Source organism: Buchnera aphidicola (Melaphis rhois) (assembly GCF_005080745.1).
Taxonomy (GTDB): Bacteria; Pseudomonadota; Gammaproteobacteria; order Enterobacterales; family Enterobacteriaceae; genus Buchnera_B; species Buchnera_B aphidicola_AT.
In genome coordinates this window covers 67,786-125,456 of sequence record NZ_CP033004.1, presented here as the reverse complement: position 1 = coordinate 125,456, position 57,671 = coordinate 67,786, and the positions used below count along the sequence as shown (strand labels likewise).

The following is a 57,671-nucleotide window of genomic DNA, read 5'->3' as shown; positions in this document are numbered from 1 at the left end:
TAACAAAATAATAATCATTGTTAAAACAGCACATGCTCTATTTCCCCATAATAATATTTGTAACTTTAAGAATATAGGCCATGTTGCTATAACTACCATACTAGCCCAAGCAAATCCTAAAAAAAATGGACGCATGATCCATAAACTAGAAAATATCATAATAATAATAAATATTAGCGAAAAAATTGCTTGTGGCAAATCCATACCTTCTCGTTTATCTTGCATATAAATATTATACCTTTATATTTCCTTAATTATTGCAAATCAATTGAACAATACGATTGACTAAGTAAAAATTTGACAACAATATAATTCTAAAATTTAGAAAAACTTTTACAATAAGATATAATTTATATTACATATCTTATATAACACATTCACATATATACTACAATATTGAGAAACTCGTTGAGTTTTATCTAAAAATAAAATATAATATATTACAAGTTATTAAAATTTGTAATTGTTAAAGTTTTACCATTTATTAACACATAAAACATATTATTTTTCCAATCTAAACATATACATTTTAAAAATATGCAACTAATACAACAATGTTATCATATTTTTTTAAAAAATTTTTTTACAAAATTAAAATATAAAGTTTATTTGATATATTAATATGAGAAGAAAAAATGAACAAAAATACTGAATTAACACTATTTTTAAAAGCAACACATAATAAAAATATAAAAGGAATAAAAATCAGTCATCAAGCAGAACGACAAATGTATAAATTGATAAAAAAAGAAAATAAAATAGGGATCAGATTAGGAATCAAAAAAATAGGATGTGCTGGAATGAAACATTATATGGAACTTATAGAAACCATATGTCATACTGATATCAGTTTTAACTCCAAAAAAATACTAATTTTAGTAGATTCAAAATATATATCCATATTAGATGGAATAGAAATAGACTTTATAAAAACAGGAATAAATTACGTTTTTAAATTTAATAATAAAAAAATTAAAAACTTATGCGGTTGCGGAGAAAGTTTTAACATATAAATATAACTATTTATTCAAAATATTTAATTTATAGTAAAAAAATTTTTTCAAAAATTAATTATATCCAGTGTATTAGACAAAAAGTTTTTTTCCCTCGAGATAATAGTGTATATTTATTAAAAATAACATCATTATTCGAAAGAACATACATTTCGTTATTTTGTTTTATACTATTAATGGTGACAGAATTCGATTCTATCATATGTCTAGCTTGAGTACGAGATGATGCTAAATGAGAATCAACTAATAACTGCTTCAAACTCAGAAAACCTGATATTTTTATTGAAGGTATACCATCTTGCTCTAATTGAAAAAAATCAGATTCCTTCATACTAAATACATCACCATAAAATAAACATGATGAAATACGTTTAGCTGCTTTTAATGCGTTTTCTCCATGTACCATCTTAGTAAGATACTCTGCTAAAAAAAGTTTCGATTTATTAAGTTCTAAACTTGAGTTAACAGATGCTATCGCATTTATTTCTAATATACTCAAAACAGTAAAAAACTTTAAAAATCTACACACGTCAAAATCAGATATATTAACCCAATACTGATAAAATTTGTAAGAACTAGTTTTATTTTTATCCAACCATATCGTATTTTTTTCCGTTTTTCCAAATTTAACGCCATTTTTCTGAGTTAATAATGGCAACGTTAAACCAAATGTTTCATCTGAATAAAATCTGCGAATTAAATTAATTCCCGATGTAATATTTCCCCATTGGTCTGACCCTCCAATTTGCAAAATAACTTTATATTTTTTGTATAGAACATAAAAATCATATGCTTGTAATAAATTATAAGAAAATTCTGTAAACGAAATTCCAGTGTCCGTTCGAATAATTCGTTTTTTAACAGCATCTCTATTAATCATCTTGTTAACAGAAAAATGTTTTCCTATAGTACATAAAAATTGTAATAAAGATAAATTTTCAAACCACTCATAATTGTTAACAATCATTGCACTATTAAAATTTAAATTAAAATCTAAAAAGAGAGAAATTTGATTAGAAATAGATTCTTTCCAAGCGTCAATTAATTCTATAGAGTTCAATTGTCTCTCAGAAATTTTAAAACTCGGATCACCAATTAAACTAGTAGCTCCACCTATTAATACAATCGGCTTATGACCAGCATCCTGAAATCTTTTTAAACATAATAATGGCAAAATATGCCCTATATGTAAACTGTCTGCAGTGACATCAAAACCACAGTATAAAGAAACATTACCGTTATTAATTTTATATATTAATTTCTCTTCGTTAGTAACTTGTGCTATTAAATCTCTAGTTTTAAATTCATTAATTAAATCAAATTTATGCATGAAAATATCCTTGTATTAAATATATAATACTAACTTATTTTAACCTTATCATATGTAATATTTTAAAGAACCGATAGTCTTAAATATCAATTTAAATACATCAATACAATCAGTTAAAAATACAAAAAAGTCTCTGACTACATTCGTTTATGTTTAAATTTACATAAATGAGAAATCAAACATATAGAACACTTTGGTAATTTAGAACTGCAAACGTAACGGCCATGTAAAACAAACCAATTATGAAAATATAACTTAAAACTTTCTGGAACTATCTTAAGTAATCTCATTTCTGCATCAAATACTGTCTTTTCTTGTATAATTCCTATTCTATTACATACTCTAAATACATGAGTATCAACTGCAATCACATTTTTATTAAAAATACAATTTAAAATTACATTAGCAGTTTTTCTTCCTACTCCAGGTAGAGACTGTAAATCAGTCATGTTATTAGGTACTCGTCCTTGATACTTATTTATCAAAATAATACAAGTATTGATAATATTAACAGATTTTTTATTAAATAAACCTAATTGTTTTATTTTTTCCCTTAAACTATGTAATCCCATAGATAAAATAGATACAGGCGTATTAGCAATACCATATAAACTTTTAGTGACTTTATTTACCATACGATCAGTAGACTGTGCTGATAATATTACTGAAATTAATAATTCAAAATCCGATGAAAATTTTAACTCCATTTTCGGTTTAGGATTAACTTTAGAAAAAAGCAATAAAATTTTATTAAGTTTATCATTACTCAATGTCTTTATTTTTTCCTTGACGTAATAACGAACTAGTTAAACATGCATCACAATCATTTAAACTATTTTTTGTATCTATAAAATTTTTTCCAGCAAGAATAAATCCTAAAATCATAAATGCTCCGGCAGGATATAAAAAAAATAACATTGCATAGTTTATATTAATTATTTTAATATAAAGCACATGAGACCAGGGCCCTAATAAATTTTCAATGCCGAAGAACAAGGTTCCACTTCCTATAATTTCTCTAATTGATCCGACTAAAAATATAACTAAATCAGATCCCAATCCTATAAAAAGTGCGTCTAAAAATGCAATCCATACAGAATTATTTATAGCAATAAAATCAGCTCTTCCACATATAACACAATTAGTAATAATTAAAGGAATAAAAACACCTAAAGATCGATATAAATTTAGCGAATACGCATTTATTAACATATCAAAGCAGCTAACGATAGCACTAATAATCATCATATAAATTGGAATTCTAATGTTTTTAGGTATAAAAAATCTAAAAATTGATATTATTACGTTAGTAAAAACTAATACTAGTGTTGTGACTACACCTAAACCTAACGCGTTAGTAACATTTGTAGTTACTGCTAAGATAGGACACAATCCTAGTAATTGTACTAATGATGAATTTTTTGTCCATATTCCATAATTTAAAATTTTAAAAAATTTACTCATGATATAAACCACAATGTTTAAAACGCAAGTGTTTAGATACTAACATCTGTTGTAAACTAACAGTTCTCTTAATTGCGTTAATTACTGCTAATGGAGTAATAGTTGCTCCTGTAAATTGATCAATATCACCTCCATATTTTTTTAATGAAAAATGAGTGTCGTTTAATCCTGAAACTGTTATACCTGAAAATTTAGTAATCCAATTAGAAATATGAATATCAATTTTATCACCTAATCCAGGAGTCTCATGATGATTCAAAATACGTATGCCTAAAATTGTACTATGTAAATTTAAAGATATAATCATTTTTATATTGCCAGAATATCCATCTGGAGCAATTGTTTCAAAGATTAAAGCTTGTAACTTATTATCTTTTTTTACTGTCCAAAATCGATGATTTTTATCGTCTCCTAATAATTTATTATTTATAACAAAACAAGAGGTTTTTACTTTTTCAAATATTCTTTTAGGAAAAATAATATCTAACATTTTTTGTTGATAATTTTCTTGTTGCAAATTGATCCTAGTTTTAGTTGATAAATAAACTAAAATTACGCTGCTTGCTGTAATAATAGAGACAAAAAATAACGTAAAAATGATTGAATTATTTTGTTTTAACATAACTATTTCGTCGATTTACCATAAATACGAGGTTGAGTATAATAATCTATTAATGGAACAAAAGAATTAGCAAGTAATACAGAAAACGAAATAGCATCAGGATATCCACCAAACATTCGAATTATCCAAATGAATATTCCAATAAAACTTCCGAATATTATGCGTCCCATTTTAGTAATTGAAGTAGTAACAGGATCCGTAGCAATAAAAAATGCTGTAATCATAGTACTGCCTAAAAATAATTGAGTTAATGGAAAAACATCTGCATATTGAAAATAGAAAAAATCTAGTAAACAACAAAATAATATAGAAAATAATATACTAAACGAAATTCTCCAACAAATAATTTTATTGATTAATAAAAAAACACCTCCTAAAAAAAAAGTAAAGTTAATCCATATCCAATGTCGATAAAAAGAAATATTTTCCATAAGAAATGTACAAGGCAAAACATTTGTAATTATACATTTATTTTGCATTCTTATCTGCTCTAAAGGCGTAGCTTGAGTAATAAAATGAGAAATTTCATACAACTGTGAAATCACTTTATAATAGTCGTTTAAATTAGTAAAAAAAATAATTGATATGATATCTTTAATACTTAATTTACTAACAAATTCTAAGTTGTTTTGAAAAGACCAATTAGTCATTAAAATAGGAAATGATACCAATAATATTGCATATCCTGACATAGATGGGTTAAATATATTATTTCCTAATCCTCCATATAACTGTTTGGCTACTATGATAGAAAAAAATGAACCTATAATAGATAACCACCACGGTGAAAAAGCTGGCAAACTTAGTCCTAACAAAATGCCGGTTAATACTGGAGAAACATCAAACAAACTTGCATATAAATTTTTTTTTCTCAATTTTAAAACAATGATCTCGAATATAACAGATGCAGTAATAGACAAAAATATTTGTATTAATACTGCTATTGTAAAATAATAACATTCCATTATTATACTAGGAATAATAGCTATTATTACTAATATCATTATATCATTAGTACTTCTACAAAAATATATATTGCTAATTTTTGTATATCGATAATCCATAATTTTGTCTTCAATAAATTAATTCATATAAGATATATAATAACACTACTTTAATTAAAATAATTATTTCATATCTTTTTTAAGTTTAGCTCTACTTATTGCAGCTTTCAATTCTATTTTTCTAAAATAATTAGACTTTTGTATGGTAATACGTTCAATATTGTTATTAATAATAATACTATTGTTACATTGTTCATCTAAAGGACTGTTAGAATTCACAATATTTTTATGAATCAAATCTGAATGGTATAATCTAGATTGACGAGATAAAAATAACTTTTTAAATCTTTTAGACATATTTTCTTTAAATTTTATCTTATTCAATTTTGATTGTTCTTTTTTAAAATACGTTATAAGTGGAATATTACTAGGACATACTTGCTCACAAATTCCACATTCAATACACTCATTAATATGGTACTCTTGAGATTTTTTGTGGTCAGAAACTTTGCTATAAAAATACAATTGCTCTGGTAATAAACGAATAGGACATAATCTAGAACATTCTGTACAACGAATACATGGACCTTCTAATTTATTACTCATAAAATTTAATTTTGTACATAAAATACTACTATTAGTTTTTAAAATCGAAAAACTTAAATCATTAACTATTCTTCCAGTTATTGGACCTCCTATAATAACAGTACTATTGTGGATATTAATATTACATTCAGACAATACATGACTAATAGGTGTACCTATCCGTATTAGGACATTTTTTTGATATAATAACTCACTATCAGAAATAGTTACTATTCTTTCAATAAGAGGTTCGCCATTTATAACAGCCCGTTTAATCGAAAATACAGTAGAAACATTAAATATAACAATTCCTAAATCAATTGAATGTTTTCCATATGGAATTTCTTTATTAAATAATATCTGTATTAATTGTTTACTACTACCAGAAGGATATTTTTTTTTAATTTGACGTATTGAAAAATTAGAAAATAATTTTAGTTCTTTTTTTAGCTTAATATATGCTTTGTGTTTACCATCTTCTAAAACAATCAAAACACATTTAATTTTTAAAATCCATGTAATAATTTTACATCCTTCAATAATCTCTTTAGCAAAATGTTGAACTAAACAATCATCGGATGTTATATATGGCTCACTTTCAACAGCGTTTATGACTAAAGTATGCGCTTTTTTTATAGCAAGTTTTAATTTTTTAGAAGATAAAAATCCTGCTCCTCCTAATCCAATAATACCAGAATTATAAATTAATTGAATAATTTTACTTGTACTAAAACATTTATAATTATTAAATGAATGAAAATTTATACAATTATCTTTTCCATCAGTTTTTATATTAATTATACTAAAATATTTTTTTGAAAAAAAACTAAATTTTTTTTTAACAATTGCAATAATTAATCCTGAAGTAGGAGAATGTACAGGAGCTATATTATTATCCCCCAATGCTAAAATCTGACCACGTAATACTAACTGTCCTACGTTAACTACAATTTTATTTTTTAAGGTAATAACATCATCTATCAAAATAAAAAAATTTTTTGGAAGAACTATATTATGAAACTTAGAAGAAGAACGATTTATTTTCATAGAAACGAAGTCAATTCCTCCATAAAATCTATGTTTTTCTCTATAAAAAATTTTTCTATTCACAAAACATGAACACATTTTAATAAAATTTGTAAAAATATTGCTACACTGGTATAAAAACTTATTTAAAAAGTTAATTAATACAATCATAAAACACTTTTTTTTCTTTTATGCAATTAGTAGGACATAATGATACACATAAATTGCAACCAGTACACATGTCTGAAAGAACTGTATGCATAAAATTATATGATCCAACTATAGCATCTACAGGACAAATTAACCTACATTTTGAACAACCAACACAATTTTTCTCGTCAATAAAAACTATTTTATAAAAACTATCTTCCGAAGAACCTAGATTATTATATTTTAATTCATCATTGTTTAATACATTTGCCATTCGTAACACTACTTCATTACCACCAGGAATACACTTATCTATCCTTTCATTATTATTTACAATCGCATTAGCATATGCACGACATCCAGGGTAATTGCACTGAGCACATTGTGTTTGAGGTAATAATTCATCAATTTTATCTACTATTGGATCATAATCTATATGACATTTACATATAACATAATTCATCAAGTATCCTAAAGAAATACTTAAAAAACTAAAAAAAAATATAGCATTACATACAAAAAAAATCATACTCTCACTAATCCATTAAAACCCATAAAAGCAACAGACATGAAACTAGCAGTAATTAATGCAATTGGATTTCCTTTAAAAGGAAAAGGTATGTCAGATAATAGCAAACGTTCTCGTATACTAGAAAAAACAACTAAAACTAAAAAAAAACCAATAGAAGAACTAAAACCATATACAACAGATTCTAAAAAATTAAAATTTAAATTTAAACATAATAGAGGAATTGCTAATACTGAACAGTTACTAGTAATTAATGGTAAATATATGCCTAATAATCTATATAATATAGGGCTAAATGTTCTTATGACTATTTCAATTATTTGAACACTGACTGAAATAATTAACATATAAGTCATAATTCTAAGACATATTAAATTTAATGGAATTAAAATGTAATAATTTACTAACCACGATAAGATAGAAATGATTGTTATTACAAAAACAGTAGCACTGCCTAAACCTATAGCAGTACTAAATTTTTTAGAAGTCCCCATAAAAGGACATAATCCTAAAAAATTTATCAACACTAAATTATTGACTAATATATTACTTAAGAATAATGAAAAATAGTTCATACAAATCAATACCTACATTTAAATACTATTCATTAGTTCAAATGTTTAAAACTATTTAAATAAAATACAATACATTTTAATATATGTTCTAGATCACATAAATGTCGAATGTATATTTTATGAACATTTGAATGTTATTTAATTTATTTTATGATGTAAATATACAAATTAGGAATAAATATAAATTTTAAAATAAATTTAAAAACGTAATCTAAATTAAATATTTTTCTGAAAACATTAACTATACATAATAATTACTTAACCTTATGTATTAACTTGATATTGCTAAATATTATAAAATTAATAAAATATAAAAATATTTACCTAAAGTACATTATTACAAAAATTTTAGATAACAACCAACATAAAACAATATTTTGAAAATTAAGTAACATAATTAAAAGTATACTATAATATTAATTATATCTGCTTAATTTATGCAGATATTAATTGTTTAGTTAAGTAAATTTAATGTTTAATATTCGATAATTCTATATAATGTTACGAATAAATATTAATTCTATAGTTATATTATATTTTAAAATGCTATTAAAAAACATACTAAAAAAAATAAACACATTAGTATTATATATGTTAATGTAACCTTGTTTATTTAACTTTCGATATCACTTGCTCTACGCTATCTACAGTAAGTTTAGTAAAATAATCTATTTCTATGTTTACTATATCTCCAATACTTTTACTACCAATAGTAGTATTTAATATTGTTGTAGGAATCAAAAATACACAAAACAAATTTTTTTTAATATTTCCAATTGTTAAGCTAATACCATCAATACATATAAAACCTTTATAAAATATGTATTTCATAAAAGAAATATCATTTAATTTCATCCACAACTGTCGAATTGGATCATCACATATGATAACTTCACATATTTTTGCAGTTGTCATAATATGACCAGACACTAAATGTCCACCAATTTCTTCTCCAAATTTGACAGATCTTTCTATATTAATATATTGCGATTCATGAAAATTCTTTAAACTAGTTAACTTTAAAGTTTCTTGTATAATATCTACATTAACGTGATCATTATAAATACTCTTCACCGTCAAACAACATCCATTGCACGATATAGATGATCCTAACAACAATGTGTTTATATCAATATTATATAACTGTATAGTCCATTGAGAAAAGTTTTTGCATTTCTTTATACATACTATTTTTGCAACGTCTTGAATAATTCCAGTAAACATAAAATACCTAATAATTCTTATTAATTAATAATAAAATTATATTAACTTTGATTTAAATGAAATTAAAAATAAATGATAAAACTTACACAAAATGAAACACTATTTTTGGAAGCAAAAAACATAAAATAATATAATATCTATTTATTAATATTTCATTTTTTTACTAAGATAAAATCTTATACTATAAAGGTTAGAAATGAAAAAATATTTAAAAGAAATAAAAATATTGTTAAAAATTACTATTCCTATTATGTTTGCTCAAATATCGCAAATGAGTATAGGATTAATTAATAGTATCATGATTGGATCCTTAAATAGTACTGATATAGCTGCTATATCAATTGGAATATCCATCTGGTATCCAATTATTTTGTTCGGACATGGGCTGCTGCTATCATTAGTACCGATTATATCATATATGAACGGATCAGGAAAAATTAAAAATATTAAATGTCAAGTTATCAATGCATATTGGTTAGCTACATGTATTGCAATTATAATCATGATTATTTTATGGAATTCTCATTTTATTATAAATATAATGAATAACATTAATCCTATTATAGAAAAAAAAAGCATCGATTATATTAGAATTTTGTTGTGGAGCACTCCTGGATATCTATATTTTCAAGTAATACAAAATCAATGCGAAGGATTTTTAAAACCTAAACCCGCCATGACAGTAGGATTAATTGGATTAATTTTAAATATAATAATAAATTATTTCCTAATATACAGAAAATTATTATCATTTAATTCCAAAAATATAGGATGTGCTTTTTCAATAATTATAGTATATTGGTTCATGTTTTTTGCCATGCAAATAATCACTAAAGATGATACGTTAATTCACAATCCAACTCTTCTAAAAAAATCCGAATATTTTCCAAATTTTAAAATTATTTTAAACTTGATAAAAATAGGACTGCCTATTGCATTATCACTATTCTTTGAAGTTATGTTATTTACTTTAATAACATTACTAATAGCTTCTTTAAATATCGATCAAATTGTTGCGCATCAAATTATTTTAAGTATTAGTTCATTCATTTTTATTCTTCCAATGTCAATAGGAACTGCAACTAGTATTCGAATTGGATTCTATTTAGGAAAAAAGAACTTAAAAAAGATTTCTAATATTATCGTATCAGCACAAACTACAGGACTAATTTTATCTCTTACAATATCAATGCTAATAATCATTCTACACAATAACATAATACATTTATACACTTCAGATAATAATGTCATACAGTATGCGCAAAAAATAATACTTATTGCTGCAGGTTACCAAGTATTTGATTTTTTACAAATTATAGGAAATGGAATTTTAAGAAGTTACAAAGATACTAATATGATTTTTATCATTACATGTGTATCTTATTGGATACTTGGATTTCCTATTGGCTATCTATTAGCACTAACCGATATAATAACTCCGAGAATGGGAGCAACAGGATTTTGGATAGGAATTTTTATTGCATTAGTCGCATCATCTTTAATGACCTTATATAGAATACTATCCATACCATCAATCTTAAAAAAAGTATAAAAACTTTGAATTTTAATAAACAATTCTATTGAAAATAAAACTAATTACATATAATATTATACATGAACATATTATTTTATCGTGTCCGTAACTCAGTTGGTTTAGAGTGCCACCATGACATGGTGGAAGTCAGTGGTTCAAATCCACTCGGACACAAAACTTTTAGAAAATAATTTATTTCATTATTTTTAAAATACCATTTTATACATGATAACAAAATACATAAAAAAAATATCAGGTTTATCTTTTTTATTAGCATATAGCGGCGGTTTAGATTCAACATTCCTATTTTATCAACTATTGAAAGCTAAAAAAGTTCAACCAAAATTGAAATTTCGCGCTATTCATATAAACCACCAATTAAATAAAAACTCAAATGAGTGGAATCGACACTGCAGACAAGTATGTGAAAAACATAATATTACTTTAATAGAAAAAAAAACAATAATAAATAAAAAAAAACTAGGAATAGAAGCAGCTGCCAGATTAAAACGATATGAAATAATATGTAATGAAGCATTACCAACAGAAATAATTTTAACAGCGCATAACTTAAACGATCAATGTGAAACGTTATTTCTAGCTTTAAAACGAGGTAGCGGAATTACTGGTTTAAGTGGGATGTCTTATAAAAGTAAATTATTTAATAAATATATAATTATTAGACCGCTATTAAATATTGATAGATCTGAAATACAATCTTGGATTTCTAAAAATAATATTCATTGGATAGAAGATACTAGTAATTATGATACTACATATGACCGAAATTTTTTAAGGCATAAAATATTACCTTTGTTTACAAAAAGATGGCCAAATTTTATTGAGAAATGTGCAACAAGCACATGTATTTTAAAAAAAGAAAAAAGTATATTAGATCAAATTTTAGAAAAAAAACTTAATAAATATCTTATATGTAACTCTATTCTCAATATTACAGATTTTGCTGAAATGAAATCAGAAATTAGATATTCATTATTAAGAAAATGGATACAAATTAATAACTACACCGCACCTTCATATAAAATAATAAAAGCGATATATTATGAAGTAATTTTATCTAAACCTGATTCTAAAGCGAAAGTAAAAGTAAACAATCAAGAAATCAAAAGATACAAACAAAACTTATATTTCGTAAAGATAGTACCTTGTATAAAAAATTTAATTTTAATGTGGTATCCACCATGGAACTATCTAAAATTGCCTAATAATTTAGGATTTATTATTCAAAATAAATTTGGTATTGTACTACCTGTCCCAAAAAAAAATGAAATAGTAAACATTCGTTTTCAAACATCAGGAAAAGTTTTAATTCAAGGTAATCCTATAAGAAAAAAGATTAAAAAAATATGGCAAGAACATAAAATTAATCCATGGAATAGAACAAATATCCCTTTATTATTTTATAATAATACATTAATAAGTGCTTTAGGAATATTCAATGTAATACACGATGATCGTAAACAAAGTGAACATACATGGACATTGTCATGGATTAATAATATTCACAATTAATATGAATATAAATACTTACATTAATTCTAAAAATAAAACATATATCAAAAAAAAATAAGAAACATATTTACTTTTGAGACAAAAATATTAGTTGACGCTTAGTAATTCGTTTGCATAACGGTTTAAAATCAGAAATTTTATGATCCAAAAGAGGTAAATTAACATTATTCCAAACTAACTCTATATTTAAGAAAGATTCAGTTTTTTTAGCTAAATCGGGCATAATAGGTTTTAACCATGTCATTAATATCTTGAATAAATTAACTCCTAATGTACATACATCATGAAGATTGTCGTATTTTTCAATATTTTTTGATATTATCCATGGCTTTTTTGTATCAATATAATTATTAGCTATATCTGCACACTGCATAATAATAACAGTAACTAAATTAAAGTCACATTTCTCTAAAAAAAACTCAATCTTTTTAGTGTTATCTACAAAATCACTGTATAAAGATTGATTTTCTATATTTTTAGATAAAAAGTTATCGAAATAATTAGACAAGAAATATGCAACTCTAGATGCTAAATTAATTATCTTATTGACAATATCAGAATTAAATTTATGTAGAAAATGATCACTATTAATTTCTACGTCTTTAATTTTCGATGAGATCTTAGTAGAATAATAATATCTCAGACTATCTGAACTTAAATTCTTAATCCAATTTTTTGCTGATATAGAAGATCCTTTAGATTTAGAAAGTTTTAATCCATTAAGAGTTACATGACCATGAACAAAAATTTTGGTAGGTTTTCGAAAATTACTTCCTTCTAATATTGCTGGCCAAAACAAACTATGAAAATATACAATATCTTTTCCAATAAAATGGTATAATTCACTTTTTGTACCTTCTTTCCAAAAATCATCAAAAATTAAATGATCTATTTTATTACATAAATTTTTAAATGTACTGATGTATCCAATAGGTGCATCTAACCATACATAAAAATATTTATCTAGAAAACCAGGAATATTAAACCCGAAATATGGACCATCTCTCGAAATATCCCACTCTTTTAATCCATGTTGAAACCATTCCATAACTTTATTTACTATAGATACTTCTAATACTCCAGAACAAATCCAGGATTGTAACATGGTACTAAAATAGGGTAAATTGAAAAATAAATGTAATGAATTTTTTAATATAGGTTTATTTCCTGATAAAACTGACTTTGGGTTAATCAACTCAATACAAGAATATGTTCTTCCACACTGATCACAATGGTCGCCATACTGTTCTTGAGATAAACACATAGGACATGAGCCTTTTACAAAACGATCTGGTAAAAACATATTCTTTTCACAATCAAAAAATTGAGATATAACTTTTTTCTTAATTAATCCTTTAGCTTCTAAGCAATGATATATTTCCGTTAAAAATGATAAATTTTCTTTACTATGTGTAGAATAATAATTATCATAATTTATATTAAACCTTAAAAAATCACTAATATGTTCATCCCTTATAGATATTATAAATTGTTCTGGATCTATTCCAAGTTGCTTAGATTTCAACATAATGGGAGTACCATGCGCATCATCAGCACAAATAAACCATACCTCGTGACCTTTCATTCTTTTATAACGAACCCAAATATCAGCTTGAATATGTTCTAACATATGTCCGATATGAATAGAACCATTAGAATACGGAAAAGCACAAGTAACTAAAATTTTTTTAATCTTCATATATTTTACTCAATGTCACTCCATCTTGATTGAAGTATTTAGCATCTCTTCTCATATTATACGGTCTCAAAGATGGACTAGATAACAATTCAAAACTCAAAGCACCTATTAGCATTCCTGGACATAATGTCAATATCATATTACCAGAATTAAAAAACTCTAAAACAATATTTCCACTCCAACCTGGATCTATACGATGTGCAGTAGCATGAATCATTAATCCAAGTCGAGCTAAAGACGAACGACCATCTATCCATCCTACTAAATCATTAGGCATAACAACTTTTTCTAAAGTAACTGCTAGTGCTAATGATTTAGGTTTTAACACAAACCTCTCGCTATTCGATATAACCTTTTTTTTACTCATAATTTCTTGTAGCATTAAAGCAATTTCATTCTTTGATTTACTTAAGTCAATACTATATTTTTTACTTTGGCAAAAAGTATAAAATTGATTACCCAAGCGAATATCAATAGTTACTCCATGGATAAATTTTTTATTCGGGGTAGGTATAATAACTAACTTTTTTTTTTCAACCATAATTCAATATCTCTATCACTTAATCTCATTTCGAACAACCTATAATGCTATCTAATTAATTTAAAATACAAAAATAACGAATCAAAACAGTTTAATACTGTTATTCTATAAAAATTTGAAATATAAACTTTCAATAAATAAAACAATAAAATACATATAGCGTTTAAAAGCTCTATAATTACATAAAACAATATATGTTCAAGTTATAATTGTTAATTACTATAATAATGTGAAATTTCAACTACTAATGATTTATTAACTATTTTCGTTCCAATCAGTATGAAAAAAATTACAATTATCAATTCGTTTATACGTATGTGATCCGAAATAATCTCTTTGAGCTTGAATTAAATTTGCAGGTAATATAGCAGATCTATAGCAATCAAAATACGTTATTGCAGAAGATAAAGCTGGAACTGGAATCCCAGATTTAATAGCAATTGATACAACATCTCGAAGCGCATCTTGATAACTATTAACAATATTTTTAAAATAGCTAATCAACAATAAATTAACAATATCTTTATTTTTTAAATATCCTTGACTAATATATTTTAACAGTTTTGCACGAATAATGCATCCAGATTGAAAAATTCTAGCTATTTCTGAATATTGTAAATTCCAATCATATTTCTTAGAAGCGCTACTTAGTTGTGAAAAACCTTGAGCATAAGATATAATTTTTCCTAAATAAAGAGACTTACGAATTTTTTCAATTAAATCGATCTTATTAGACAGCATATGATTATTTTTAGGTCCAAATAACATTTTTGATGCTAACATTCGTTCTGATTTTAAAGATGACAAATAACGAAAAAAAACCGATGAAGTTATTAAAGTTAAAGGTTCGTTAAGATCTAGAGCGCTCTTAGTAGCCCATGTTCCTGTTCCTTTATTATCAGCTTCATCTAAAATATAATCCACTATATAACTATTATTAATATCTTTCTTAATTAAAATATTTGTCGTAATTGATATTAAATAACTATTTAATTCTCCTTTATTCCACTCTAAAAATATATCCGATAATTCTTGATTATCTAATTTTAACAAGTTTTTCATTAAAAAATAAGATTCAGCTATTAATTGCATATCACCATATTCAATACCGTTATGTACCATTTTAACATAATGTCCTGATCCATCTTTACCTATATAACTAACACACGGTTGTCCTTCAAATTTTGAAGAAATTTTTTTTAATATAGGAGCAATATAATCATAAGCTTTTCTAGATCCTCCAGGCATAATAGCAGGTCCATATAACGCACCTTCAGCGCCTCCAGAAATACCTGCCCCTATTAAATATAACCCATGCTTAGATAACTCATGACTTCGTCGAATGGTCTCTTGGTAAAAAGTATTTCCTCCATCAATAATAATATCTCCTTTATTTAAATATTTCTTCATCAATTCAATAATGTCGTCAACAGCTATACCAGACTTAATCATTATTAAAATACATCGTGGAACTTTTAAAGATCGAATAAACTCTTTAATTGAAAAAAATGGAAATATATTTTCATTAACATTATTTAAAACAAATTGTTTAGTAACTTCAGATGATCTATTAAATACAGATACAGTATATTTATTACGTGCTATATTTAAAGCTAAATTTTGACCCATTGTTGCCATTCCTATTATACCAATTTGTTTTTTTGTCATTTTTTACTCCTCTATACTCTAAGATTATAAAATTAAAATGTTAGCAAAATTAATTTTTCGGACATACATTAAAAATAAATATAAAAATTTATATCATATTACAGTATTATTGTTTCTTCTTTTTCTTAAATTTTCAACAATCATACAAAAATCTAAATCACAATGATGTAACAATACTAACACATGATAAATTAAATCAGTAACTTCATCAATTAATTCTAATTTATTCTGTGTTATAGCAGAAATAACTGTTTCTGCTGCTTCTTCAGCAACTTTTTGAGCAATTTTATTAATACCCATAACATGTAAACGAGAAGTATAAGAGTGTTTAGAAATATGTTTTTGTTTTAGTTTTAATATGTTTTCAAGATGATAAAAAAAAGTCAAATCTGAAGTAAACGATTTAAAACAACTTGTATGATTTAAATGACACGTATTTCCTTGAGGAAGTACTAAAATTAATAATGTATCTTTATCACAGTCAAGTATCATATTAACTACTCGTAAATAGTTTCCAGATATTTCTCCTTTTTTCCATAATCGCTTTTTCGTTCGAGAATAAAAAGTAACATAATGTTCTTTTTGCGTTATTAAAACGGCTTCTTGATTCATAACTCCATACATCAATACTTCACCGGAAATACTGTGTTGAATTATAGTCGGTACCATATTACCAACCTTGTTCCAATCTATATCAGAAACATTTATTTTTTTTAACATTTTCTAATCTCTAAACCTCTTTCAATTAAAAAATTCTTAAGAGTTTTTATATTTATTATATTTTCATGAAATACGGAAGCAGCTAATGCACCATCTACTCGAGATTTATGAAAAACGTCATAAAAATGCTGTAATTCACCTGCTCCACCAGAAGCAATTAGAGGTACATGACATATTTTTCTTACTTGAGTTAATTGCTTTAAATCATATCCATTACGCATTCCATCTTCATTCATTACATTTAGTACTATTTCTCCAGCACCTAAGTCTTGTACTCTTTTTATCCAATCAAACGTATTCCATTTCGTTCTTACTGTTCTCTGTGTACTTCCAGTATATTGATATACTTGATAACTATTGCTTATCTTATCAAACCATGAATCTATTCCAATAACTACACATTGTATACCGAAACTATCAGCAATACGACTAATTAAATCTGGATTTGATAAAGCTGGAGAATTAATAGAAATTTTATCCGCACCAAAAGACAAAATATCTTTAACATCATTCACTGTTTTAATGCCTCCAGCTACACAAAATGGAATATCTATTACCTCTGCTATTTGAGTAATCCATTTTTTATCTAATAATCTATTATCTGATGAAGCTTTAATATCATAAAATACTAATTCATCTGCTCCTTGATCAGTATAATATTGTGCTAATGGAAGTATATTGCCAACTATTTTATGATTCTTAAATTGAATACCTTTTACTACTTGTCCATTACTTACATCTAAACAAGGAATTATCCGTTTTGCCAACATTGTATAGCCTCTATTAAACTGAATTTTTTTTCTAATAAAGCTCTTCCAATAATTATACTTTCTACTCCAGATTGCTTAATAGATGTTATATCATTCAGAGATCCTATGCCACCAGAAGATTGAAAACTAATATGGCTGAATGACTTTACGAGATCTTTATATAAATTTATATTAGGACCTAACAATGTTCCATCTCTAGATATATCAGTACATAAAACATACTTAAGACCACATGAAGAAAACTCATCTATTAATTTTTCTAAACTAACTCCAGAAAATTTTTTCCAAGCATCTACTACTACTTCTTTATATTCATGATTATTAATTCTTATATCAAATGCTAATATAATAGCATCTCCTCCATATTCTTTTAACCATGTCTTTACTGTAATAGAATCGTATATAGCTAAAGAACCAATTACTACTCGCTTAACACCTAACGAAAATAACAACTCTATGTCTTGACGTGTTCGTATTCCACCTCCTACTTGTATATTAAAATTAGAATTAGAAAGTAAAGTTTCAATAATATGAATTTGTTTTCTTTTAGGGTTCAGTGCTCCATCTAAATCTACTAAATGTACAATAGATGATCCTTGTGAATAATAATTTGATAAAACGTCATATATATCATCTTCATAAGAAGTTTTACAATTATATTTTCCCTGATATAATCTAACAATTTTCCCATTAATTAAATCTACAGATGGTATGATCAATATCATATCTCCAAAAAATTTTTTAATAATTTTAAACCAACTTTTCCAGATTTTTCTGGATGAAATTGAACTCCAAAAAAATTGTTCTTTTGTATAGCAGCACTAAAATAAGTATTATATAACGTTTTTGCTATAGTATATTTAGTAATGTCTACAGAATAACTATGTAAAAAATAAAATTTAGAATGATTCTCAATATCTTCAAATAACACATTATTTCTGCATATTTCTACATTGTTCCATCCATTGTGAGGCAATGGTAACGAACCGGAATTTAACCTATATACAGGTGAATTAATAATACTCAAAAGATCCAAACCTTGTGCTTCGCTACTAAAAGCACTTAACAATTGCATACCTAAGCAAATACCTAAAAACGGCTGCTGACATTTTTTAATAATATTTAATAAATTTGATTCTGATAATACTCGAATCGCTGAATATGCTGAACCTACACCCGGTAGTAATATTTTATTTGCACTTAATATATCTCTTACAGAAGTACTAATTTTTGGATTATAACCTAGTCTACAAATAGCATATTTTATAGAAGATAAATTAGAACAACCGGTATTTATGATAACTACACTCATTATAAAAATCCTTTAGAACTCGGTAAGGTCGTTCCATTTACGTTAATAGCTTGTCTTAGCGTCTTTCCAAAAACTTTAAATAAACTTTCAATCCGATGATGATCGTTTTCACCTGTACTTTTTAAATGTAAAGTTATTTGCATCGAAAAAGCTAAAGATCTAAAAAAATGTTCTACCATTTCTGTACTCATATCACCTATATGCTGAAATTTAAATTGAGATTCAAATTTTAAAAAAGGACGACCAGAAATATCCATTAAACAATATCCTACGCTTTCATCCATAGGTAAAGTAAAACCAAATCTATCTAAACCTATTTTATTTCCCAACGCTTTATTTAAAACTTGTCCTAAAACAATGCCAACATCTTCTATTGTATGATGATCATCAACATGAGTATCTCCATTAGACACTATTTTCATTCTAATATTACTATGAATTGCTATTTGATTTAACATATGATTAAAGAAATGCAATTTAGTATTAATTAAATTTTCCCCACATCTATCTAACCATACTTCTATTTTAACTTTGGTTTCTTTAGTATTCCTAATAATACATGCATATCTATTTCTTTGGGTCAACTTAGACTGTATAGTATTCCACGTACATCCATTCTTTCCATAATGGAATCCTAATAATTCAGAATTTTTTGCTAATTCCATATCTGAATCACGATCTCCAATAACATAACTATTTTTTTTATCTAACTGATCACTATCTAACCAATGTTTTATCATCCCTATCTTAGGTTTTCGGCAATTGCAACGATGTTCAACTTCATGAGGACAAATCAAAATATCTTCGAATACTATACCTTGAGATAGAAAAACGTTTATCATAAATTGATGAGGTATAGAAAATGAAGCTAATGGAAATTTTTTAGAACCCAATCCATCCTGGTTAGTAATTATAACAAATGTATAACCAAACTCTTTTAGTTTAATTAAAGCTGGAATCACGCATTTTTCAAAAGTTAATTTATTTATATCATCTACTTGAAAATTTTGATTAGGTTCTGCAATTAATGTTCCATCACGATCAATAAATAAAACTTTTTTATTCATATTATTTCCTTAATATACACATAAACTATTAATCTTCTGAATAACTCGAACAACTTCTAAACATTCTTTACTAGTTCCTATGGATATTCTTAAACATCTACTTAAATGCAATTTATTACTTTGATCTCTAACAATAATTCCTTTTTTTGACAATATATCAAAAACTTTACGAGAATTGTAAAATCGAACTAAAATGTAATTAGCAAAACTATTAAAAACATGCTCTACACAATTATTCATGGATTTTAATTTATTTACCAACCAAAAACGATTCAACGTCAAATCAAAAATTCTATTTCTCATCTCATTAATATTATTTTTACTTAGAAATTGAACAGCTATACTTGTAGTAGGAATAGGAATAGGATAGGGATTAATAACTTTTAATAAAAACTTTACTATATTGACATTCGTTAATATAAAACCACATCGTAGTCCAGCTAAAGCAAAAGCCTTAGATAACGTTCTCAATATAACTAAGTTAGGATACGTATCTATTAAATTCGTTAAACTATGTATTGGAGAAAATTCAATATATGCTTCATCTACTATTACGAGTGTTTTTCCTAAAGTTATGTTCAATAAAGTAATAATATCTTGATAATTAATTAAGTTACCGGTGGGATTGTTAGGATTGCATATATAAATTAATTTAGCATCACTAATATACTTAGCAATATTATTAATGTCTAATTGCCAAGAAAAATTTAATAATGGTACCTCATAGCTTTTAATTCCAATAATTTTTGCACTAATATTATACATATCATAAGTAGGAGGACAAAAAATAATTTTTTCATTTTGAGGATTGCAAAAAGTTTTTATTAATAATTCAATTGCTTCATCGATACCTCGAGTTATTAATATATTACTTTTATTAATACCAATATAAGAAGAATAACAAGATGTTAATTGTTCAGGTTGACATTCTGGATAACGATTTAAAATAATGTTATTTAACTTAATATTATTAAACTCAGGAAATTCATTCGCGTTCAACCATATATCACCTTTCCCACCTATTTTTCGTGCAGATTGATAAGGTATTAATTCCCGAATATCCTTTCGAACTAATTTTTTGATATTCATAATTACATTTCATCCATTAATGAAGACAACCTAATTAAAATTGAATTTGTATGAGCATCTAATCTCTCTATAGTTGACAATGACATAATAGTAGAAGCAAGATTTTTAAAACCTACTTTATCTAATTTTTGTACTGTAATTCTCTTTTGAAAGTCAATAAGACTAAGTCCAGAATACGCTTTAGCACTACCATATGTAGGTAAAACATGATTAGCACCAGTTGCATAATCTCCCGATGCTACTGGAGACCAATGACCTAAAAAGATAGAACCAGCATTTAAAACATATTTTAATAAACGTTGTGGATATTCACATTGAATCATTAAATGTTCGGGAGCATAATAGTTGGACAACTCAAAACATTCTAATAAATTTTTTACTATAATAATTTTACTATGTTTTAACGATTGAATAATAATCCTACTCCTTAATAAATTTTTAACTTGTTTGCGTATTTGTTCTAACACTGCATTAGCTAAATTAATGTCACAAGTGATTAATATAACTTGAGAATAATTGCCATGTTCTGATTGAGACAACAAATCAGAAGCAATAAAATCAACATTAGCTGAAGAATCCGCGATAATTAATACTTCAGATGGTCCAGCCAACATATCAATACCTACGTCATATAAAGATCGACTAATTTGAGATTTTGCTTCCGTAACATATGCATTTCCTGGCCCAAATATTTTGTTGACTTTTGGTATTGTTTCAGTGCCGAAACCTAATGCTGCTATTGCTTGAGCACCGCCTACTTGAAATATCTCTTGTACTCCACAAATTTTGCTTGCATATAACACTTCATTCGTAATAGGAGGAGGGGAACAAAGAACAATTTTTTTACATCCAGCAATTCTAGCTGGTATTGCTAGCATTAACACTGTAGATAATAGAGGCGCTGAACCACCTGGAATATACAAACCAACAGATCCAATAGGACGTACAATTTGCTGACAATAAATACCTTTATTAATTTCTATATTAAGTGTACTTATATTTTGAGATATATGAAATGTCCTAATATTATCAATAGCTACCTGAATAGCATTTTTTGCTTTTACATCAATACATAATTCTGCCTTAACTAAATCTTGATGACTAATCTTAATATTATTTAATTTAATTTTATCAAATATGTTAGTATAATTATATAGAGCTTGATCTCCTAAACTATTAACATCAGAAATGATTGTTTTTACTTGTTTTTTAATAGCACTTAAGTCATCTAAAATTGGTCGAGATAATATTTTTTCTCGTTCTTCAATACTACAACGATCCCAATGAATAATTTTTAAACAATTTTTCATGTAGTTATTCCATCATTTTTTCAATTGGTAATACTAAAATAGAACTAGCTCCCAATAATTTTAATTTTTCCATTGTTTCCCAAAATAATGTCTCACTACTAACCATATGCATAGCTACTCGAGAATCATCTCCAGCTAATTTTAGTATTGTAGGACGTTCAGCACCGTGTAATAAATCGATTACTTCTTCTAACTTTTTTATAGGTGCATGCAACATGATGTATTTTGATTCTCTTGCTTTAATTACACCTTGAATACGTGTCATTAATGTATTGATAACATTTTGCTTTTCAACAGAAATATTACCAGTTTTACAAATTAAACATGCTTTAGATCGAAATATAATTTGAACTTCACGTAATCCATTAGCTTCTAAAGTCGCTCCTGTAGATACTAAATCACAAATAGCATCAGACAATCCTGCACGAGGCGCTACTTCTACTGATCCATTTAGCATACAAGACTTGAATATAATATTTTTTTTATCAAAATATTTTTTTAATAAATGAGGATAAGATGTAGCAATTCTTGAATTATTTAAACAATATATGTCTGTATATTCTTTATCAATCGGGACAGCTAAAGATAATCTACAAACTCCAAAATCTAAACGCTTTAATTTAATATAATCTACACTATCTAATCTTAATTTTCGACTAAGTACTTCTTCTTCCAAAACATTTTCTCCAATAATTCCTATATCTACAATACCATCCATAATTAAACCAGGAATATCATCATCTCTTACGCACATAACATCTATTGGCATATTTTCAGAAAACGCAATTAACTTTTGCTTACACAAATTAATTTTGATACCACAACGAACTAATAAATCTTTCGAATCACTGCTTAACCTTCCAGTTTTCTGCATTACTATTCGTAATCGATTATTATGAATCATATTTAATCCTTTAATAAATTTATAGTACAATTATGTAGTTCAAAAAGTATAAGTTTATTTTTATAACTTACCTATAAATCTTAAAAAATTATATCTGGATAACATATGAATATTATAACAAAGAGATATAAAATATTTTAAACATATTATTTTAAAATATTTATATATTACAAATAAAATTTTTAAAACGTTTATCTTTAATATAGTAATTGCTGCTAAAAACAACTTGAATTAAATCGATTTATAAGATGTTCAAAAAATTGCGTATTTTGATATATAAAAACACAACAAAACGATATAAGACTAAAGTATACAAAATATAAATAGTTTATAAAAACGAGTTGTACTTACTTTGTTTATAATATATATACTATATAATCGTAATAATTAACCATAAAATGCAAATATTTTGATTATATATGATCAACGTAAACTATTAATAATATTAGATAAGAAATAAAAATAAAATATTAGAAAAATTATTTAAATGCATAACAATACATATACTTTATTCTATATTTTACAATTGAACTAAATCATGTGTGGAATGTTTTATATAAAATGAATACTTCTACATCTTTTAATATTAGAAACATAAAAAATAAAATATTAAATCACATTTTGAAAACATATTTTATATAATATTCATTAAACTTTAAAATCAATTAATACTAAAATAGCAGCATCACTACCAAACATTTTAGGTGCTTGATGAAATGCTATTATATCAGGATGTTTGGACAACCATAATGGTATTTGTCTCTTTAAAATATTTTTACCATGTCCATGAATTACATTAGCACAAAAAAATTTTTTTTTATAACAAATATGAATCAATTCACCTAATTTTCTCTTAGCTTGATATTGAGTTAAACCGTGCAAGTCTAAAATAATATCTGGAATATATGCACCAACTTTAAGTTTTTTTAGCTCATTTAAATAACTATTATCTCTAATATAATATATAGGATCCAAATTAATTAACATTTTTGGTTTGTTAGAAGAAAAATAATGGCAATGAGCATCTTGTTCAAAAATACTTTTTTTCAATACCATATTTTTTTTTTCTTTATGATATCTCATGTGAAAAATAGTATCCTGCTTCATTTTTTGAAATCCTTTTAATCCTTGATAGAATAAGAACCAATCTTCATGAAATAATAATTGTTTTTTTCTCATTTGTATAAAATTACCATTATAATGAATGTTTTAAATATAAATTCTAAATATCGCATTTAATGGGATACCAATAAATAAATTTCAATATCAACTAAATAATATTTTAAAAATTTAAATTATTATTTAATTATATAAAATTACACTACAACCTAAAATATTATATAATTAAATAATATAATTTACATCATTTATTAAAAATATAATTTTAAATATAATAATCAAACAATAAGATATCTTATAATTTTATTTATAAATACTAATAAAATCAAATAAATACTTTTCTTAAAATTGATATATTTTTTATAAACGTTTAAAATAAAATTTACATGATATTAATCATTTATATCTAAAGCGAAAATAAAAAGGTTTTATCTAAGAATAAAGGAAATATAATGGCTGGAAACACCATCGGAAAACTTTTTCAAGTAACAACATTTGGAGAATCTCATGGATTATCTTTGGGATGTATCATTGACGGAATGCCACCGGGAATGAAAATATCAGAATCTGATCTACAAAAAGAATTAAACCGAAGACGTCCTGGAAAATCTCAGTATACTACCCCGAGATCTGAACCGGATAACGTTACCATACTGTCCGGAACCTATAATGGAATTACAACAGGAACTAGCATTGGACTGATAATAAACAATATAGATTCCAGACCAAACGACTACAAAGATATTAATACTTTATTTAGACCGGGCCATGCAGATTTTACTTATTACAAAAAATACGGAATTAGAGATCCTAATGGAGGAGGAAGATCATCTGCGCGAGAAACAGCTATGCGAGTAGCCGCTGGTGCTATAGCTAAAAAGTATCTCTACTTAAATTATGGAATACTAATTCGAGGATACTTAGAACAAATAGGAAATGTTCATTGCGAACTAAAATCGTGGAACGACGTAGAAAATAATCCATTTTTTTGTCCAGATATTACAAAAATCCAAGAAATAGAAAAATTAATAAGAAGTTTAAAAAAAGAAGGTGATTCTATTGGAGCTAAAATCGTAATAATAGCTGAAAAAGTCCCCATAGGATTAGGAGAACCTGTATTTGATCGATTAGATGCTGATTTAGCACATGGATTAATGAGTATTAATGCAGTTAAAGGTATAGAAATCGGAGACGGGTTTTCCGTCGTGAATCAAAAAGGAAGTCAACATCGAGATGAAATGAACAAAAATGGATTTATTAGTAATCATTCAGGTGGAATACTAGGTGGCATAAGTAACGGAGAAAACATTGTTACAAAAATAGCACTTAAACCTACGTCTAGTATAAGAAAAATTGGACAAACTATTGATCACAATGGAAAAGAAAGTACAATCATTACTAAAGGAAGACATGATCCTTGTGTAGGATTTAGAGCTGTGCCAATAGCAGAATCTATGATGGCTATAATAATCATGGATCACCTTTTAAGATATCGAGCACAATGTAAAAAAAAACTATGACAATAAATAACATCGATGATTATAATTCCGTTTAAAATAATAATGCTTTAGTATATTATTACGTATACTTTATAAGTAATATTATTTAAAAAGCTTAAAATACATCATATTATTTTTTAAAAATATTTTTATTTAAAATATATTTTAAGCTAACAAAAAATTAATATTAATTATACCAATTTAAGAAAATAGATTTTATAAAAAATAAATTAAAATATTCCTAATATTAGTAATTAATAAAAAGTTTCAATACATACCAAACGATATAAATATTAAATTTTAAGTCATATTTCAATATATGTTTATTTACTGTTGCAAGCATACATTAATGGCATTTAAATATTATTTTATATAATACGTTAACTTAAACTATATTAATTTGATTTAAAAACGTTTTACTTAAATTAGTTACTTTTTTCACATTTAGTATTATTAATTTTTTAAAAATATTTAATGATAAATTTCTTATTGAAAAAACAACAAACGCTTTTTAATATACAAAAAATTAGATCTTCGTTTTAATATTCATATTTTAAAAAAATTATGTATAAGTTAAAAACATATATTTTTTATATTAACCATTTTATAAGATAATAAAAAAATTAAATATATGAAATTATTATTCAGATTGCACTTATATCTGATGCTACAAAAATTTATTTTTATAAATAAAATTACAAACGATACTATGAATATACTCTAAAAAATTAATTTTCATAATGATTAAATTACACTTAATAACACACATTAGCTATTTTGTTTAAAAAATATCAAATATCTGTCAAATATACTATAAAGAACTTATTTATAAGAGAAATTAAAAATGTTCAAAGGAAATATTGTTGCACTTATAACACCAATGGATGAAAAAGGTCGAATTTGTCAAAGTAGCCTAAAAAAATTAGTTAATTATCATATTGAAAATGGTACAAAAGCAATTGTATCCGTTGGTACAACTGGAGAATCAGCTACCTTAAGTCAAGAAGAACATATTGAAGTAGTAATGCTTACATTGCAATTTTCTAAAAATAAAATTCCAATTATAGCTGGAACTGGATCAAACGCAACATCAGAAGCTATCCTTTTAACTAAAAAATTTGAATCATCAGGAGTTTCTGCATGCTTAACCGTTACCCCTTATTACAACCGTCCAACTCAAGAAGGATTATATAAACATTTTAAAGCTATCTCAAAAAATACACATTTACCTCAAATATTATATAATGTTCCTATACGGACCGGATGTGATTTAATACCAGAAACAGTGGTTAAACTTTCTAAATTAAAAAATATTATTGGTATTAAAGAAGCTACAGGAGATTTGTCTAGAGTACAAAAAATAAAAAATCTAGTAGACAAAAATTTCTTACTAATTAGTGGAGATGACGCTACAGCTTTAGACTTTATGCAATTAGGAGGACAAGGTGTAATATCAGTAACTGCTAATATCGCAGCAAAAGAAATGACTAGAATATATAATTTTGCTTTAAATAAAGATTTTGTATCAGCAAGATTATTAAACAATCATTTAATGTCGTTACATCATAACCTATTCAAAGAACCTAATCCCATGCCTGTAAAATGGTTAGCAAAAAAAATTGGCTTAATTACAACAGATACCTTACGTTTGCCATTGACAAATATTTCACAAAAGACACGTTTGATCCTTGAAAAATCTTTTAGTTATTCCAACATTACTAACATATAATTACATATCTATTATTGAATACAAAACTATTGTTAATTAATTCAAAAATAATTAACATATTAAATATACGTTTAAAAATAAAAAATTTATCATACGAAACTTTAATCAACATATTAATATAAAATATTTAGTAAAACTTATGTACATACATTGATAAAAAATAAATAACATTTATTTACAAAAACAGGGTGTTAAAATATTTGATACTCTGTTATTTTACATGTGTTCGTATTTTATTACCAACAATAATTTTTATTATTTACTTGTTAATTAGCTAATAACAATTTTTCAATAATACATTTATATATATAACTCAACAACTTTAAATCTGAAATTTTAACACATTCGTTAGACTGATGTATAGTTTTATTAACTAATCCTAATTCTAATATTTGAGATCCTAATTCTGCTATAAAACGTCCATCAGATGTACCTCCTGTTGTCAATAATTTTGGAGTGATGCCACATACATCTTGAATTACGTTTTGTACAACACTTATCAATAATCCTGATTTAGTTATAAAAGGTTTTCCAGACAATTTCCATTTTATGCTATATTTTAAATTACAATCAATTAATAATGACTGAACTCTACTTTTTATAATATCAATGGTAGTTAAACTGCCAAAACGCAAATTAAACTTTACTAATAACCGATCCGGTATAATATTATTACTATTGTTTATTCCAGATTGAATTTTATAAATTTGTAAACTCGTAGGAGGGAAAAAAGCATCTCCTGGATCCCAATTGATAGATATCAAACGTACTAAAAATGATAATACATTATGGATAGGGTTGTCAGCTAAATGTGGGTATGCAATATGGCCTTGCTTACCATAAATAGACAAGTGTGCTGTTAAAGAACCTCTTCGACCATTTTTAATAACATCTCCTAACGATTTAACGCTAGACGGTTCTCCTACCACACAATAATCGATTGTTTCTTTATTCTTAATTAAATTCTCAACTATTTTTTTGGTACCATGTATAGCCTTTGCTTCTTCATCAGAGGTAATTAAAATCGCAAGTCTTCCAATATGATTGGGATATTGTTTAACAAATTGTTCAATAGCAATAATCATGGCTGCTATTGCTCCTTTCATGTCAGCTGATCCCCTACCAAACAAATAACCATTATATATGGTTGGAACAAAAGGAGGGAATTTCCAATTTTCATATTTTCCACTTGGGACAACGTCAGTATGACCTGAAAATGCTAAAGTAGTACCTTTTCCCCTATAAGCCCATATGTTATTGGTGCTGCCATAATTCATATATTCAATCGAAAATCCAGAATTTATTAATCGATCAGATATTATTTTTTGACATCCTAAATCCATAGGACTGATAGAAGGAATTGAAATAAGTTGTTTAGCTAAATTTGTTATAGGACAAGTCATACAAATTCCTCGAAATATGTTCGTAAATAATATTTTATTAATACATGAAATTATATTATCTTATATACTTCTGTAATTTAACTAAGCAAACAATACCACTGTAATTTCAAAATAAAACAAAATAATTACTTTATCTAATTAAAAAATGATAAATACGTAGAAATTAACTTAATTAATAATCATTATATTTTAAAACTTAAACAGTTAATAAGTTTACTATTCTTTGTACTATATCATCAACACTAAAACCAAATTTTTTAAACAATTTATCAGAAGGAGCAGATCCTCCAAAAGAATTCATACCAATTATTATTCCATCAAGCCCTACATATTTATACCAAAAATCAGATATACCTGCTTCAATAGCAACACGATTTTTAATCAACTTAGGTAGTACTGACTCTTTATAATTATCATCCTGTTGATCAAAAACATTAGTAGATGGCATAGAAACTATTCTAATACAATAACCTTTCTTAACTAACGTGTTATAGACTGAAAGAGAGATACTAACTTCTGATCCAGTAGAAATAATAATAGCATCAATATGATCAGAAGAACTACTATTTCTTAAAATATAACCTCCTCTTGAAATATTATTTACTTGTGTTTTATTTCTAGAAATTTGTAAGAGGTTTTGACGAGATAATACCAATGCCGTAGGTCCAAATTTATTTTCTAATGCTGATTTCCATGCAACTAAAGTCTCTATCTGATCACAAGGTCTCCATACACATGTATTAGGAGTTAAGCGAAGAGTAGCTAATTGTTCTATAGGTTGATGTGTAGGACCGTCCTCGCCCAACCCTATAGAATCATGAGTATAAATAAAGATATGTTGTGTTTTCATTAACGCAGCCATTCTAACTGCATTTCGAGCATAATCAGTAAAAATTAAAAAAGTAGAAGTATAAGGAATAAATCCTCCATGATGAAATAATCCATTAGCAATAGCAGTCATTCCAAATTCGCGTACTCCATAATGAATGTAATTTCCAGACAAATCGTCTTTGATAGACCTAGAACCAGACCACATACTAAGATTACTTGGGGATAAATCAGAAGATCCACCAATTATTTCTGAAAAATGTTTACTAAAAAATTCTAATACATGCTGTGAAGCTGTTCTAGTAGCTATATTTTTAGGATTTAAACATAAATCATTAATAAATTCATTATAATCTTCTTTCCATATACTTGGCATAATACGATTTATACGTCGAATATACTCACCTGCTAAACGAGGATATTGTCTTTCATAATCTATAAATTTTTTATTCCAATCGTCTTCTAATAATTTTCCTTGTACTAAAAAATTCCAATTTTCGTAAATTTCTTGAGGAATAATAAACGAAGGATGATCCCAATCTAAATTCTTTTTCGTTAATCGTACTTCTAATTCACCTAATGGAGATCCATGAGCATCTTCTTTTCCTGATTTATTAGGTGAACCAAAACCAATAATTGTCTTACAAATAATTAAAGAAGGCTTATCTTTAACTAATATAGACTCCTTAATCGCATTAGAAATAGAATTAGAATCATGTCCATCGACATTAGATACTACATGCCAATTATAAGAACTAAATCGTTTATCTGTATCATCTGTGAACCAATTAACTATATTCCCATCAATTGATATACCATTACTATCATAAAATACAACTAATTTTCCTAACTTAAACGTACCAGCTAACGAACATACTTCATGAGAAATTCCTTCCATTAAACAACCATCACCAACAAATACCCAAGTGTAATGATCAACTATGTCATAACCAGGTCGATTAAAAGTTGCACCTAACGTACGTTCGGCAATAGCCATACCTACTGCAGTCGCTAAACCTTGACCCAACGGGCCAGTGGTGATCTCTACTCCTGGAGTATGCCCTATTTCAGGATGACCTGGAGTTCTAGAATTTAGTTGTCTAAAATTTTTTAATTCTTCAAGTGATAAATCATATCCAGTAAGATGTAATAAACTATACAATAACATAGAACCGTGTCCATTAGAAAGAACAAATCGATCTCTGTTACTCCACGAAGGGTTAGATGGATTATGTTTCAAAAAGTCTCTCCATAATACCTCAGCTATATCAGCCATTCCCATAGGCATACCTGGATGTCCAGATTGTGCTTTTTGTACTGAATCTATACTCAAAATTCTAATAGCATCAGCTAACTTTTTTCGAGAATACATAACTATTCCTTAAAATGTTTTGTTAATACTTATAAAATATATAAAAATTATTTTTAATAAAATATAACAATTGAATTAAAAAAATATTTTCACATTTTTGCTTTTATGATTTGTTTTAACTTTCTATAGTCTTCTCCAAATTGCCGTATTCCTTCAGACAACTTTTCTACAGCCATAGGTTCTTCATTATGTAACCATAAAAATTGACTTCTAGACAGTAAATCAATAGGTTGTTCCATTACTTTAGGACAATGTAATTGTCTTACAACATTTCCAGTACTCGATTTTAACTCCTTTAACAAATCCGGAGAAATTGTTAAGTAATCACAACCAGACAATGCTAAAATTTGATGAATATTTCTAAAACTCGCTCCCATAATTATAGTTTTATATCCATATTGTTTATAATAATAATATATTTTTCGAACTGAACAAACCCCTGGATCTTTATCAACTGAATATTCTTGTTGTATTAATGATTTAGATTTATACCAATCATAAATTCGACCAACAAAAGGAGAAATTAAATAAACATTTGCTTCAGCACAAGCTCTTGCCTGAGCGAAAGAAAATAATAATGTTAAATTACAATTAATATTAAATTTTTTTAATTCTTCTGCCGCTTTTATGCACTCCCACGTAGAAGCTAATTTAATCAATATTTTTGATCTACTAATTCCTTCTTCTTCATACATAGAAATAATTTTTTTAGATTTTTCTATACACATGTCAGAATTAAATGATAAATGTGCATCAATTTCAGTAGAAATTTTACCAGAAATAATACTTAAAATTTCTTGTCCTAACATAACAGAAATTTTATCAACAGCATTAATCAATTGATTATGATATGTACCTCCCTTTTTTTTTGAATAAGCTATCGAATTATTTATAATATATTCATATTTAGGTAAAGTTATGACTTTTAAAATAAGAGAGGGATTCGTAGTAATATCTTCAGGAAGATATTCTTGTATAGATTGCATATCTCCACTATCTACTACTATTTTGCTATATTTTTTTAACGATTCTAACCGGTTCAATTTATGAAATTCCTTTATATTATATAAAATAAAATTATTTGTAAGATATTATTAATAACTTAGAATAACAAAACTTTATTTTAGCTTTAAAAACTCATACATACATCATATATTAATATTATAGCAAACATACAAAATTCTTGAATTAATTAATTCAATATTAAAATTTAAAATATACAACAAAAAAATTAACATATTTTTTATTTTAATACTATTATATTAACTTGAATATCATAAAATTTTTCAATATCTCAAAATACGTAATTTATTTTAAATTAATATTTTATGACTTTATTAATATAATTACTTATTAAAACATTCTCAAAATTTTATGATAATAACTACTAAATTATACATATCTAAATGTAAACAAAAATTGTTATAAAATATTATTTATACCACAACATAAATCAAAATATAATTATTCCAAATGAAATATTATTAATACGAACTTATAAGAATTTATATAAATGCTATTACACTATGTTAAGTATAAATTTAATTAAAAATTAAATTTAACTCAAATCGTTTTTCTATTATAAGAGATAATTAAAATTCTTTAAACTCTATTTTTTTAAAATCACTTTTCATAACACATAAATACAGAATATATGTATACTATTTAAATCACACACTATATATCTATTTATTTAAAATAACCATACAATCTATAAATATTTATACTTAAAATAAGTTCTTATGTTTCATATAAACACTACTTACATTTCTAAATATTTAACGTTATATCACTATTAAATACTAAAAATATTTTTTAATTATTAAAGAAACATTAGTCCCACCAAAGCCAAAACTATTTGACATAATAATAGAAATACGTCTTCTTAAAATATTTGTTAAAATGTTACAATCTTTAGCGTTAGGGTCTAATTTTATAATATTAATACTAGGAACTAAAAAACTATGTTCTAACATTAATAAACTATAAATTATCTCTTGTACTCCCGATGCACCTAGCGCATGTCCGGTAATAGATTTAGTTGATGAAATAATTGGTATCCTAGTATTGTTAAACACCTTTCGAATAGCATTTAATTCTATTAAATCACCTAACTTGGTAGATGTACCATGTACATTTAAGTAATCTATAGACCCATTTTGTATATTTTTCATAGCCAAATTCATACATCTAACAGCTCCATCTCCAGATGGAACAACCATATTCATACCATCAGAAGATGTACCATATCCAATAATTTCTGCATATATATTAGCTGATCTAGATAATGCATAATTTAATTCTTCTAGAACTACTATCCCAGCTCCTCCTGAAATGACAAATCCATCACGATATAAATCAAATACTCTAGATGATACAGTAGGATTAACATTATAATGAGTTGACAATACTCCCATTACGTCAAATGTACACGCTAATTCTAAACTTACTTCTTCTCCTCCACCAGCAAATATAATATCTTGTTTTCCTAACTGTATTAGCTCCATTGCATTACCTATACAGTGTGCTGAACTAGAACATGCTGAGCTAATAGAATAATTAACCCCATATATTTTAAATGAAGTAGCCAAACAAGCAGAAATATTAGATGACATAGATTGAATAGCTACATAAGGACTAACTGACTTTAGTCCTTTCTTACTCATAGAACTAATTCCACGTATTTGACATTTTGGAGATCCAGCGCTAGAACCAATAACTAAACCTATTCTAGAATTATTTTGATATATTTTAGGAGTTAACTTAGCATCTTTAATAGCTTCTTCCATTGATAAGTATGAATAAATCGATGAATCACTCATAAATCGCATTATCTTGCGATTTATGCATTGTGATAAATCTAATTTTATATTACCCCATACATGACTACGCATACCAAAATGCTTCATCTCCTCTGAAAAAGAGATACCCGATTTAGTATTTAGCAACGAAATCAAAACTTCCGACTTATTATTACCAATACTAGAAATTATCCCTAATCCAGTAATTACTACTCTTTTCACTAAATTACCTCGTTATACTCAACCAACATTATTATTAATAATAACTTTACGTTAATACACTTAATCTTTAGACAATATATTACGTAAAATAATAATATTCTTTTATACAAAAATATTGATATTTATTTCGACATTCTGAATAAACAAATCCAAGTTAGCTACATTAAACATCAATAATTTCTTTATAAGATAACAAAGCAAGAAATTAACTAATATTTAACATTTATACTGATAATAAATAATATTTATATACATTTACGATAGCAAGACATATACATATATTTACTATAAAAATGTTATGATTAATGTACTTATTTCATAAATAAAATGATAATAAATAACCATAAAAATGAATAAAAAAAAAGGAACATTATACATCGTACCTACTCCCATCGGAAATCTAACTGATATAACTTACCGAGCAATATCAGTTCTAAAAAAAATAGATATCATTGCTGCAGAAAACATAAATCATACTAAAATATTAATAAGAAACTATAAAATTATCAAAAACATCATATCCGTTAACAAACATAACGAAAGAACAAAAAGTAAAAAATTAATTATACAATTACAAGAAGGTAAAAATATTGCATTAGTTTCTAACGCTGGTACCCCGACAATTAATGATCCAGGTTATTATTTAATAAATTATTGTCATCAATTTGAAATCAAAATAGTACCTCTTCCCGGTCCTTGTGCAGCAATTACTGCTTTAAGTGCCTCAGGTTTATCTAATAACAAATTTTGCTATGAAGGTTTTATTCCATCTAAAAACATAATCCGAAAAAAATTATTAAATAATTTAAAAAAAGAAACAAGAACCATCATATTTTACGAAACTTCTAATAGGATAATTTCAAGCATGCGCGATATAACACAAGAATTAGGAGCAGATCGACAAATAGTACTAGCAAAAGAACTTACTAAAAAATGGGAACTTATCCAACGTAATACATCAATAAATATTTTGTCATGGTTAGAAAACAATAAATGTAATATAAGAGGAGAAATAACAATAATCACATCAGGTTTTCAAGAAAAAAAGATTAATATCTTACCAAAAACAGTATTAAACGCTTTACAAATATTGCAATCAAAACTATCATTAAAAGAAGCTATACATATAACAGCAAAACTATATAAAATCTCTAAAAATTTATTATATAGTCATATTACTAGTAAAAAATAATTTAAAAACCCTAATAGAAGCTGATCAGACAGTCGCTATTATCTATCTCGATTTATAAATAAATAATAGAGGAAAGTCCGGGCTCCATAGGGCAAAGGTGCCAGATAACATCTGGGAAGCGCAAGCTTACGACCAGTGCAACAGAAAACAAACCACCTATAAATATTAAATAGTATTATAAGGAAAGGGTGAAAAGGTGAGGTAAGAGCTCACCGCATACTTGGTAACCAGTATGGCTAGGTAAACTCCACCTGGAGCAAAGCCAAATAGGAGTATTTATGTATTAATTGCCCTTTTAAATAATACTCGGGTAGGCTGCTTGAGATAATAAGTAATTATTATCCTAGATAAATGACTGTCTCACACAGAACCCGGCTTATAGATCAGCTTCTAAAAGAAAGAATATTATTAAATAATATTTAATTGTATTATGAATGTTAATAGTAATTGTTAACATAAATTAAAAATATTTGTTCGAAATACATTTTATTTTAATTTAAAACTTATAAAATGTTCTATTATAATACATAGTAAGTATATATTCTACTATACATTGTAGTAATTTATAATCCTGATATTTGCATAGAAGATAGCAAAATAGATCCCGATAATATTTTATGTCTTATATCAATATCGTTTCCTATAGAAACAATGTTTTTAAACATATCCTTTAAATTTCCAGAAATTGTAATTTCACTAACAGAATTTTTAATAATACTATTTTCTATCCAAAAACCTACTGCACCGCATGAATAATCTCCTGTAACTAAATTCAAACCATCTCCCAATAATTCTGTTATTAATACACCTCGATGCATAAATATTATTAATTCTTCTAAATTCATATTAGAAATACCTAATATTAACCAATTATGAATTCCTCCTGAATTAGCAGTACTAGTTAAATTCATTTTTTTAGCTGAATAATTATCTAATAACCAGGTTTGTAGTACACCATTTCTAACTATTGTTTTTAAAGATGTACGAACACCTTCAGAATCAAAACATTTAGATCCTAATCCTTTACTTATATAAGGATTTTCTTTAATACTTAACCAATTCGGAAAAATTTGTTTATGCAAACTTTGCAATAAAAATGTCGATTTTTTATAAACACTACTTCCACTAATCGCTTGCGCTAAATAGGAAAAAAATTTTGAAGATAACTCAGAAGAAAGAATTACAGGACTTTTCATAGAAGATAGCTTCTTAGAATTCAATCTAGATAAAGCTTTATTAGCACTTGTTATACCTATATCTTTTGGAGACGTAAGATTACTAATATCTCTCGAAATTGTATATGATACATCTCTTTGCATATCACCATTCTCTCTAGCTATCATGCAACTTGACATAAAATACGAAGTAGCATTATAACTTTCTAACATACCATAACTATTTCCAAATACCTTCATAATCATACAACTATTAAAATTAGATCCTTCTGTATTAACAATTCTGTTATCTACTTTAAAAGCCTCTTGCTCGGCTACAAAAACTAAATGAGTAGCGTAATTTATATCCCATTTCCAATAATGATATAGATTAAGGTCTTTTAAACCTCCGATTGCTAGTAATTTTATATCAGGTAAACCCGAACACAAATCAACAGATGTATGATTAATAATATCTATCGCACAAGAAATTATTTTTTTTATCGCTTGTATACTAAAATCAGTAGAAGAAACAATACTTTTCCTGTTATTTTTATAAACTTTAATTGTTAAAAGACTATCATTATTAAATTCAACATAATCAATTTTGCTATTTCTAACTCCAAGATTAACACCAATATTATAAACAATTAAAACTTCAGCAGTAGCTGAATAAGTTTTTACTATATTTAATATATATTCAATTATATTTTTAAATTTTTGTTTTTGTAATGTAAAATTACGTTCTGTTTTCATAATTTTTTATCAAAATATCAAATTATTTGTTATAGTACACTGAAAAAAAATAAAATAAAACTTTATCCTTTAATATAAATATAAAAAATCAATAATAAAATAGGCAGAAAAATGAGTTTAAAAAATATTTCTCCAGGTGAGAATGTTCCATATAATATAAACGTTATCATTGAAATTCCATCACACTCTAATCCAGTAAAATATGAAATAAACAAAAATTCAGGAATTTTATTTGTAGATAGATTTATACCGACTTCTATGTTTTATCCTTGTAACTATGGATTTATTAATAAAACCTTATCTTGCGATGGTGATCCTATAGACGTATTAGTACACTCTCCATATCCTTTAATTTCTAATTCAGTAATACAATGTAGACCGATAGGGATATTACGTATGATAGATGAATCTGGAATAGATAATAAGGTTATTGCACTCCCTAATAAACATATTTGTCACGAATATTCTAATATAGAAAATATAAATGATCTTTCTAACTCATTAAAAACCCAAATTGTACATTTTTTTAAACATTATAAAGATCTAGAAAAAAATAAATGGGTCAAAATTATTGGATGGGAAGATAAAGAAATAGCGTGTCAAGAAATTCTATCATCATTAAAATAATAAATAACTAACATTAACTAAAAAAAAAATAATATAATAATTTAATTTTATAAAATTAAAAACAACTTATATATAAAATGCTTTAAAATTATAATTTAAATAATATAAATAACAGCTATATTTCTTTAAACGGAATATCTATTATTCCTTTTAAAATAAGATATCGCTGTTAAAATAGACATTTTATTTAAATATCTAATATATGTATAACGTTAACATTATAATAAAATAAATAAAATACTTTAATAAAAATACGTTGACATATTTTATTATTCCATGAATGAAAACCTAATATTTTTAAATCAAATATAGTTTCAAACAAACTTTTAATATGAACGATGCTATTAAAAGTAATTTTATTAGAACTAAAAATTAATTCTATATTATTAAAATACAATTGTCTTACATACAACCAATTATTTATCCAACAATGTACAATTGATATATTACCTAATAATTTTATATTGTTATATATGTCTTCCCTAAAACGAAGCGTTCCATTCAATATTCCGCTAATATATTCAATATTTAGTTCAAATAACTTAAATAAAGATATTGGTACATTTTTGAAATTAACACTACCCGAAATAAAAAAATTTTTATCAATTTCTTTAATATTTATAAACCCCATGAACACTGCATTAACATTATTATCATTTATTATATTAAAGTTCCATTTAAACCTTTTCTGATGATTACTGCAACGATAATTTGAATAAATTTTGATCCTGGACACAAACAATGCGTGAGAAGTATATAAATGTCTTAACCTTGAAAATAAATTAAAAATATTCCTATAGTTACTATTCAGAAAAGTAAATATTTCACATTTCGTTTTATTTATAATACTTGTTTTTAACAAAAGATATTTATCTAATACAATTAAGTTTAAATGATTTATTATATTGTTATTATTAAATTTCAATATAATTTTATTAACATGAATATTAAAGAACAATGTATCGAAATCAATATTATTTACTATTTCAATCCATTTATTTGAATAAATATCAAATTTTCCTCGAAAATTTAAATTAAAAGAACAATTTTTACGTAATATATTTAAATAAAAACTATGATTATATCTATTATAGTTTAATTCCAGAACAAATGAAAAAACATGTGAATTAAAAATAACACAGTTTTTTATGAATAAAGTAGATCCAAAAAAATTTATATTATTTTTTTGTACTATTATAAAAAAATTAATATTGGAATTTTTAAGGATTTTTAAATTCAAATTATGTCCTATACATTTTATTAAAAATTTATGATTATTATTAATATTAGTAAATTTAATATTACCTTTAATGTTTCCAAAACTATTTAAACATATACTCTTCAATTTATCTAATTGAAATATTATATTAATATTTTCTAATTTATCAAAATTTTCTACAGCTAGAATATTTTTAAACAAAATTTTTATATTTAATAATAAACTACAACTTTTTATAAAACTAATAAATTTGAATATTACGTTTCTCATTATATTTTTTATATAATAATTATAACTATTTTTATTTAACTCAGTAATCACAAGATCTTTTTTCGAATAAACAATACTAAATAAATAATCAAATATTGTTTTTTTATCTGTAGTTAAACATTGAATAGTATCAATAAATATTGAAAAATAATTTCCTTTTCCTGACATATGCAGTTTCATTGTAGAAACTAAATGAATATTAATAGTACTATCTAAAACAAAAGTATAATTACATGGGTTTCCTAAAATATGAATTTTTAGATTTTTTAAAAATAAATGATTGTTATCATTTTCAATTATACTAATGTACGGAAGATGCAGTTTAAAATTAAAAATAGAACTATTTTTTTTAAAAGTAAACTTGATATATATCTTTGTATTTATAATACCAAAAAATTTTGCATTTATACTTAAGTCTTGTAATAAAAATCCTCTAATAATAATACTGACATTTTCATGATATCTATAATTTATATAGTTATCGCAATTAATAACAATATTAGTTAAAAAATTATTATTAAAGATAATAGTACCATAAATATGGTTAACAAAATTATAACTACGAAAACACAATTTTATTATATTTATTTTACTGACATTTACCTGACCATTAAAAAAAAACTTAGATAACTTAACACTATTTTTCCCTAAAAAATATATGTTATTACTGTAAAAGCTCTGTATATTAAGATTAATAAGAAAAATATTATTAAAATTTTTAAAATATTTTAGAGGTTGCTCTAAAAAATTTCTTAAATACATAATTCTATTTACTTTAAATCTATCATATAAATTTTTATCATTGTCTATATTCTGAAATGTTTTGATATAAATATTATCAATTTTACTACATAAACCTTCTAACTGTTCTCCAGTCCAATAACATTTTCCGAAAAAATTATCTAAAGTTAATGATATATTATTTGTAGAATAGTAAAAATTATCAAATATTATATTTTTAAAAAAAACGGGAACTCTAAAAAGAGATGCTATATTTAAGAATAACATTTTTCTATTAGATTTCATCAACAAAATATCGCTAATATATAAACTACATTTCTTAAACGATAATTCGTCAATACAAATATAAAAATTTTTAAAAAAGTTAAAACTAAATTTTATTTTTAATTCTTTAACGAAAAAATTTCTATTATGAGTAGAATATTTTATGTCTTGAAATATACAATTATTTAATTTACCTATCGATTTTTTTATTTCCAATTGTGGTATATAATAATGAACTAGATAGCAAACAATATTTAATCCGAAATGACTATAAATTAAAAAGATCAAAACACAAACACAAGATGTGCATAATAAAATTATAGATAATAATAATCTTTTAAAAAAATTCATTAAAATAAATCCTATTAGCAATATTTGATCTATAATTTTAAAAATTAATCTCTAATATATAAGAATTACATAAAATATTTATAATTCAACAAACATTTAAACGTCTAAAACAATATCGAGGTAAAAATTGTAATTATGTCTAAAAAATGTCAAATCACTGGTAAAAAACCAATGATTGGAAATAATCGATCTCACGCTATGAATGCTACTAAAAAACGATTTTTACCAAATTTACATTTTCATAAATTTTGGGATGTACAAAGAAATAAATTTATTTCATTAAAAGTATCTGCAAAAGGTATACGCTGCATAGATAAAATTGGGCTAGAAATAATATTAAAAAAAAATCTATTAAAAAATAGAGGACAAAAAAATGGCAAAAAGTATACGACATAAAATAAAATTAATTTCTTCGTCAGGTAGTAAACATTATTATACTACAACAAAAAATAAAAAAGATAAAACTCAAAAATTGACACTAAAAAAATACGATCCTATTGTTAAAAAACATGTCTTATATAGAGAAGAAAAAATGAAATAATTATTCTAATAATAAATAAATCACTATAATTAAACTTAGACTATATAATGCTAACTATATCACTGTTAAAAAAAGAATAGATTAGCATTTTATAGAAAAAAACTTATACTTAAAATTGCTATTTACATACCATAGTAATGAAATATAATACTTGTACTAATGCAATAAAAAATAAATACAACAATATAATATTTTACAATTCCATAATACTTAAAAAAATCTAATTATATCATTTCTATATATATTTAAATTTGCATCTATCCCTTAGACAAAATAGAACAAATCCACATTAAACGATTAAAAATATTATTATAAACATACGGGATAGTTGGAATAAACAAGTAAACAGTATATACTCCTATAAGTAACGTTACCGTAAATCCAATAGAAAAAATAGAAATCTGAGATGCAATCCTATTTAAGATACCCATAGAAAAATTAAGTATTAATTGAATAATAATAACTGGCAACATTAACATGAATCCATCAATAAAAGCAAATTTCGTAAACATAACAATATGAAGATATTTTTCTGAATCTAATTTAATTGGTGTTATTGGAAACGCTCTAAAAGTATCAAATAATACTGATATCATCAGAATGTGACCATTAAACTCTAAAAACAATAATAATAAAAATATATAGAGAAACCGAGATAACACAGATATATTAGAATGAGTATTCCAATCTAATAAAGATGAAAAAGATAAACCCATTTGAAAACTTATAATCTCTCCAGCTACTTTAATAGCTGAAAATATCAACTGCATCGCAAATCCTAAAGACATACCAATTAATATTTGCTCAAATAATATTAACAATCCATCACTAGAAAATAAATCAATTTTCACTTTAGGTATAATAAGCATAAAAAACCAACTTAAAATAAATGTAATAAACAATTGTATTTTTTTTGGGATAGACTTATCTCCTAATAGTGGAGCAATTGCGACAAAAGATAAAATCCGTATTGCTAGAAAAAGAAAATTACAAAAAATAGACATAAAATCATGAACATTCAAAGTAATCATTAACTAGTAATCAATGACAAATTATTAAATAAAGAGCGAGTATAATCTAACATTAAAGTTAACATCCAAGGACCAAAAATAACAATAGATAATAATACTGTAATAATTTTAGGAATAAACGATAACGTTTGTTCATTTATTTGAGTAGCAGCTTGAATAATACTAATAACTAAACCACTACACAAAGCAGATAATAGTAAAGGTGAAGCAAGCATTAACGCAATTTTCATTGCTTCATGAAAAAGAGTCATTACAGATTCAACTGTCATACATCTCCTTAATATACAATATTAAAAAATAAAATATTAAATATCGTAAATATCGTCATAATAACGTTAAATACTTAATGAAAAAAACTATGAGTTAAAGATGTAATCAACAATTGCCAACCATCTACTAATACAAATAACATTAACTTAAAAGGCAACGATATTGTTGAAGGAGGAACCATCATCATTCCTAAAGCCATAAGAACACTAGCTACTACCAAATCAATTATTAAAAATGGAATAAAAATAGTAAATCCAATTTGAAAAGCTGTTTTCAGTTCACTAGTAACAAAAGACGGCAATAGCACGCGCGTTGGTATATCTTCTATATGTGAAAAATTAGAAATATTAGCTAATTTGGAAAAAAAAGCTAAATCATTTTCTCGAGTCTGCTTAATCATAAATTGACGTAAAGGTTTCATACCTTTTTCAAAAGCTACATCCATATTAATTTTATCTTCACTAAATGGCAAATACGCATCCTGATAAATTTTGTCGAACACTGGGGCCATAATAAAAAAAGTTAAAAAAAGAGATAGACCTAACAGAATTTGATTTGGAGGAGAATAAGGAGTTCCTAAAGCATTACGTAATAAACTAAAAACAATAATAATTCTAGAAAAACTAGTCATCATTAACAAAACTGGTGCAATAAACGTTAATGATGTAATGAATACCAACATTTGTACTGGAACAGACCAACTTTGTCCTCCATCTGATAATGGATGACTAAAAAAATTAAAATCTCCCGCATATACCATAGGACAAAATAATAATAGAAATAATGAAACTATCCGATAAATCATTGTTTTATTCCAAAAACGTGTGACAAATCTTTTTTTATATTTTCAATATCTTCAGATTTAATTGACAATCCTTGTTTACCTTTTTCTATAACAGGTGGCAATTTATATAAAATGGAAATATTTGTTGAAGTAACACCTATGACTAATCTCATTTCTTTTACATCTAGCACAACGATACTTACATTAGATCCAACTGATATTCGTTCTAAGACCTTTATTGAAGAATTATTTATCGCATTTTTTGTAAGAATAATTCTTTTAAGTACCCAAGTAAATAATATAATAATCACTATTATTTTGAAAGACCAAATTGCAACTTTTGAAAACATTGTTTCTGTTAAAATAGATTGCAACATAATACCCACAGAAAATTTTTTGTTATTTACAATAATTAATTCACATTATCTAAATATTCTGAATTATCAATAATACTAGTGATTCTAATGCCATATTTTTCTTCTATAATTACTAATTCTCCTGTTGCAATTACACATTGATTTACCAATATATTTAATGGTTCACCGGAATATTTATCTAGAGCCAATATGGAATCTTTGTTTATATTAAGAAGATCTTTAATTTTTAACTTAATTTGTCCTAATTCAACTGTAATATTGACTGGAATATCAGAAACAAAATTAATGTTTTTAAACTTTTTTAAAGATTTTTCTAAATCTCTTTTATTATCATCTTTTTCTTCATTTTTTTTTTATCCATACTTACTTTTAATTCATTTATCTCATTTTCATTGTTATTTTTAGCTACGTTTTTAATATCATTCATAAATATTTTCCTAATAATAACTATTACATTTATACTAAAAACTTTTCAAAAAAAAAACATATTTTTTTTTATACATTTTACATTTCCCTGATAATACAGGAGTATTATTAGAATATGCTATAACGTCCTCTGGAGCCTTTATAGAAACAATATCACCAATTTTCAAAGTTAATATTTTAGATAGAAATAATGAAAAACCAATTAGTTTAATGTCCAAATGTATTTTTATATTATATATTACTGGCCATGACATTGTTTCAATTTTTCTTTTTATTGTTAAATTACTTTGAACATGTCTATTTACCAATTTATCTTTAAACATTTTAATAATACTAAATGGAATACCTATACTAAATGATCCTACTGTATTACCTACTTTCATGCAAAATAACGAAAATAAAAAAACATTATTTTCAGATATTGTTCTTTCAAAATCACTTTTTGTCATTAATTGAAAATCAGATAAATTAAAATTAATACTATGTTGATTTTTCCAAGAAAAACTATACGCTTTTTCGATAATATCTAACATTTTTTTCATAATATTAGTTTCAGATATAGTTAATGTATTAACATTACTGCGAACAACTTTAGTTAAATTTGAACCTCCAAACAAAATATTAATAATAGATAGCAATATATCATCAGAAAAACTTATTATTCCCGTTTCTACATGTGAAATAAATTGAAAAGAATTAGTAAATCTTGAATTAACAAAATGTTCTTTATAACTATTATACCTAGCTAATTGAATATTATTCAATTTAACGTCTAAATTAATATTCATTGAATCTAAAAAAAATAAAGAAATTTTTTTTGAAAAAAAATTAAAAAAATTTTTCAAAGATTTTTCTATTTGATGTATGGTATAATAATCTATTATTGAATTATAAACAAAATCTATTGCGATCTTATTTCCCTTTTTCGTTATATAGTCTTTTCCAATTTTAAAAATAATGTTATTTTTCATTACAATACCTTAAAATGTAAATGTTAATATAGAAAACGCTAACATTGAAAAATGTTTATTTCGTTGTAGATTGATAACAATATTATTACATGAAATAACTAAAAACATAATAATTCAAAATTAGTGGCACAAAGTATTTTATTATTAAACGTAAATATCAACAATTTCTTGGTTTATTTTAGGACAATATAATTCTAATATAAACGTTTTATTTTTTTTTTTGACATAATATTCATAATATTACGTGTATAACTACAACAATTACTGTTTTTATTTAGTAATATAATCTCTTGAATATTTGGGTTTCGAACTACAATTTCGTTAAATTTCATTCCATTTTTGAAAATAATATTTCGTAAAGTAGAAATATCAGATGTTAAAACTTTTTGTGTAATACTATTATTAGACACCAAATCTAATTTAAGAAATTTATTTTTTTTTATCTCTAATCGTATAAGTAAAGTTCCTAAATGCTGCACATTTAAAGATAACTTTACGATTTTTTTATTTTTAGAAAAACATGTTAATAATTTCTTATAAATTAATGGCATATAATAACTTCTCATTGAATCAGGATTGTAATCATGAAATGAACAATAATTTTTTCTTTCTATATAATCATCATATTTTGAATATATATGAAAATCAGAGGAAAATATTGTTCGCATGCAGTCTAATATGATATGAACGTATTCATCATAACATATGTTTTTTTTTAAAAGATTATTCATAGCTATTATAGATTTAATATGCGTTGCTAATTTGCATATATTATTAAAGCTTAAACAGTTAATACCAGAAGACGCAAAATAAATAAATCTCAGTGTATTCTTTATTAAGTATCTATATAAATGTTTGAAAACATGAACGTAGTTAGTTTGTTTATTTAATACATTAAATAACGTACAACTTATCTGTTTTATATACTGTTTAATAAAAAAATAAATAAACTTTGTCGAATTATTATAAACTTTTAAATTCATAGACAATTTTTCTAGTTGTAAACAACCTTTCATACTATTCAAAAAAAGTGAATGATACCTATAAGATATATAACCATATATAAAAAAATTATTTAAAAAATATTTTTCATCTATCAAATTATTCACTTTTTTTTTATCTTTCCAGTTAATGAAACAATATTAAGAAAGTTATTCATTTTTAATCTTCTACTAACATTGCATGTCGTAATATTACTTTTACTATATGAGAAACTTTTATTAAAAATTTCATAAAAAGTTTTTAATCTTGATTTGGATTTTAACTGATGAAAATTAAATTTTTCTGAATGCAATAAAGTAGTAGTAACTGTTTTAATAATCTTTAACATATAAATAATAGTCTACCTTTTTTGAAAAAAAGATTTTTGAACACATTCATCAATGTGCATTTGTTCTTCTAGCTGTATTATTTGATATCTATGATGTAACAATTTAGAAGATATCATATCCCACATTCGCAACCTATATTGGCTTTTTTGCCACAAAACAAAATATGTTTGATATTGCTTATCATATTTTTCAATAACTTTTTTTTGTTGTTCAATACCATGTATTAATGAAGAAATAAAATAATCATAATTGTTTAATTTAAATCCTACAATTCCATACAATAATTTTTTATTCAATTTCACAAGATATTCATTTTGATATTTTAATAATAAATTAATTTGATCTTGAATCTTATTTTTGTTTAAAACGATCTTTTCTAAAATAATAGATAATTGTTGGTTTTTTTTTTATCAATTTTTCTTAATAATTCAATAGATTTTTTATTTTTAAACATATATTTCTATCCTCAACTAAATAGTTTATATAAATCTCTTTTAGATTCAGAAAATGAGCTCTTTTCTTGCATGCCTTGCTGTAAAAATTTCGTTAATCTTGGTAATAAGGTAATTGCTATATCTAACTCCGAATTAGTACCTGAAACATATGCTCCAACATTAATTAAATCACGATTTCTCTGATAACAAGAAAGTAACTTTTTAAAGTAACAAGCTTTGGTATTATGAACAGAATCCACGATATTTGACATTACTCTACTAATAGACGTTTCAATGTTAATAGCCGGGTAATGACTAGATTCAGCATATTCTCGAGATAATATAATATGTCCATCTAATATAGACCGAGACGAATCTGCAATAGGATCATATTTTTCCTCTTCTTCTGTTAATACTGTATAAAATGCTGTAATAGAACCACTTCGTTCTTTTCCATTTCCTGCTCTTTCTATCAATGATGATATTTTAGAAAACACCGAAGGAGGATATCCTTTTATAGCAGGTAACTCTCCTATAGATAAAGCTATTTCCCGATGAGCCATAGCATAACGAGTTAAAGAATCCATAATTAACAATACATGAAAGTTTTTATCTCGAAAGTACTCAGCAATTCGAACTGCATAATTAGCTCCCTGAACTTGAAATAACGGGGAAAATTCAGCAGGAGATGCAATGATTACTGATTTTTTAAGAGACTCTTTGGTAAGAATAGTTTCAATAAATTCTTTTACTTCTCGTCCTCGCTCTCCTATTAACCCCAATACAACTATATCAGCTGCAGTATATTTCGTCATCATACCTAATAATACACTTTTCCCTAATCCAGAACTAGAAAATAATCCGATTCTTTGCCCTCTTCCAATGGTTAATAATGCGTTTATAGCACGAATACCAGTATCTAATACGTCTGAAACTGGATGTCGATGTAATGGGTTAAATATTGAATGAGATAATGATTTTTGATGTTTTTTGTCAATTTCTTTTAAACCATCTAACGGTTTACCTGTACTATCTAATATTCGACCTAATAAACCTTCATATATCGGTAATCTATGAACCATGAAATTCATACCGCCTGACATTTTTGGTCTAACTCGAGAACCAGGAATAATACTGTTTATATTTTGTAATAACATTAAAAACAATATTTCATTTTTAAATCCAACTACTTCAGCTTCTATTTCATCAATACTATGCATATTTTCAGAGTTTTCTATAAAACAAACAGACCCTACAGGCAATTGCAAACCACTAACTTCCAAAATAGCTCCATTAAATCCAACTAAACGTCCATAACTTACTGTACTAGGAAGATTAATTATTTCTTGCTCACAAATTAATGTTTCTTTCATCCATTTATTTATTCTTAGATTCATTATGTTCTCTTTTTTAAAACTAACCTGCATAATTCAGTCCAACGCCCAAATATAGTTGAATCTAATATAGTATCACCCGAAGAAATAATACATCCTCCCATAGATACTTTGATATCATAAAAAACTAACCATCCATATTTAGAAAATATAGTTCCAAAATTTTTCTCAACTATCTCTTTATCATTAGGATGAATGAACAATTTTGGTTTATTAAAAACAATTTTTTCATTTCTAAGCAGTTCTCTTATTTTATTTAACAAATTCTGATCATTGGAATACGAATTACTTTCTATAACCTTTTTAGCGATACTTAATGCTAAATGCACTATACGAGAAGCAATGACATCATCTAATTCTGCTAAAGATTGTTCAAAACTTACTAATAAGTTATTCATTTTAGTCAAAATAACATCATTTTTTTTATTGAATTCTAATAAAGCTTTATCTAGTCCAACAATAAAACCTTCTTTTTCTCCTTTTAAAAAACCTTGTTGATAACCATTTTTTTGATCTAAATCATAACTTTTTGCACTTTTATTAATAGTATGATCACTGTTCGTGTTAATCAGATTTTTTTCTCTCTCATTATATTTTTTGTCATCGATATGTACATTATTATCTAATTCAATATCATTTTTTTTTTTAGTTCTTCGGGATGCCATTTCTTCCAAATTACTTCTGATGCATTTTGAGACATATACATTCCTATATTTTACATACATATAAATCTAATATTATTTCAAAAAATTCTTAATTATATTCAATAAACTATTTTGTTTTTCTTTAATAATGTCTTTAGATACAATAACTTTTTTAGAAAAATAATTTTTTAAATAATCTGAATCTTTCTGAGACATATTTTTCAATACTTTTTCTTTTAATAATTCATTAGATGCACTTATAGCTACTGATAAATCATCTAATGTAGTTTTCTTAATCAAATTTTTAATATAAATATCATCAAGATGTACAATGTCCTCAAATAATAATATTTTAGATTTAATAACGTTCGCTAATGCTTTATCTGATTTTCCAATTCTATTTATAATACGTTGTTCTTGATCATACGTCATTAATTTTAACAATTTTATTACAGTTTTTATTCCACCTTTATTAGATATATTTTGTTGATTATTATTTAATAAATAATTAATAATTTTAATTAACTCGTGTTCTCCCGATCTTTTTAAACTAGTAAATTGAACTATTCTCGAAATTACATCTAGACTTAATTGTTCTTCCAAATAAGATAAAATAGCTGAAGATTGATTACAATTTAAATAAATTAGCATAGTTGCAATAATTTGAGGATGTTCATGTTTTATTAAATCAGAAATATTCTTAGGATTAATTGTATTTAACTGTTTGATACCACAAATAAGATCTTTATTATCTTTAATCTCATTAAATAACATTTTTGCATTTTTATCCCCTAATACTTTTTTAGATAAAGCAATGACATAATTTGTATTTACTACAGTAATAGAATTATTAGTAGAAAAATTACTATTAAATTCAGATATTACTTGATCTACAATTACGCGAGGAATTTTTTTTAAATTAAACATGCATTTAATTAAATCTTGAATTTCTGAATAAGAAAGCTCTTTTAATATTTCAGATGCTTTATCTATACCAACAGTAATCAATAAAATAGCACTTTTTCTAATACCATCTAAATTAATCATTTTTTATTATTATCCATCCATTTTCGAATAATCGTAGCTATAACGTAAGGATCGTCTTTAGACAAATTACTAAAACCCTGATCTATAGATGTATCTTTTTCATGTGTTTCCAATATATCTAATGTATTACGATTATTATTATTTTTCGAAACATTCGTCGAATTATTTCTTGAACTATTTCTTTTAAATATTTTTTTAGAAAAAAATATTTTATATAAAAAGTAAAGCATTATTATAAATAGTAAGATTAATGCGTATTTAAATATATCGTTTAGAAGCAACGGTTGATTCCAAAATGATACGTCTTTATAAATATATACAGGAGGTTTTATAAATTGTGAACTCACTATAGAAATACTATCTCCCCTTTTTGAAGAAAATCCAATAACCTCTCGAATCAAACGTTCAATTTTATTTATCTGATAAGGACTCAATGATACCAAATCGCCATTTTTGTCACGAATATAATTTATTACTATGGCAGCTGATAAGCGCTTAATTTTACCTACTTGTAACTTATTATGTGAAATAGTATGATCTAATTCATAATTAATAATATAATCTTGATTAGTACTAGACTTTGGTAATATAGATGTACGATTAATATCTTTATTAAAGAGATGATTTAAAGATAACTCTTTAGAAGTAGAACTATTAAAAGTATTAATATTAGGTGATAAACGATTAGAAAAAGTATTTAACTTACCGGACAAAGGATCAGAAGTAACAGAGTTCTCTGTGTATTTTTCATCAAGTTCTGTATTACTATTGCTTCGGTGTGATCGAATAGATTTGCTATTATTATTATAATTTGGTTTATACTTTTCCTCTGTACTTTCTCTAACGTCAAAATTTATTTGTGCTGTAACTTGTGCATGCACATTATTAGCACCTACTATCGGGATTAAAATATTTTCAATTCTTTGTTTATAGCGTTCTTCGATCACATCGTAATATTGTAATCTCATGTTATCAATATTATTAAAAGAATCATTACTGTTTAATAATCTTCCTGTTTGATCAACTATAGTAATATTATCTGTAGATAAACCAGATACACTTCCAGATACCATATGTAAAATCGCATTAATTTGATTAGAACTAATATTTAAATCTTTTTTAATATCTAAAATTACAGCAGCTGAAGGTAACTTTTTCTCTTGAATAAATAAAGAATTCTTAGGTAATGCTATGTGTACCCTAGCCGTTTTAATATTATCTATTTTTTGTATACTTCGTGCTAATTCCCCCTCTAAAGCTCTTTGATAATTTATTTGTTCGTTAAATTGACTAATTCCAAATTTTTCATGATCTAATAGCTCAAAACCAATACTAGCACCTTTAGGTAATCCTTGTTCAGACAATCTGATGCGAATTACTTGTAATTTATTTTCTGGTACTAATAAAGCACTATGACTATCATTAAACTTAAAAGGAATATTCATTTTAGTCAATTGAGAAATAATTAATTTTTCATCTTCATTAGATAAATTGTTATAAAGAACGTGATAACTAGATGATTGAAAAAAAAATGTAAAAAAAATTATTATTGATAATACAAATAATACTAAAACAATAATACTACCACGAAACGGAAAATGAGAGAAAATACGATGCGATTTATTTCTATCGTTGGGGTTAAAATTAGATTTAAAACTAATATTCATAAACTGTTCCTTTATAAAGATTATTTATAATTTATTATTATATATTGACTAAATAATCTGAATTTACAAAATAACTATAATAATATTACTATTTATAATAAAATAAGCACAAAATAACATTTTAAAATATTTTATCCTATTTAAACTTATGTTAATATGCGTTAAATTTGTATTACTTTTTAGAGAAAACAATGTCTATTGACACTATGAAAGATAGTCTTGACGTAATAACTACTCTTGGTTCCTTACTAGATGTAGGAAAAATCGCACATGATATATCACAAAAATTTACGGATCATGTAAAAGATGCGTTTAATTTACTTAGTTTCAATCAAAAAGAAACAGAGAAAGAATCTGAAAATCTTGAATTAAATAAGAATGAACATACGACTTTGAATGATGTTATAATGAATCTTCAGCAGTCACTAATATCTACAGATACAATAGTACAAGTTCGAGATAAATTAGTATCAGGTTGTAAAGAATTATTAAATTTACAAATTTAATTTTGTAGTTATTATTTGAACGTTACTAATATATTAAATGTTTATTTACTTAACATTTAATATATTAGACTTATTATTTGTTAAATATATATAAATTAAAAACATGCACTAAAAAAAAAGAGAATACAAATAATAAATAATATTCTTAACATTGTATAAATTATAAAAACAATTAAATATCTTGTATTACTTTGTATGATGAATAAATCGTAATTAAGTATTGATAATTTATGTCATTTACTAAATATACTCTACATTAAAATATATAAATTATATATAAATACAATACATAAAAATTAAATCACCCTTAAGTGATTAAAAAAATAAATATTTCATTTACATAACTATTATTTTAAAAAAATAATATGATTCTTTCTAAAGAATATAGGTTGTTTCAGTGGAGCTAAGCGGATTTGAACCGCTAACCTTTTGCATGCCATGCAAATGCTCTCCCAATTGAGCTATAACCCCATATAATCTCAAAAGATAGTATTTATTAAAATCAACAAACATTGTACTTCAATAATTCTTGTTTGCATCTATATTTTATAAAACTATTGAACTCGTATTTTTCAATACTAATTTTTATTAATATATATTAATGCAGCATTAATTCGTGATAAAACTCGTAGTTTACCCACTCCATATATGACAATATGAATACTAGGTGAAATGGTATTGCCTGTAATAGCTACACGAATAGGCATAGATATCACACTAAAATTCATGTTCAATTCAACAACTGACACATGTATCATGGTTAATAACTCTTCTAAACTCCACTTATCAAGATGTAAAATCTTATTATATATGTATTCTAAAATAACAATAGAAGATTTCACTAAATATTTTTTAGCAGCATCTGCATTTAAAATAATATGATTATCGTAAAAATAACGAGAACAATTAACCATATCTTGTAAAGTATTATAGCGAGTACCAACTAATTGTATAAGTTCAATTAAGTCCGGTCCATTTGAATAATTAATATTGTTTTTATCAAACTGGTACTTAAGGTGTTCTACAATAGAACATTTAGATACATTCTTGATATAAAATCGATTTAACCACAACAACTTACCTACATCAAAACGACTAGGAGATCTATTGATTCCTTTTAACGTAAATAATTTTATCATATCGTTAATACTAAAAATTTCTTGATTTCCATATGCCCATCCTAATCTTAAGAGATAATTCAGTAACGACTCTGGCAAATATCCTCGTGATTTATATTCTAATATACTTACTACCTCTTTCCTTTTTGATAATTTTTTACCATTAATATCTAATATCATAGATACATGAGCATAAATAGGAACATTAAACCCCAACGATCGAAATAAATTAATTTGACGAGGAGTATTATTAATATGATCTTCTCCTCTAATCACATGAGTAATATTCATATCATTATCATCTATTACTGCACAAAAATTATATGTAGGAATTCCATTAGTTCTTTGAATAATAACATCATCTAATTCTTCATTATTAAATAATATTTCTCCTCTAATTTCATCAAAAAATGACACTGTTCCACTTATTGGATTACGAAAACGTACTACATATTCAAGATCACCCGAACTTTTCAAAAGATCTCTACATTTCCGATCATATTTTGGTTTTTTTCCAGTTAATAATTGCTTCTTTCTTAGAATATCTAATCTGCGACTAGTACAATAACACTTATAAGCTAAACCAGATTTAATCATAAAATTAATAATATCTTTGTAATATCCAATTTTATCACTTTGGAAATAAGGTCCTTCATCCCAATTTAATCCTAACCATTTTAAACCATCTATTATTTCTGAAATCGACGATTGTGTAGAACGTTTTACATCTGTATCTTCAATACGTAGAATAAACTTTCCCTTGTTACTTCTAGCAAATAACCATGCATACAACGCAGTTCGAATGCTTCCGATATGTAAACAACCTGTAGGACTTGGAGCAAATCTTGTCGTAATTAACATACTATCTGTCCTCAATACTATTCAAATTCTGTAATCGTCAAATAATATGTAAAAAAATAAATGACAAATTTCTATAAAAAAAGATTGACTCTGTATTTCTATTCTTTACAATAGTATCTATAGGGTGATTAGCTCAGTTGGTAGAGCTTCTCCTTTACACGGAGAAGGTCGGCGGTTCGATTCCGTCATCACCCATATATGTAAAAAAGGGGTCGTTAGCTCAGAAGGTAGAGCAGTTGACTTTTAATCAATTGGTCGCAGGTTCGAATCCTGCACGACCCAAAACGAAAGATATAATACTATTTTATAAGCAAATTTTTATAATTTTTAATAAGTCGTGTTCTAACATAACTTTTGTATTTAATGTCCTAGATTTTATAAATTTAGATCCTGGATTTTTTCCTACTATAATATAGTCTGTATTTTTTGAAACGTTTGACGTAACATGACCTCCTAACTTTTTTATTATATTTATCACTTCAACTCGAAAAAAAGTTTGTAACGATCCACTAATAGCAATCCTTTTATTAAATAATATATTTGATTTATGCACAATCGAATTACGATTAATATGATCTGAATATATATTTAGGTTTTTTGACAAATGAAAAACCATTTCTTTGTTAGATTTATTATTTAAAAAGTTGAACAAATAATGCGCGGTATTTAATCCAATCCCCTTAATTAAATAGAAATCCTGAATATTAGCATTCATTAAATTATTTAAAGATGTAAAATGTTTAGTAATAATTTTAGATTTTCCCAATCCTATGTCTCTAATGCCTAAAGCACACAAAAATTTAGATAAAGTAATATTTTTAGATTGATTAATAGAACTAATAATATTAAGTACTGTTTTTTTTCCAATATCATCTAAATTACTAAGTTTATCATAAGTAAGATTAAAAAAATCAGAAAAGTTATTTATATAATTATTATCTACTAATTTACTAATAATTTTATAACCTAATCCATAAATATTTAATCCGTGTTTAGAACAAAAATAATATAATAATTTTTTAAGTTGACCTTTACACATCACACCTGAAGAACAACGAACTTTAACGCTATTATCGTCTAGTTTTATTTTAGATTTACAGACTGGACACAATTTAGGAGACACTACTCTTTGCGCATGATTAGATCGATAGCATTTAACAACGCTAACTATCTTTGGAATGACATCTCCAGAACGTTTAACTGTAACAACATCTCCTATATGCAAATCTAATTGTTTAATTACATTAAAATTATGTAAAGAAACTTTTCTTATAGTTACACCAGATATACATATAGGTTCAATTTGAGCAACAGGGGTAATTACTCCTGTTCTTCCAATTTGATATATAACTTTTAAAATTTTAGAAACTTTTTCTTTATCAAAAAATTTCAATGCAACAGACCATCGTGGCGCTTTATGTGTATACCCTAATTTATTTTGAAAAATAATAGAATTAACTTTTATTACAATTCCATCTATATCAAAATCTAAAAAATCTCGAATACTTTTAATTTTTTTATAAAAATTTAAAATATCAGCATTAGAATTAAATATAGAACTATACCCACTAATTGGTAATCCCCAATTTTTTAATTGAATTAATCTACTAGAATGATCAAACATATTTAAATTATCAGGAAAATAACCATACCCATGACAACAAAAAACTAAATTTTTAATAGCATCAGTTTTTAAATGTTTTTGAAGCAATAATCCAGAAGAAGCATTTCTAGTATTAGAAAACGTTTTTGTGTGATTATTAATTGCTTTATTATTTAATCGCGCAAAGTCGCTTTTTAACATAAAAATTTCTCCTCTAACTTCTAATGTTCTAGGTAAATTAAATCCGCACAACTGTTTAGGAATAGAGGAAATCAAATAAATATTACTAGTTACATCTTCTCCTGTAATGCCGTCACCTCTAGTAATTGCTTTTTTCAATGTTCCTTTTCTATAGATCAAATTTATAGCTAAACCATCAATTTTTAGTTCACAACAAAAATTAATTTTTTGTTCCTTTAAAAAGACTTTAACTTTTGTATAAAAATTTAAATAATCACTGGCGGTAAAAACGTGATTTAAAGATAACATCGGAGTAATATGTTTATATTTTTTTAACCCTAAAAGACCAGGAGAACCTATTGTTAAAGTTGGAGAATCTTTTTTTAACCAAGTAAATTTATACTTATTTTCTAAATATTTCAATTTTTTAATTAAATAATCATATCTACTATCAGAAATAATTGGGGAACCCAATGAATAATATAAGTACCCATAATAACGAATCTTTTCTTGTAATCTCAATATATAATTTTTTATAAATGTCATACAATACCAGTTAATTAAAGTAAAAATAAAATCTATTCATACTAACGTTATGAAACGTAACTATGTATTTACAAACATAAGCTAACGTATTCAAGAATAATGTATATTCAAATCATTTTAAAATTTAAATACGCCTACTTTTGTTAACAAACAAAACTTAAAATTTTTTAAAAAACGACATCTATAAACCTAAAACAACATATATAGTTCAAAGATAGTAATTCTACTAATACAAAACGTATACAAAACTATTAAAATAGACATTAAAAAATAATACTAATAAAATATATGTATATTCAATATTAAATAAAAGAATTACTATAAGAGTAATTTAATGTATAAAAACATATAAAATATACTAATAAATATTATTTTAAAATAAAAAATATTTTAATAATTACAGCGTTCACATTGTATATAACTAAGAGCATAATTAAACACACGAAATAAGTTTTAATTGTGTACTAAATAACTCAGACTTACGCTGAATTACTCAAGTAATTATAATATTCTAATCAATACGCCAATCTAATTTTCAAACTAATTAAAAAATGCACGCTCACTAAAATATTACTCAACGTTATATAATTTTATTTATTAAAATTAAAAAAATTCTTTTAAAATTAATATATTATTTTATCTTTTCTTCTTATAGACACAAGATATAATCAAAACATTGTTTTCAAATTTTTAAATCTAATTAATAATACTAATCATTAAAAAA

Annotated in this window: 52 protein-coding genes, 4 tRNA genes, 1 other RNA gene and 1 pseudogene (1 of these 58 running past the window's edge); 14 read left to right on the top strand and 44 right to left on the bottom strand. The window is 25.0% G+C overall.

Annotated elements, in window-relative coordinates; genetic code table 11:
- Positions 1–225, bottom strand: the beginning of a protein-coding gene (ydiK, locus tag D9V73_RS00580) for an AI-2E family transporter YdiK (RefSeq protein ID WP_158336336.1). Its footprint begins 894 nt before the window's first position; only the first 225 of its 1,119 coding nucleotides appear in the window; the start codon lies at positions 223–225; the stop codon falls past the left edge of the window.
- A 410-nt stretch (positions 226–635) separates the two neighbouring features.
- Here ydiK and D9V73_RS00575 point away from each other — a divergent pair, with 410 nt between their 5' ends.
- Entirely contained in the window at positions 636–1,013 is a 378-nt protein-coding gene (locus D9V73_RS00575) for a HesB/IscA family protein (protein WP_158336335.1), read from the top strand.
- A 58-nt stretch (positions 1,014–1,071) separates the two neighbouring features.
- Here D9V73_RS00575 and tyrS read toward each other — a convergent pair whose 3' ends face one another.
- The 9 genes from tyrS to D9V73_RS00530 all read right to left on the bottom strand — a co-directional run bounded on the left by tyrS (position 1,072) and on the right by D9V73_RS00530 (position 9,522).
- Positions 1,072–2,343: a tyrosine--tRNA ligase gene (gene tyrS, locus D9V73_RS00570; protein ID WP_158336334.1), complete on the bottom strand. Its 1,272-nt coding sequence runs from the start codon at positions 2,341–2,343 to the stop codon at positions 1,072–1,074.
- 137 nt (positions 2,344–2,480) lie between these two features.
- Positions 2,481–3,113 carry an endonuclease III gene (nth, locus tag D9V73_RS00565; RefSeq protein ID WP_158336333.1) on the bottom strand — a complete coding sequence of 211 codons (633 nt, stop codon included), beginning with the start codon at positions 3,111–3,113 and terminating at the stop codon, positions 2,481–2,483.
- Positions 3,106–3,807 carry an electron transport complex subunit E gene (locus tag D9V73_RS00560; protein ID WP_158336331.1) on the bottom strand — a complete coding sequence of 234 codons (702 nt, stop codon included), beginning with the start codon at positions 3,805–3,807 and terminating at the stop codon, positions 3,106–3,108. The genes nth and D9V73_RS00560 overlap by 8 nt, the downstream gene beginning before the upstream one ends.
- The gene (rsxG, locus tag D9V73_RS00555) at positions 3,800–4,429 is read right to left on the bottom strand and encodes an electron transport complex subunit RsxG (protein WP_158336329.1); all 630 of its coding nucleotides are present in this window, start codon (positions 4,427–4,429) and stop codon (positions 3,800–3,802) included. Before rsxG ends, D9V73_RS00560 begins: the two co-directional genes overlap by 8 nt.
- Positions 4,430–4,431: 2 nt before the next feature.
- Positions 4,432–5,493 (bottom strand): RnfABCDGE type electron transport complex subunit D, encoded by a 1,062-nt coding sequence (locus D9V73_RS00550; protein WP_158336327.1) that lies wholly within the window; start codon positions 5,491–5,493, stop codon positions 4,432–4,434.
- A gap of 63 nt (positions 5,494–5,556) precedes the next feature.
- Complete coding sequence (gene rsxC, locus D9V73_RS00545; RefSeq protein ID WP_187307829.1) at positions 5,557–7,128, bottom strand: electron transport complex subunit RsxC; 1,572 nt, start codon at positions 7,126–7,128, stop codon at positions 5,557–5,559.
- A gap of 70 nt (positions 7,129–7,198) precedes the next feature.
- Complete coding sequence (locus tag D9V73_RS00540; protein ID WP_158336323.1) at positions 7,199–7,723, bottom strand: RnfABCDGE type electron transport complex subunit B; 525 nt, start codon at positions 7,721–7,723, stop codon at positions 7,199–7,201.
- Positions 7,720–8,298 (bottom strand): electron transport complex subunit RsxA, encoded by a 579-nt coding sequence (rsxA, locus tag D9V73_RS00535; protein WP_158336321.1) that lies wholly within the window; start codon positions 8,296–8,298, stop codon positions 7,720–7,722. The genes D9V73_RS00540 and rsxA overlap by 4 nt, the downstream gene beginning before the upstream one ends.
- Before the next feature lie 609 nt (positions 8,299–8,907).
- Complete coding sequence (locus D9V73_RS00530) at positions 8,908–9,522, bottom strand: riboflavin synthase subunit alpha (RefSeq protein WP_158336319.1); 615 nt, start codon at positions 9,520–9,522, stop codon at positions 8,908–8,910.
- 196 nt (positions 9,523–9,718) lie between these two features.
- On the opposite strand from D9V73_RS00530, the gene D9V73_RS00525 reads away from it, so the two are divergent.
- The 3 genes from D9V73_RS00525 (at position 9,719) to tilS (ending at position 12,589) form a co-directional block, all read left to right on the top strand.
- Positions 9,719–11,074, top strand: a complete 1,356-nt coding sequence (locus D9V73_RS00525) for an MATE family efflux transporter (protein WP_158336318.1) — start codon at positions 9,719–9,721, stop codon at positions 11,072–11,074.
- An 81-nt stretch (positions 11,075–11,155) separates the two neighbouring features.
- A tRNA-Val gene (locus D9V73_RS00520) sits at positions 11,156–11,230 on the top strand.
- A 51-nt stretch (positions 11,231–11,281) separates the two neighbouring features.
- Complete coding sequence (gene tilS, locus D9V73_RS00515) at positions 11,282–12,589, top strand: tRNA lysidine(34) synthetase TilS (RefSeq protein WP_158336317.1); 1,308 nt, start codon at positions 11,282–11,284, stop codon at positions 12,587–12,589.
- A 67-nt stretch (positions 12,590–12,656) separates the two neighbouring features.
- Here tilS and metG read toward each other — a convergent pair whose 3' ends face one another.
- The 12 genes and pseudogenes from metG to smrB form a co-directional block, all read right to left on the bottom strand.
- Entirely contained in the window at positions 12,657–14,288 is a 1,632-nt protein-coding gene (gene metG, locus D9V73_RS00510) for a methionine--tRNA ligase (RefSeq protein WP_158336316.1), read from the bottom strand.
- A pseudogene (dcd, locus tag D9V73_RS00505) lies at positions 14,278–14,858 on the bottom strand (dCTP deaminase). Before dcd ends, metG begins: the two are co-directional and overlap by 11 nt.
- A 226-nt stretch (positions 14,859–15,084) precedes the next feature.
- Positions 15,085–16,497, bottom strand: a complete 1,413-nt coding sequence (gene gndA / locus D9V73_RS00500) for an NADP-dependent phosphogluconate dehydrogenase (RefSeq protein ID WP_158336315.1) — start codon at positions 16,495–16,497, stop codon at positions 15,085–15,087.
- A gap of 93 nt (positions 16,498–16,590) precedes the next feature.
- On the bottom strand, positions 16,591–17,217 hold the full coding sequence (gene hisIE, locus D9V73_RS00495) for a bifunctional phosphoribosyl-AMP cyclohydrolase/phosphoribosyl-ATP diphosphatase HisIE (protein WP_158336314.1): 627 nt from the start codon (positions 17,215–17,217) through the stop codon (positions 16,591–16,593).
- Positions 17,211–17,987 (bottom strand): imidazole glycerol phosphate synthase subunit HisF, encoded by a 777-nt coding sequence (hisF, locus tag D9V73_RS00490; protein WP_158336313.1) that lies wholly within the window; start codon positions 17,985–17,987, stop codon positions 17,211–17,213. The genes hisIE and hisF overlap by 7 nt, the downstream gene beginning before the upstream one ends.
- Complete coding sequence (hisA, locus tag D9V73_RS00485) at positions 17,969–18,706, bottom strand: 1-(5-phosphoribosyl)-5-[(5-phosphoribosylamino)methylideneamino]imidazole-4-carboxamide isomerase (protein WP_158336769.1); 738 nt, start codon at positions 18,704–18,706, stop codon at positions 17,969–17,971. The genes hisF and hisA overlap by 19 nt, the downstream gene beginning before the upstream one ends.
- A gap of 2 nt (positions 18,707–18,708) precedes the next feature.
- Positions 18,709–19,299: an imidazole glycerol phosphate synthase subunit HisH gene (hisH, locus tag D9V73_RS00480; protein ID WP_158336312.1), complete on the bottom strand. Its 591-nt coding sequence runs from the start codon at positions 19,297–19,299 to the stop codon at positions 18,709–18,711.
- Complete coding sequence (gene hisB, locus D9V73_RS00475) at positions 19,299–20,366, bottom strand: bifunctional histidinol-phosphatase/imidazoleglycerol-phosphate dehydratase HisB (protein WP_158336311.1); 1,068 nt, start codon at positions 20,364–20,366, stop codon at positions 19,299–19,301. Before hisB ends, hisH begins: the two co-directional genes overlap by 1 nt.
- Positions 20,367–20,375: 9 nt before the next feature.
- Entirely contained in the window at positions 20,376–21,455 is a 1,080-nt protein-coding gene (gene hisC / locus D9V73_RS00470; RefSeq protein ID WP_158336310.1) for a histidinol-phosphate transaminase, read from the bottom strand.
- A gap of 2 nt (positions 21,456–21,457) precedes the next feature.
- Entirely contained in the window at positions 21,458–22,765 is a 1,308-nt protein-coding gene (gene hisD, locus D9V73_RS00465; protein WP_158336309.1) for a histidinol dehydrogenase, read from the bottom strand.
- Positions 22,766–22,769: 4 nt separating this feature from the next.
- Complete coding sequence (gene hisG, locus D9V73_RS00460) at positions 22,770–23,669, bottom strand: ATP phosphoribosyltransferase (RefSeq protein WP_158336308.1); 900 nt, start codon at positions 23,667–23,669, stop codon at positions 22,770–22,772.
- Positions 23,670–24,317: 648 nt separating this feature from the next.
- Positions 24,318–24,848 carry an endonuclease SmrB gene (gene smrB, locus D9V73_RS00455; protein ID WP_158336307.1) on the bottom strand — a complete coding sequence of 177 codons (531 nt, stop codon included), beginning with the start codon at positions 24,846–24,848 and terminating at the stop codon, positions 24,318–24,320.
- Positions 24,849–25,240: 392 nt separating this feature from the next.
- Between smrB and aroC the strand changes: the two genes are divergently transcribed.
- Complete coding sequence (gene aroC, locus D9V73_RS00450; protein ID WP_158336306.1) at positions 25,241–26,308, top strand: chorismate synthase; 1,068 nt, start codon at positions 25,241–25,243, stop codon at positions 26,306–26,308.
- A gap of 823 nt (positions 26,309–27,131) precedes the next feature.
- A complete protein-coding gene (dapA, locus tag D9V73_RS00445; protein ID WP_158336305.1) occupies positions 27,132–28,016 on the top strand; it encodes a 4-hydroxy-tetrahydrodipicolinate synthase in 885 nt (294 codons plus the stop codon).
- Between the two features lie 266 nt (positions 28,017–28,282).
- On the opposite strand, the gene dapE is transcribed toward dapA, so the two are convergent.
- The 4 genes from dapE to D9V73_RS00425 all read right to left on the bottom strand — a co-directional run bounded on the left by dapE (position 28,283) and on the right by D9V73_RS00425 (position 34,642).
- Positions 28,283–29,419, bottom strand: coding sequence for a succinyl-diaminopimelate desuccinylase (gene dapE / locus D9V73_RS00440; protein WP_158336304.1), 1,137 nt, complete (start codon positions 29,417–29,419; stop codon positions 28,283–28,285).
- Positions 29,420–29,615: 196 nt separating this feature from the next.
- Complete coding sequence (tkt, locus tag D9V73_RS00435; RefSeq protein ID WP_158336303.1) at positions 29,616–31,619, bottom strand: transketolase; 2,004 nt, start codon at positions 31,617–31,619, stop codon at positions 29,616–29,618.
- An 89-nt stretch (positions 31,620–31,708) separates the two neighbouring features.
- Positions 31,709–32,662, bottom strand: coding sequence for a transaldolase (gene tal / locus D9V73_RS00430; protein WP_158336302.1), 954 nt, complete (start codon positions 32,660–32,662; stop codon positions 31,709–31,711).
- Between the two features lie 759 nt (positions 32,663–33,421).
- The gene (locus tag D9V73_RS00425) at positions 33,422–34,642 is read right to left on the bottom strand and encodes a beta-ketoacyl synthase N-terminal-like domain-containing protein (RefSeq protein WP_158336301.1); all 1,221 of its coding nucleotides are present in this window, start codon (positions 34,640–34,642) and stop codon (positions 33,422–33,424) included.
- A gap of 349 nt (positions 34,643–34,991) precedes the next feature.
- On the opposite strand from D9V73_RS00425, the gene rsmI reads away from it, so the two are divergent.
- Both rsmI and rnpB read left to right on the top strand, forming a co-directional pair.
- Positions 34,992–35,834: a 16S rRNA (cytidine(1402)-2'-O)-methyltransferase gene (gene rsmI / locus D9V73_RS00420; RefSeq protein ID WP_158336300.1), complete on the top strand. Its 843-nt coding sequence runs from the start codon at positions 34,992–34,994 to the stop codon at positions 35,832–35,834.
- 16 nt (positions 35,835–35,850) lie between these two features.
- Positions 35,851–36,229, top strand: an RNA gene (rnpB, locus tag D9V73_RS00415) — RNase P RNA component class A.
- A gap of 168 nt (positions 36,230–36,397) precedes the next feature.
- Here rnpB and pmbA read toward each other — a convergent pair.
- Positions 36,398–37,744 carry a metalloprotease PmbA gene (gene pmbA, locus D9V73_RS00410; RefSeq protein ID WP_158336299.1) on the bottom strand — a complete coding sequence of 449 codons (1,347 nt, stop codon included), beginning with the start codon at positions 37,742–37,744 and terminating at the stop codon, positions 36,398–36,400.
- Positions 37,745–37,855: 111 nt separating this feature from the next.
- Here pmbA and ppa point away from each other — a divergent pair, with 111 nt between their 5' ends.
- A complete protein-coding gene (gene ppa / locus D9V73_RS00405; RefSeq protein ID WP_158336298.1) occupies positions 37,856–38,371 on the top strand; it encodes an inorganic diphosphatase in 516 nt (171 codons plus the stop codon).
- Between the two features lie 187 nt (positions 38,372–38,558).
- On the opposite strand, the gene D9V73_RS00400 is transcribed toward ppa, so the two are convergent.
- Positions 38,559–41,216, bottom strand: coding sequence for a hypothetical protein (locus D9V73_RS00400; RefSeq protein WP_158336297.1), 2,658 nt, complete (start codon positions 41,214–41,216; stop codon positions 38,559–38,561).
- A 135-nt stretch (positions 41,217–41,351) separates the two neighbouring features.
- Here D9V73_RS00400 and rpmB point away from each other — a divergent pair, with 135 nt between their 5' ends.
- Entirely contained in the window at positions 41,352–41,612 is a 261-nt protein-coding gene (gene rpmB, locus D9V73_RS00395; RefSeq protein WP_158336296.1) for a 50S ribosomal protein L28, read from the top strand.
- A complete protein-coding gene (gene rpmG, locus D9V73_RS00390; RefSeq protein ID WP_158336295.1) occupies positions 41,590–41,757 on the top strand; it encodes a 50S ribosomal protein L33 in 168 nt (55 codons plus the stop codon). The genes rpmB and rpmG overlap by 23 nt, the downstream gene beginning before the upstream one ends.
- A 257-nt stretch (positions 41,758–42,014) precedes the next feature.
- Here the strand turns inward: rpmG and fliR are convergent, their stop codons facing one another.
- From fliR to fliF, 13 genes are all read right to left on the bottom strand, one after another.
- Positions 42,015–42,788, bottom strand: coding sequence for a flagellar biosynthetic protein FliR (fliR, locus tag D9V73_RS00385; RefSeq protein ID WP_158336294.1), 774 nt, complete (start codon positions 42,786–42,788; stop codon positions 42,015–42,017).
- Positions 42,788–43,057, bottom strand: coding sequence for a flagellar biosynthesis protein FliQ (fliQ, locus tag D9V73_RS00380; protein ID WP_158336293.1), 270 nt, complete (start codon positions 43,055–43,057; stop codon positions 42,788–42,790). The genes fliR and fliQ overlap by 1 nt, the downstream gene beginning before the upstream one ends.
- A 74-nt stretch (positions 43,058–43,131) precedes the next feature.
- Positions 43,132–43,863 (bottom strand): flagellar type III secretion system pore protein FliP, encoded by a 732-nt coding sequence (gene fliP / locus D9V73_RS00375; RefSeq protein WP_158336292.1) that lies wholly within the window; start codon positions 43,861–43,863, stop codon positions 43,132–43,134.
- On the bottom strand, positions 43,860–44,219 hold the full coding sequence (fliO, locus tag D9V73_RS00370; RefSeq protein WP_158336291.1) for a flagellar biosynthetic protein FliO: 360 nt from the start codon (positions 44,217–44,219) through the stop codon (positions 43,860–43,862). Before fliO ends, fliP begins: the two co-directional genes overlap by 4 nt.
- A gap of 35 nt (positions 44,220–44,254) precedes the next feature.
- Positions 44,255–44,506, bottom strand: a complete 252-nt coding sequence (fliN, locus tag D9V73_RS00365) for a flagellar motor switch protein FliN (RefSeq protein ID WP_158336290.1) — start codon at positions 44,504–44,506, stop codon at positions 44,255–44,257.
- Positions 44,507–44,680: 174 nt separating this feature from the next.
- On the bottom strand, positions 44,681–45,616 hold the full coding sequence (locus D9V73_RS00360; RefSeq protein WP_158336289.1) for a hypothetical protein: 936 nt from the start codon (positions 45,614–45,616) through the stop codon (positions 44,681–44,683).
- A 194-nt stretch (positions 45,617–45,810) separates the two neighbouring features.
- On the bottom strand, positions 45,811–46,347 hold the full coding sequence (locus D9V73_RS00355) for a flagellar hook-length control protein FliK (protein WP_158336288.1): 537 nt from the start codon (positions 46,345–46,347) through the stop codon (positions 45,811–45,813).
- Between the two features lie 374 nt (positions 46,348–46,721).
- Positions 46,722–46,946 carry a hypothetical protein gene (locus D9V73_RS00350; protein WP_158336287.1) on the bottom strand — a complete coding sequence of 75 codons (225 nt, stop codon included), beginning with the start codon at positions 46,944–46,946 and terminating at the stop codon, positions 46,722–46,724.
- 12 nt (positions 46,947–46,958) lie between these two features.
- The gene (locus D9V73_RS00345; protein ID WP_261979197.1) at positions 46,959–47,318 is read right to left on the bottom strand and encodes a flagellar export protein FliJ; all 360 of its coding nucleotides are present in this window, start codon (positions 47,316–47,318) and stop codon (positions 46,959–46,961) included.
- Between the two features lie 95 nt (positions 47,319–47,413).
- On the bottom strand, positions 47,414–48,778 hold the full coding sequence (locus D9V73_RS00340) for a FliI/YscN family ATPase (protein WP_158336768.1): 1,365 nt from the start codon (positions 48,776–48,778) through the stop codon (positions 47,414–47,416).
- Positions 48,778–49,440: a FliH/SctL family protein gene (locus D9V73_RS00335; protein WP_187307828.1), complete on the bottom strand. Its 663-nt coding sequence runs from the start codon at positions 49,438–49,440 to the stop codon at positions 48,778–48,780. The genes D9V73_RS00340 and D9V73_RS00335 overlap by 1 nt, the downstream gene beginning before the upstream one ends.
- A gap of 72 nt (positions 49,441–49,512) precedes the next feature.
- Positions 49,513–50,466: a FliG C-terminal domain-containing protein gene (locus tag D9V73_RS00330; protein ID WP_158336284.1), complete on the bottom strand. Its 954-nt coding sequence runs from the start codon at positions 50,464–50,466 to the stop codon at positions 49,513–49,515.
- Positions 50,463–52,133, bottom strand: coding sequence for a flagellar basal-body MS-ring/collar protein FliF (gene fliF / locus D9V73_RS00325; protein WP_158336283.1), 1,671 nt, complete (start codon positions 52,131–52,133; stop codon positions 50,463–50,465). Before fliF ends, D9V73_RS00330 begins: the two co-directional genes overlap by 4 nt.
- Positions 52,134–52,324: 191 nt before the next feature.
- Between fliF and D9V73_RS00320 the strand changes: the two genes are divergently transcribed.
- A complete protein-coding gene (locus D9V73_RS00320) occupies positions 52,325–52,639 on the top strand; it encodes a flagellar hook-basal body complex protein FliE (RefSeq protein WP_158336282.1) in 315 nt (104 codons plus the stop codon).
- Between the two features lie 398 nt (positions 52,640–53,037).
- On the opposite strand, the gene D9V73_RS00315 is transcribed toward D9V73_RS00320, so the two are convergent.
- Positions 53,038–53,110: transfer RNA gene (locus D9V73_RS00315), tRNA-Ala, on the bottom strand.
- Positions 53,111–53,217: 107 nt separating this feature from the next.
- Positions 53,218–54,618, bottom strand: a complete 1,401-nt coding sequence (gltX, locus tag D9V73_RS00310) for a glutamate--tRNA ligase (RefSeq protein ID WP_158336281.1) — start codon at positions 54,616–54,618, stop codon at positions 53,218–53,220.
- Between the two features lie 122 nt (positions 54,619–54,740).
- Here gltX and D9V73_RS00305 point away from each other — a divergent pair.
- Both D9V73_RS00305 and D9V73_RS00300 read left to right on the top strand, forming a co-directional pair.
- Positions 54,741–54,813 (top strand) — tRNA-Val (locus D9V73_RS00305).
- A 14-nt stretch (positions 54,814–54,827) separates the two neighbouring features.
- Positions 54,828–54,900: transfer RNA gene (locus D9V73_RS00300), tRNA-Lys, on the top strand.
- A gap of 22 nt (positions 54,901–54,922) precedes the next feature.
- Here the strand turns inward: D9V73_RS00300 and ligA are convergent.
- Positions 54,923–56,947, bottom strand: a complete 2,025-nt coding sequence (gene ligA, locus D9V73_RS00295) for an NAD-dependent DNA ligase LigA (RefSeq protein WP_158336280.1) — start codon at positions 56,945–56,947, stop codon at positions 54,923–54,925.
- Positions 56,948–57,671 lie beyond the last annotated feature (724 nt).

Bases quoted from the DNA above. Each gene is read 5' to 3' on its own strand.
- dapE (WP_158336304.1), bottom strand. From the start codon at position 29,419: ATGACTTGTCCTATAACAAATTTAGCTAAACAACTTATTTCAATTCCT.
- dapA (WP_158336305.1), top strand. From the start codon at position 27,132: ATGTTCAAAGGAAATATTGTTGCACTTATAACACCAATGGATGAAAAA.
- tyrS (WP_158336334.1), bottom strand. From the start codon at position 2,343: ATGCATAAATTTGATTTAATTAATGAATTTAAAACTAGAGATTTAATA.
- D9V73_RS00350 (WP_158336287.1), bottom strand. From the start codon at position 46,946: ATGTTAAAGATTATTAAAACAGTTACTACTACTTTATTGCATTCAGAA.
- smrB (WP_158336307.1), bottom strand. From the start codon at position 24,848: ATGAGAAAAAAACAATTATTATTTCATGAAGATTGGTTCTTATTCTAT.
- gndA (WP_158336315.1), bottom strand. From the start codon at position 16,497: ATGACAAAAAAACAAATTGGTATAATAGGAATGGCAACAATGGGTCAA.
- metG (WP_158336316.1), bottom strand. From the start codon at position 14,288: ATGAAGATTAAAAAAATTTTAGTTACTTGTGCTTTTCCGTATTCTAAT.
- hisF (WP_158336313.1), bottom strand. From the start codon at position 17,987: ATGTTGGCAAAACGGATAATTCCTTGTTTAGATGTAAGTAATGGACAA.
- D9V73_RS00355 (WP_158336288.1), bottom strand. From the start codon at position 46,347: ATGAATAATCTTTTAAAAAAAAACATATGTTATGATGAATACGTTCAT.
- rsxA (WP_158336321.1), bottom strand. From the start codon at position 8,298: ATGAACTATTTTTCATTATTCTTAAGTAATATATTAGTCAATAATTTA.
- D9V73_RS00540 (WP_158336323.1), bottom strand. From the start codon at position 7,723: ATGATTTTTTTTGTATGTAATGCTATATTTTTTTTTAGTTTTTTAAGT.
- D9V73_RS00335 (WP_187307828.1), bottom strand. From the start codon at position 49,440: ATGGCATCCCGAAGAACTAAAAAAAAAAATGATATTGAATTAGATAAT.
- hisG (WP_158336308.1), bottom strand. From the start codon at position 23,669: ATGATTCATAATAATCGATTACGAATAGTAATGCAGAAAACTGGAAGG.
- rpmG (WP_158336295.1), top strand. From the start codon at position 41,590: ATGGCAAAAAGTATACGACATAAAATAAAATTAATTTCTTCGTCAGGT.
- hisB (WP_158336311.1), bottom strand. From the start codon at position 20,366: ATGAATAAAAAAGTTTTATTTATTGATCGTGATGGAACATTAATTGCA.
- fliF (WP_158336283.1), bottom strand. From the start codon at position 52,133: ATGAATATTAGTTTTAAATCTAATTTTAACCCCAACGATAGAAATAAA.
- rsxG (WP_158336329.1), bottom strand. From the start codon at position 4,429: ATGTTAAAACAAAATAATTCAATCATTTTTACGTTATTTTTTGTCTCT.
- D9V73_RS00340 (WP_158336768.1), bottom strand. From the start codon at position 48,778: ATGAATCTAAGAATAAATAAATGGATGAAAGAAACATTAATTTGTGAG.
- fliR (WP_158336294.1), bottom strand. From the start codon at position 42,788: ATGATTACTTTGAATGTTCATGATTTTATGTCTATTTTTTGTAATTTT.
- pmbA (WP_158336299.1), bottom strand. From the start codon at position 37,744: ATGAAAACAGAACGTAATTTTACATTACAAAAACAAAAATTTAAAAAT.
- ligA (WP_158336280.1), bottom strand. From the start codon at position 56,947: ATGACATTTATAAAAAATTATATATTGAGATTACAAGAAAAGATTCGT.
- ppa (WP_158336298.1), top strand. From the start codon at position 37,856: ATGAGTTTAAAAAATATTTCTCCAGGTGAGAATGTTCCATATAATATA.
- D9V73_RS00530 (WP_158336319.1), bottom strand. From the start codon at position 9,522: ATGTTTACTGGAATTATTCAAGACGTTGCAAAAATAGTATGTATAAAG.
- fliP (WP_158336292.1), bottom strand. From the start codon at position 43,863: ATGATTTATCGGATAGTTTCATTATTTCTATTATTATTTTGTCCTATG.
- rsmI (WP_158336300.1), top strand. From the start codon at position 34,992: ATGAATAAAAAAAAAGGAACATTATACATCGTACCTACTCCCATCGGA.
- D9V73_RS00560 (WP_158336331.1), bottom strand. From the start codon at position 3,807: ATGAGTAAATTTTTTAAAATTTTAAATTATGGAATATGGACAAAAAAT.
- hisC (WP_158336310.1), bottom strand. From the start codon at position 21,455: ATGAATATCAAAAAATTAGTTCGAAAGGATATTCGGGAATTAATACCT.
- hisIE (WP_158336314.1), bottom strand. From the start codon at position 17,217: ATGTTAAAAAAAATAAATGTTTCTGATATAGATTGGAACAAGGTTGGT.
- gltX (WP_158336281.1), bottom strand. From the start codon at position 54,618: ATGTTAATTACGACAAGATTTGCTCCAAGTCCTACAGGTTGTTTACAT.
- hisH (WP_158336312.1), bottom strand. From the start codon at position 19,299: ATGAGTGTAGTTATCATAAATACCGGTTGTTCTAATTTATCTTCTATA.
- D9V73_RS00320 (WP_158336282.1), top strand. From the start codon at position 52,325: ATGTCTATTGACACTATGAAAGATAGTCTTGACGTAATAACTACTCTT.
- tkt (WP_158336303.1), bottom strand. From the start codon at position 31,619: ATGTATTCTCGAAAAAAGTTAGCTGATGCTATTAGAATTTTGAGTATA.
- hisD (WP_158336309.1), bottom strand. From the start codon at position 22,765: ATGAAAAATTGTTTAAAAATTATTCATTGGGATCGTTGTAGTATTGAA.
- fliO (WP_158336291.1), bottom strand. From the start codon at position 44,219: ATGTTGCAATCTATTTTAACAGAAACAATGTTTTCAAAAGTTGCAATT.
- tilS (WP_158336317.1), top strand. From the start codon at position 11,282: ATGATAACAAAATACATAAAAAAAATATCAGGTTTATCTTTTTTATTA.
- rpmB (WP_158336296.1), top strand. From the start codon at position 41,352: ATGTCTAAAAAATGTCAAATCACTGGTAAAAAACCAATGATTGGAAAT.
- D9V73_RS00525 (WP_158336318.1), top strand. From the start codon at position 9,719: ATGAAAAAATATTTAAAAGAAATAAAAATATTGTTAAAAATTACTATT.
- D9V73_RS00360 (WP_158336289.1), bottom strand. From the start codon at position 45,616: ATGAAAAATAACATTATTTTTAAAATTGGAAAAGACTATATAACGAAA.
- D9V73_RS00400 (WP_158336297.1), bottom strand. From the start codon at position 41,216: ATGAATTTTTTTAAAAGATTATTATTATCTATAATTTTATTATGCACA.
- fliQ (WP_158336293.1), bottom strand. From the start codon at position 43,057: ATGACAGTTGAATCTGTAATGACTCTTTTTCATGAAGCAATGAAAATT.
- aroC (WP_158336306.1), top strand. From the start codon at position 25,241: ATGGCTGGAAACACCATCGGAAAACTTTTTCAAGTAACAACATTTGGA.
- D9V73_RS00575 (WP_158336335.1), top strand. From the start codon at position 636: ATGAACAAAAATACTGAATTAACACTATTTTTAAAAGCAACACATAAT.
- D9V73_RS00330 (WP_158336284.1), bottom strand. From the start codon at position 50,466: ATGATTAATTTAGATGGTATTAGAAAAAGTGCTATTTTATTGATTACT.
- D9V73_RS00550 (WP_158336327.1), bottom strand. From the start codon at position 5,493: ATGGATTATCGATATACAAAAATTAGCAATATATATTTTTGTAGAAGT.